The 42394-nt window shown below is 37.2% G+C and carries 43 protein-coding genes, 1 pseudogene and 1 riboswitch (1 of these 45 running past the window's edge); of the genes and pseudogenes, 25 read left to right on the top strand and 19 right to left on the bottom strand.

Annotation, left to right across the window (positions count from 1 at the left end):
- Both J7E63_RS14765 and J7E63_RS14760 read left to right on the top strand, forming a co-directional pair.
- Window positions 1-657, top strand: a 657-nt coding sequence (locus J7E63_RS14765; RefSeq protein ID WP_215013519.1) for a hypothetical protein, incomplete at its 5' end; no start/stop codon positions are given.
- A gap of 223 nt (window positions 658-880) precedes the next feature.
- On the top strand, window positions 881-2239 hold the full coding sequence (locus J7E63_RS14760) for an arsenic transporter (RefSeq protein ID WP_215013517.1): 1359 nt from the start codon (window positions 881-883) through the stop codon (window positions 2237-2239).
- A 21-nt stretch (window positions 2240-2260) separates the two neighbouring features.
- Here the strand turns inward: J7E63_RS14760 and J7E63_RS14755 are convergent, their stop codons facing one another.
- A complete protein-coding gene (locus J7E63_RS14755; protein WP_215013515.1) occupies window positions 2261-2866 on the bottom strand; it encodes a VanZ family protein in 606 nt (201 codons plus the stop codon).
- Window positions 2867-4201, bottom strand: coding sequence for a D-serine ammonia-lyase (locus J7E63_RS14750; protein ID WP_374193736.1), 1335 nt, complete (start codon window positions 4199-4201; stop codon window positions 2867-2869).
- 223 nt (window positions 4202-4424) lie between these two features.
- Here J7E63_RS14750 and J7E63_RS14745 point away from each other — a divergent pair, with 223 nt between their 5' ends.
- From J7E63_RS14745 to J7E63_RS14680, 14 genes and pseudogenes are all read left to right on the top strand, one after another.
- The gene (locus J7E63_RS14745) at window positions 4425-5174 is read left to right on the top strand and encodes a hypothetical protein (RefSeq protein ID WP_215013511.1); all 750 of its coding nucleotides are present in this window, start codon (window positions 4425-4427) and stop codon (window positions 5172-5174) included.
- A gap of 149 nt (window positions 5175-5323) precedes the next feature.
- Window positions 5324-6064: a type I methionyl aminopeptidase gene (gene map, locus J7E63_RS14740; RefSeq protein ID WP_215013509.1), complete on the top strand. Its 741-nt coding sequence runs from the start codon at window positions 5324-5326 to the stop codon at window positions 6062-6064.
- Between the two features lie 94 nt (window positions 6065-6158).
- Window positions 6159-6572 (top strand): MerR family transcriptional regulator, encoded by a 414-nt coding sequence (locus J7E63_RS14735; RefSeq protein WP_215013507.1) that lies wholly within the window; start codon window positions 6159-6161, stop codon window positions 6570-6572.
- Between the two features lie 89 nt (window positions 6573-6661).
- Window positions 6662-7972 carry a hemolysin family protein gene (locus J7E63_RS14730; protein WP_215013505.1) on the top strand — a complete coding sequence of 437 codons (1311 nt, stop codon included), beginning with the start codon at window positions 6662-6664 and terminating at the stop codon, window positions 7970-7972.
- A gap of 297 nt (window positions 7973-8269) precedes the next feature.
- A complete protein-coding gene (locus J7E63_RS14725; protein ID WP_215013503.1) occupies window positions 8270-8929 on the top strand; it encodes a sugar transferase in 660 nt (219 codons plus the stop codon).
- 18 nt (window positions 8930-8947) lie between these two features.
- Window positions 8948-10408: a teichuronic acid biosynthesis protein TuaB gene (gene tuaB, locus J7E63_RS14720; RefSeq protein ID WP_215013501.1), complete on the top strand. Its 1461-nt coding sequence runs from the start codon at window positions 8948-8950 to the stop codon at window positions 10406-10408.
- Complete coding sequence (gene tuaC / locus J7E63_RS14715) at window positions 10408-11601, top strand: teichuronic acid biosynthesis protein TuaC (protein WP_215013499.1); 1194 nt, start codon at window positions 10408-10410, stop codon at window positions 11599-11601. Before tuaB ends, tuaC begins: the two co-directional genes overlap by 1 nt.
- A 31-nt stretch (window positions 11602-11632) precedes the next feature.
- A complete protein-coding gene (tuaD, locus tag J7E63_RS14710; RefSeq protein WP_285289937.1) occupies window positions 11633-12976 on the top strand; it encodes a UDP-glucose 6-dehydrogenase TuaD in 1344 nt (447 codons plus the stop codon).
- Between the two features lie 11 nt (window positions 12977-12987).
- Window positions 12988-13932 carry an NAD-dependent epimerase/dehydratase family protein gene (locus J7E63_RS14705; protein ID WP_215013497.1) on the top strand — a complete coding sequence of 315 codons (945 nt, stop codon included), beginning with the start codon at window positions 12988-12990 and terminating at the stop codon, window positions 13930-13932.
- Window positions 13933-13956: 24 nt separating this feature from the next.
- A complete protein-coding gene (gene tuaE, locus J7E63_RS14700; RefSeq protein ID WP_251033545.1) occupies window positions 13957-15273 on the top strand; it encodes a teichuronic acid biosynthesis protein TuaE in 1317 nt (438 codons plus the stop codon).
- A gap of 14 nt (window positions 15274-15287) precedes the next feature.
- Complete coding sequence (locus J7E63_RS14695; protein WP_215013489.1) at window positions 15288-15977, top strand: GumC domain-containing protein; 690 nt, start codon at window positions 15288-15290, stop codon at window positions 15975-15977.
- Between the two features lie 11 nt (window positions 15978-15988).
- A complete protein-coding gene (gene tuaG / locus J7E63_RS14690) occupies window positions 15989-16747 on the top strand; it encodes a teichuronic acid biosynthesis protein TuaG (RefSeq protein ID WP_215013487.1) in 759 nt (252 codons plus the stop codon).
- A 6-nt stretch (window positions 16748-16753) separates the two neighbouring features.
- On the top strand, window positions 16754-17920 hold the full coding sequence (gene tuaH, locus J7E63_RS14685) for a teichuronic acid biosynthesis protein TuaH (protein WP_374193734.1): 1167 nt from the start codon (window positions 16754-16756) through the stop codon (window positions 17918-17920).
- A gap of 684 nt (window positions 17921-18604) precedes the next feature.
- Window positions 18605-18778 (top strand): annotated as a pseudogene (locus J7E63_RS14680) (zinc ABC transporter substrate-binding protein); the annotation flags it as partial.
- A gap of 59 nt (window positions 18779-18837) precedes the next feature.
- Here the strand turns inward: J7E63_RS14680 and J7E63_RS14675 are convergent.
- The 10 genes from J7E63_RS14675 to J7E63_RS14625 all read right to left on the bottom strand — a co-directional run bounded on the left by J7E63_RS14675 (window position 18838) and on the right by J7E63_RS14625 (window position 29485).
- A complete protein-coding gene (locus tag J7E63_RS14675) occupies window positions 18838-19686 on the bottom strand; it encodes a TIGR03943 family putative permease subunit (RefSeq protein WP_215013484.1) in 849 nt (282 codons plus the stop codon).
- A 12-nt stretch (window positions 19687-19698) separates the two neighbouring features.
- Entirely contained in the window at window positions 19699-20586 is an 888-nt protein-coding gene (locus tag J7E63_RS14670) for a permease (protein WP_215013482.1), read from the bottom strand.
- Between the two features lie 230 nt (window positions 20587-20816).
- Window positions 20817-21443, bottom strand: a complete 627-nt coding sequence (locus tag J7E63_RS14665; protein ID WP_215013480.1) for a metal-dependent hydrolase — start codon at window positions 21441-21443, stop codon at window positions 20817-20819.
- Window positions 21444-21831: 388 nt separating this feature from the next.
- Window positions 21832-22395 carry a YitT family protein gene (locus J7E63_RS14655; protein ID WP_215013476.1) on the bottom strand — a complete coding sequence of 188 codons (564 nt, stop codon included), beginning with the start codon at window positions 22393-22395 and terminating at the stop codon, window positions 21832-21834.
- 133 nt (window positions 22396-22528) lie between these two features.
- Window positions 22529-22855: a hypothetical protein gene (locus J7E63_RS14650; protein ID WP_215013474.1), complete on the bottom strand. Its 327-nt coding sequence runs from the start codon at window positions 22853-22855 to the stop codon at window positions 22529-22531.
- A gap of 71 nt (window positions 22856-22926) precedes the next feature.
- Window positions 22927-24099 carry an MFS transporter gene (locus J7E63_RS14645; protein ID WP_215013472.1) on the bottom strand — a complete coding sequence of 391 codons (1173 nt, stop codon included), beginning with the start codon at window positions 24097-24099 and terminating at the stop codon, window positions 22927-22929.
- Between the two features lie 322 nt (window positions 24100-24421).
- Entirely contained in the window at window positions 24422-26059 is a 1638-nt protein-coding gene (locus J7E63_RS14640) for a PhnE/PtxC family ABC transporter permease (protein ID WP_215013470.1), read from the bottom strand.
- A 1-nt stretch (window position 26060) separates the two neighbouring features.
- Window positions 26061-26813 carry a phosphonate ABC transporter ATP-binding protein gene (locus J7E63_RS14635; protein ID WP_215013468.1) on the bottom strand — a complete coding sequence of 251 codons (753 nt, stop codon included), beginning with the start codon at window positions 26811-26813 and terminating at the stop codon, window positions 26061-26063.
- A 14-nt stretch (window positions 26814-26827) separates the two neighbouring features.
- Window positions 26828-27727, bottom strand: a complete 900-nt coding sequence (locus J7E63_RS14630; protein ID WP_215013460.1) for a putative selenate ABC transporter substrate-binding protein — start codon at window positions 27725-27727, stop codon at window positions 26828-26830.
- A 204-nt stretch (window positions 27728-27931) separates the two neighbouring features.
- Window positions 27932-29485, bottom strand: coding sequence for an ABC-F family ATP-binding cassette domain-containing protein (locus tag J7E63_RS14625; protein ID WP_215013458.1), 1554 nt, complete (start codon window positions 29483-29485; stop codon window positions 27932-27934).
- 162 nt (window positions 29486-29647) lie between these two features.
- Here J7E63_RS14625 and J7E63_RS14620 point away from each other — a divergent pair, with 162 nt between their 5' ends.
- On the top strand, window positions 29648-30133 hold the full coding sequence (locus J7E63_RS14620; protein WP_215013456.1) for a hypothetical protein: 486 nt from the start codon (window positions 29648-29650) through the stop codon (window positions 30131-30133).
- Window positions 30134-30262: 129 nt separating this feature from the next.
- Window positions 30263-30517: a spore germination protein gene (locus J7E63_RS14615; RefSeq protein WP_308161957.1), complete on the top strand. Its 255-nt coding sequence runs from the start codon at window positions 30263-30265 to the stop codon at window positions 30515-30517.
- Window positions 30518-30570: 53 nt separating this feature from the next.
- Here J7E63_RS14615 and J7E63_RS14610 read toward each other — a convergent pair whose 3' ends face one another.
- Both J7E63_RS14610 and J7E63_RS14605 read right to left on the bottom strand, forming a co-directional pair.
- On the bottom strand, window positions 30571-31854 hold the full coding sequence (locus J7E63_RS14610; protein WP_215013454.1) for a nucleobase:cation symporter-2 family protein: 1284 nt from the start codon (window positions 31852-31854) through the stop codon (window positions 30571-30573).
- The gene (locus tag J7E63_RS14605; RefSeq protein WP_215013452.1) at window positions 31851-32447 is read right to left on the bottom strand and encodes a xanthine phosphoribosyltransferase; all 597 of its coding nucleotides are present in this window, start codon (window positions 32445-32447) and stop codon (window positions 31851-31853) included. Before J7E63_RS14605 ends, J7E63_RS14610 begins: the two co-directional genes overlap by 4 nt.
- A gap of 131 nt (window positions 32448-32578) precedes the next feature.
- A riboswitch (purine riboswitch) is annotated at window positions 32579-32680 on the bottom strand.
- 210 nt (window positions 32681-32890) lie between these two features.
- Between J7E63_RS14605 and J7E63_RS14600 the strand changes: the two genes are divergently transcribed.
- Window positions 32891-33889, top strand: coding sequence for an NAD(P)H-dependent flavin oxidoreductase (locus J7E63_RS14600; RefSeq protein ID WP_215013450.1), 999 nt, complete (start codon window positions 32891-32893; stop codon window positions 33887-33889).
- Window positions 33890-34028: 139 nt separating this feature from the next.
- Here J7E63_RS14600 and J7E63_RS14595 read toward each other — a convergent pair whose 3' ends face one another.
- The gene (locus tag J7E63_RS14595) at window positions 34029-34316 is read right to left on the bottom strand and encodes a hypothetical protein (RefSeq protein ID WP_215004249.1); all 288 of its coding nucleotides are present in this window, start codon (window positions 34314-34316) and stop codon (window positions 34029-34031) included.
- A gap of 339 nt (window positions 34317-34655) precedes the next feature.
- On the opposite strand from J7E63_RS14595, the gene J7E63_RS14590 reads away from it, so the two are divergent.
- Window positions 34656-35846, top strand: a complete 1191-nt coding sequence (locus J7E63_RS14590; protein ID WP_215013448.1) for a glycine C-acetyltransferase — start codon at window positions 34656-34658, stop codon at window positions 35844-35846.
- Between the two features lie 82 nt (window positions 35847-35928).
- Window positions 35929-36873, top strand: coding sequence for an L-threonine 3-dehydrogenase (locus J7E63_RS14585; RefSeq protein ID WP_215013446.1), 945 nt, complete (start codon window positions 35929-35931; stop codon window positions 36871-36873).
- A 79-nt stretch (window positions 36874-36952) separates the two neighbouring features.
- On the opposite strand, the gene selD is transcribed toward J7E63_RS14585, so the two are convergent.
- Complete coding sequence (gene selD / locus J7E63_RS14580; protein ID WP_374193733.1) at window positions 36953-38008, bottom strand: selenide, water dikinase SelD; 1056 nt, start codon at window positions 38006-38008, stop codon at window positions 36953-36955.
- Between the two features lie 138 nt (window positions 38009-38146).
- On the opposite strand from selD, the gene J7E63_RS30515 reads away from it, so the two are divergent.
- On the top strand, window positions 38147-38386 hold the full coding sequence (locus tag J7E63_RS30515; protein ID WP_348982605.1) for an Rdx family protein: 240 nt from the start codon (window positions 38147-38149) through the stop codon (window positions 38384-38386).
- A gap of 181 nt (window positions 38387-38567) precedes the next feature.
- Here J7E63_RS30515 and J7E63_RS14570 read toward each other — a convergent pair whose 3' ends face one another.
- Window positions 38568-38966, bottom strand: coding sequence for an Hsp20/alpha crystallin family protein (locus tag J7E63_RS14570; protein ID WP_215013444.1), 399 nt, complete (start codon window positions 38964-38966; stop codon window positions 38568-38570).
- 169 nt (window positions 38967-39135) lie between these two features.
- Here J7E63_RS14570 and selA point away from each other — a divergent pair, with 169 nt between their 5' ends.
- On the top strand, window positions 39136-40542 hold the full coding sequence (selA, locus tag J7E63_RS14565) for an L-seryl-tRNA(Sec) selenium transferase (RefSeq protein WP_215013558.1): 1407 nt from the start codon (window positions 39136-39138) through the stop codon (window positions 40540-40542).
- Between the two features lie 82 nt (window positions 40543-40624).
- On the opposite strand, the gene J7E63_RS14560 is transcribed toward selA, so the two are convergent.
- Window positions 40625-40762 (bottom strand): small acid-soluble spore protein P, encoded by a 138-nt coding sequence (locus J7E63_RS14560; RefSeq protein WP_088087701.1) that lies wholly within the window; start codon window positions 40760-40762, stop codon window positions 40625-40627.
- 113 nt (window positions 40763-40875) lie between these two features.
- On the opposite strand from J7E63_RS14560, the gene J7E63_RS14555 reads away from it, so the two are divergent.
- Window positions 40876-41145 (top strand): hypothetical protein, encoded by a 270-nt coding sequence (locus J7E63_RS14555; RefSeq protein WP_088087700.1) that lies wholly within the window; start codon window positions 40876-40878, stop codon window positions 41143-41145.
- A 38-nt stretch (window positions 41146-41183) separates the two neighbouring features.
- On the opposite strand, the gene sspO is transcribed toward J7E63_RS14555, so the two are convergent.
- Window positions 41184-41336 (bottom strand): small acid-soluble spore protein O, encoded by a 153-nt coding sequence (gene sspO, locus J7E63_RS14550; protein ID WP_026567316.1) that lies wholly within the window; start codon window positions 41334-41336, stop codon window positions 41184-41186.
- Window positions 41337-41666: 330 nt separating this feature from the next.
- Here sspO and acnA point away from each other — a divergent pair, with 330 nt between their 5' ends.
- A protein-coding gene (gene acnA / locus J7E63_RS14545) for an aconitate hydratase AcnA (protein WP_215013442.1) crosses the window boundary here: on the top strand, window positions 41667-42394 show its 5' end (the start). The gene runs 1978 nt beyond the window's last position; the window shows 728 of its 2706 coding nt (coding positions 1-728); the start codon lies at window positions 41667-41669; its stop codon lies off the right edge, out of view.

Here is a 42394-nt window from a genome sequence, read left to right as displayed (position 1 = left end):
CAGGCAGCTCAGGTAGCTCAGGTAGCTCAGGTAGCTCAGGTAGCTCAGGTAGCAAAGGCAGCAAAGGCAGCGGTAGCTCAGGCAGCAAAGGCAGCGGTAGCTCAGGTAGCAAAGGCAGCGGTAGCTCAGGCAGCTCAGGCAGCTCAGGCAGCGGCAGTCACGGAAGCGGCAAAAAACCAAAAGGTCCTAAAGGTAAAAAAGGTCCAAAAGGTAAGAAAGGTAGCAAGGGAAGCAGCGGTAGTGGCAGCTCAGGTAGCTCAGGCAGCTCGGGTAGCTCAGGAAGTCACGGTAGCTCAGGTAGCGGTAGCAGTGGCAGTCACGGTAGCAGTGGCAGCAAAGGCAGTGGAAGCTCAGGCAGCTCAGGCAGCTCAGGCAGCTCAGGCAGCTCAGGCAGCTCAGGCAGCTCAGGCAGCTCAGGCAGCTCAGGCAGCTCAGGCAGCTCAGGCAGCTCAGGTAGCTCAGGTAGCGGAAGCAGTGGCAGCAAGGGAAGCAGCGGTAGTAGCGGCAGCAATGGCAGCAAGGGAAGCAGCGGTAGTAGTGGCAGCCATGGTAAAAAGGGACCAAAAGGTAAAAAAGGTCCAAAAGGTAAAAAACACTAACAGTAGCAACCGATACTTTCAAAAGTATCGGTTTTTTTGTTCATTCCTTGTTACATAAACCTATTAAAATGCATGTGTGTCATTCGTCTATATATAAAAATATAGGTAAAAATCTAGTAGAATTATTGAAAATACTTCTAGTTACATGCTGATTTATGAAAAGACGAGACATTCGTTTAGAACAAGCCTTCCCATTGGGACGTACTATAAAGCAAGGGACAAGAAGGAAATAAACGGAAAATAATGAACAAATTTTTTGTGAAGGGAGTAAATTAATTTATATGTATCATCAATCGACGGTAATCATTACCATCTTTGCTTTTATTCTAACAATGGTCCTGATCTTTATCCGTCCAAAAAATATGAATGAAGCAATCCCAGCGACAATAGGGGCCATTATTGTTTTTGTAAGTGGAAGCGTTTCGACTGGGGATTTATTAGATATAAGTTCAAAAGTTACGGGGGCTGCAATTACCATCATCGCCACAATTGTTATGGCCATCGTACTTGAAAGTTTCGGTTTTTTTAGCTGGACAGCTGCTTTAATGTTGAAAATATCGAAGGGTTCGGGTATTCGATTATATTGGAATACCTTAATACTCTGCTTTTTAATGACACTATTTTTTAATAACGATGGAAGTATCTTAATTACTACACCAATCCTGATCTTAATTTTAAATAATCTAAAGTTAAAAAACAGGCAAAAGATACCGTTTCTCTTAAGTGGTGCGTTAATTGCGACTGCTTCTAGTGCTCCAATAGGTGTTAGTAACATCGTTAATCTAATAGCCTTGAAAATAATAGGGATGGATTTGTATCTCCAAACGGAAATGATGTTTGTTCCTGGGGTTCTGGGATTACTATTTTTATCCTATCTATTATTCCTAGTTTTTAAGAAAGATATTCCGAAAGAAATCCGCTTCCATTCCTACTCCATTCCACTGCATAAAAACCGTCCATATCATCCATTACAACAAGGCTCGGAAACTTTATTCAATCAACAAAAGAAACTCATGATCAATATGCTCATCTTTGTATTCCTTGTACGGATTAGTCTTTTCGTCGCATCCTTTATTGGCATCTCAGTCTCGTTGGTAGCTGTGTGCGGTTCGGTTATCTTACTCATATGGAGATGGATTCACTTAAAGGTAAATCCAAAAGATGTGGTCGGTAAAATTCCGTGGCATATTTTAATATTCGCCTTTAGTATGTATGTCATCATCTATGGTTTACACAATATTGGATTATCGAATCTTCTTATAAGCTATCTAAAACCTATCGTTAATGATAGTCTGATTCATGCTAGTTTAACCATGGGTGTCATAACAGCATTTCTTTCAAATATCTTTAACAACCATCCAGCCTTAATGATTTCAACCTTAGCCTTGACGGAAATGGGACTAGAACCCTTATTTACGAAAACCGTTTACTTATCAAACATCATTGGCAGTGATATTGGGTCGCTGATTCTCCCAATTGGAACTCTTGCAACACTGCTTTGGATGCATATTTTAAAGACTAATAAGATTAAAATAACTTGGATGGAATATATAAAAGTGACCATTGTTGTCATACCTCTAACCCTAATTTTCACGCTAATTAGCTTGTATTTATGGCTATTACTCGTATTTGCCGCTTGATAATAAATGATAAAAAAGGACTCATCTATCGATGGGTCCTTTAGTGTTCGGGATATTCACCACTTGTTTAACCAAAGGAAAAAGAACGCAGCCTAGATAAATTCCAAGTAAATTTAAAATCAAATCGTCTATGTCCAAGCTCCCACGATGGGAAACAAATTGCAAAACCTCAATGCATGCAATCATCAATGAAGCAATAAATAATGCCTTCCATTGAGAAAACTGTTTAAACCTAAGGAATAGGCCGTAGGGAAGGAACAAACCAATATTAGCAGCCAGATTATAAAAGGAAATTAACCAGTTCACTTTTCCTGACAAATAAAATGCAACGGTGGAAAAGGGAACAAGATTCATTGAGTGATAGCTTTGCTCGTTTGGGCGGAAAAATAACAAAATCACAAGTGCAACCGTGTAGAGAGTTAACCCTCCCAAAAAGAGTGGGTAGGGAAGATTGATCGTTTCTTTCCGGATAATTAAAACCAACCATAAGACCAACCAAACAATACAGAACAGGACCACTATTAAAACGATTGGGTGTAAATATGAAACTAGTCGAATAAAAACAGGTGAAAAAAGAATAAATATAACAAAAGAAATCATCATTGAAATAAATAATGTTTTTCTCAATTATTTTGATCCTTTTTGATAATATTCTGCCATCATTTCTGCAGGAACCATGCTTCCGCCAGTTGCCCAAACGATATGTGCAGCATTGCTCATTTTATCCAATAAATTATGGTTCCGTAAGTAATCATTTCCCTCTCTACATAAGAAAACCGGTCCAATCATCCCTGCGAGTGCTGAAGGCTCTAAATGAATTTCTTCAGTATCTACAAGATCCTTGAGCAATTTGTATAATTGTTCGTCGCTTATTGTATAACTTCCACTTAAGAAAGGGTCAATAATTTTGCCGACAAATCCCGAGGGTCTACCGACAGCAAGTCCATCTGCATCGGTGACATTGTCAATTCCGATATCCTGAACAGAAATTTGATCATGTAATCCCGTCATTAATCCGAGTAACATACAAGGAGAATGGGTGGGTTCAGCAAAGAAACAGTGGACGTTATCTTTAAACAATTGCTTCAATCCAAATGCTACGCCTCCTGGACCACCGCCAACCCCACATGGCAGGTAAACGAATAAAGGGTGGTTTTCATCAACTGTGATTTCTAACTGTTCCAACTGCTTTTTCAACCGGGAGGCGGCCACGGCGTATCCTAAAAATAAATCACTTGAATTTTCATCATCCACGAAATAACAACTAGGATCTGCTTTTGCTTGGATTCGTCCTTGCTCCACAGCTTTGCTGTAATCGGCTTCATATTCAATTACCTGCACATTTTTGCTGCGAAGCAAGTCCTTTTTCCATTGTTTTGCGTCCGCGGACATATGAACTGTTACCTTAAACCCTAATTTAGCACTTATGATACCAATACTTAGCCCTAAATTTCCAGTAGAACCGACGGCAATAGAATAAAGGGAAAAGAAGGATCGAAATTTTTCACTTGCTAGAATCGAATAATCATCTTGGATGGTAAGCAATTGATGTGTAAGAGCCAATTCTTCTGCATGTTTAAGTATTTCATAAATACCGCCTCGCGCTTTAATTGACCCTGAGATTGGCAGGTGACTATCACACTTTAGTAATAAATCACCTAAGATAGGCCGTCCGTAATCCTGGGCTAATTTTTGCTGCATAGATGGTATGCCCACTAATGGAGATTCAATGATCCCATTGGCTGCTTTTGTTTCCGGGAAAACCTTAGAGAGATAGGGAGCAAAACGATTCAATCTTTCTTCAGCATCTTTAATCTCCACTACAGTCAGCGGAGAATCGATCCCTTGCTGAGAATTTTCAAGGTTAGGATTCACCCAAAATACTTCCTCTAATGATTTGAGTTTTTCTAATAATGGGAGTTTTTTGCTATCGAGCCATGTTTGTATTTCTTTGTTATTCATGTTCTTCATTGGGATACCTCTGTCTTTTGGGAATATAATCAAGCGTTTTTTTAGAATATATATATTTTATCACAAGAATATTTTTGCAACGTTATTAATTGTAAAGTAGTCGCTTGTCTTTAACACTTGTTTTCTTCTTGCATATGATTTAAATAAAAGGCATGTGAGGGACATGTATTTAGTTGGCTTTTACTCTCCAAAAGCAAAATCAGGTGTAACTGAATTGTCTTTATCCATTTATAATTGGCTTAAATTAAATACAAATTTAGCTGCAGCATTCATTTCTTACGGGACTTTAGAAAAAGAAGAGACTTCAAATGAGCTCATCCACGAATTTTCGAAATTAACTTTAATCGAACAAAAACGAAAAGTGAAGTTAATGAAAAAAAAGTACGATATCATTATTTATGATGCATCAAGTCAACTTTCCGAGGGTGTCTTAAAGCTTTTACCGATTGTTGACCGGTTATTTGTTGTGGGTGAAGAACATACTGATTTTGCCGTTAAACTGCAAAAAATTATTCAATTTGATAAAATTTTTGATAAAAGCGTCAAAAATTTTATTACACATTTACGAGGCAGTAAAACGTTTATAATTCGTGAAAATAAGGAAGATCGTGTGATTGGATTCAACTTCTCAAAAAATGAAACAAATACTATTGGTCAGATGGTGTATACAGACTATGTAACACGGTATATAGAAGAGAAATTCATTGAAAAAAATATTAAAATATTTAAGAAGATCTTAGGTATACCTAAGAAGGACTTGTATAAAGGCTTACATGAATTAGGTATTGATTTTGAAAAAGCACTGCTCTTTCATGAATATGTTTTTCTCCGGGAAGCGTTAGGTCAAGATTACCAAGAAGCACTAGAAACTCTCTTTCCACTTTTAATTAATTCCACCTACAAAGAAATTTTTGAAAAATTTCAAAATGAAATAAATTTTATCAAAAAAGTAAAATTATTATGATGGATAAAAAACAGTGTTACATTGGGTAACTCTGTTTTTTGTTGTTTTAATCTTCATGAAATTATTATGCTTGGATTTTATCTGAGGATAAATGTACAATCAAATAGGTGAACGTTTATTAAGATAAAATAAAATAGGTGGGAAAAAGCATGATTGCAAAGACGGAAGAGGATTTTAATGGATTGAAAGAAATTGGCAGAATCGTTGCCGGGATTCGTGATGAATTAGTGCAACGAGCGGTACCTGGAGTTACTACTAAAGAGCTCGACGATATAGCTGGTCAGTTATTTGAGAAAGAGGGCGCCATTTCTGCTCCAAAGGGGGAGTACGATTTTCCCGGGTTTACGTGTATTAGTGTCAATGAAGAAGTGGCTCATGGAATTCCGAGTGATCGAGTGATTCAAGAAGGAGATCTTGTTAATATAGATGTTTCTGGTTCCAAGAACGGTTATTTTGCAGACACAGGCGTCTCGATTGTCGTCGGAAAAGGTGAGGAAATCTTATCGAAAATTTGCGCCGTTGCAAAAGAGGCATTTGAAGCTGGTCTTAAAAAAGCAAAACCAGGTTCCAAAATAAACGGGATGGGTAAAGTCGTTTTCCAAACGGCTAGAAATCATGGATTAACCGTGATTAAAAATCTTACAGGACACGGTATTGGACGAACAATCCATGAAAAACCTGAATATATTTATAATTATAATGAAACCTCTGATAATGGATTGCTTAGAGAAGGAATGGTTATTGCATTTGAACCATTTATTTCAACCCATGATGAAGAAGTGTTTCAACTAGAAGACGGCTGGACCTTTGTTACAGAAAAAAGCTTTGTCGCTCAGTACGAACATACACTTATCGTAACTAAAAACGGACCAGTCATATTAACACGCTGATAACCATAGATCAAACCGGAACGTTGACTGTACGGTTTGATCTATGGTATATTTAATTTAACATTTAACTGGAAGGGGTGAGTATTTTGGGGAGTTGTATCGAATTGGTGAAATAGCAAAATTAAAGAATATTTCCAAACGGACAATTGATTATTACACCCAAATAGGCTTACTTAACCCTATTCGGACGGATTCTAATTATCGATTGTACAGTGAGGAGTGTCTTCAAATTTTAAATATGGTTGAACATTATAAAAATTTGAATATGCCCCTTGAGGAAATAAAGTCTTCCATTGAATTGATTAAGTCAGACAATACAATTGATAAACAAAAAGTAGAAAAACATGTGGAGCAGATTGCTAGTATTATGCAGCATCTAAAAGAAGAAATAAATGTTATGGAACCTATTCTTCAAAAATTAAACAACCAGCAAAAAGAATCACTTGTTAATAAATTATCATCAGAAGGCGTTACCTTGGCTCAAACATTATTATTATTGTTTAGCTAAGTATTAATTTATTATTTTGATAGAAAATAAATAAACTCGTAAATAAACAGGAGGTGTATTCCTTACTTATCTTTTAAGTAAGGAGACCATTGATAATTAGTAATCTACTAATAATAGCAATTTTAATTGCTTTTACAGCATTTTTTGTAGCTTATGAATTTGCTATTGTTAAAATCCGCGGTACACGTATTGATCAGCTCGTTAGCGAAGGGAACAAGAACGCGATCGCGGCAAAAACGATTGTTACTAATCTTGATGAATATTTATCTGCATGTCAATTAGGAATTACCGTTACAGCTTTAGGACTTGGGTGGTTAGGAGAACCAACGGTGGAACTTATCCTTCATCCGCTGTTAAGTTACTTTAACATACCAGAATCTATATCAGGTATTACTTCATTTATACTAGCGTTTGCATCAGTAACTTTTATTCACGTAGTAGTTGGGGAGCTTGCACCAAAGACTTTTGCCATACAAAAAGCGGAAGAGGTCACTTTGATTTTTGCAAGACCAATGATTCTCTTTTATAAAATAATGTATCCATTTATTAAAGCACTAAATGGTTCTGCTCGTTTCATCGTCGGAATTTTTGGACTGAAACCTGCATCAGAACATGAAGTAGCACACTCAGAGGAAGAACTTCAATTAATCATTTCCGAAAGCTATAAGAGCGGGGAGATTAATCAATCTGAATATAAATATGTGAACAATATTTTCGAATTTGATGATCGAAACGCCAATGAAATTATGGTACCGCGCACTGAAATTATTGCTTTTGATATCTCACAATCTTTAAATGAATGTCTTCAAATCGTAACGGAAGAAAATTATACAAGGTATCCCGTCATCGATGGTGAGAAGGATAACATCGTTGGTATGGTAAATATGAAAGAGGTTTTTACCGAATATATTAGAGGCAAGAATGTTGAAACATCGATTCAAGAGTATGTTCGCCCAGTTATCCAGGTTATTGAATCGATCCCAATCCATGATTTGCTCCTGAAAATGCAAAAAGACCGTGTTCATATGGCGATCTTAATGGATGAATATGGCGGTACAGCAGGATTAGTCACCGTCGAAGATATTTTAGAAGAAATTGTTGGTGAAATCCGTGATGAGTTTGATGCGGATGAAGTACCTGAAATTAATAAAATTAGTGAAAATAAAACCATCGTTGAGGGTAAAGTCCTAATTGATGAAATTAATGATTTATTCGGTTTAGACCTTGACGATTCAGATATGGATACCATCGGTGGATGGATCTTATCAGAAAAAATGGATGTCGTCGAAGGCGATAAAGTTAGATATGATGATTATGAATTTAAAGTGCTGGAAATCGATGGTTACCATATTAAATCATTAGAAATTTTAAAAATTGCCAAGCAAGAATCGATTGCTTAAACTAACTCCCTCTTGTCTAGATATGAGGGAGTTTTTTTTGTAACCCTATAAGAATCTAAGAAACTGACACAAAAAGGAAAAGTTCAAATCCTTATTGTGTCAGTTTTTTTCATTATATCGTTATATCTGCCTAAACTTTGTAAAAATCTTTACAAAGTATTTAGAAACTTAATAAATATTCTAAATTTTTTACAAACTCTTCACCAGTACTCAACAGCAACTTCAAGTTTTGTACCTATACTTTACGTATGGATTAGCAAAACACTTTATTAATAAATCTTATGGGGTGGTACATTTGTGAGTACTGAAAAAAGCTACAATATCTACCAAGATTATTTGACGGTCCCAGCCTCTAAACTCACATTATCAAAGAATGTGGAACATTACCTCTATTTAAAAAGAGGGTATGATATTTTTCTTGCAGCCACTGGGTTTCTTATCGCACTGCCAATCGTTGTTATATTTGCTGCCCTCATCGTCCTTGAAACACCAGGTTCACCATTTTATGTTCAGGAGAGGCTTGGGAAGAATGGAAAACGTTTCAAGATGGTAAAGTTACGATCCATGAGGATTGATGCTGAAAAAGAGGGGGCCAAGTGGGCAGTGGTAAATGATCCTCGTATAACAAAAGTTGGGGCTTTTATACGAAAAACACGCATTGATGAGCTTCCTCAATTGATATCGGTTTTAAAAGGAGATATGTCAATAGTTGGTCCAAGGCCCGAAAGACCTGTTTTTACAGCACAATTTAATAAAGAGATAAAAGGTTTTGAAAATCGTTTGCTTGTTAAACCAGGCCTAACAGGACTTGCCCAGGTTAGTGGGGGTTATGATATTTCTCCAAGAGAAAAACTTCAATATGACTTGGTGTACATACAAAATCTAACATTCTCACTTGAACTAAAGATTATTTTAAAGACATTTAAAGTCATTATCACAGGAGATGGAGCACGATAAAAAAGGCAGGGAATGTATATGTCAGACATCAAAAACCAACTACATAAAGGAGTAAAGTGGACTGGAATATCTACACTTATGATTTCAGCTATTCAAATCATCCAGTTTGCATTACTTGGAAAACTAATGAGTATATCCGAATTTGGGCTAGTAGGAATGATTACAACCATAGTTGTGTTTGCCCAAATATTGCTAGATTTAGGCTTTGGTTCAGCCGTGATTCAAAAAGAAAAGGTTTCATCTCGTGTGTTGTCAACCCTGTTTTGGCTCAATGTGGGGGTTGGTTTGGGCTTGTTTGTTCTCTTATTTCTATGTAGCCCACTGATTGCAATGTATTTTCAACGGAGTGAATTAAGCGAGCTGATTCGTATATTGGCGCTGATGTTTTTAATCGCTCCAATCGGTCAGCAATGCCAATATTTGTTGCAAAAAGAATTACGTTTTAATTTGCTGGGGGCAATTGAAGTGGGGACTACGTTGATCTCCTTTTTATCATTGGTTATTCTCATGTTTACAATTCGTCCGATTTATGCCTTTGTCATTTCACAAGTTGTCCTGAATTCGTTAAAAGGCATTCTTTATTATATTAGTTATCAAAAGAAATGGCGTCCTTCTTTGGTATTTGATTTGTCGGAATGCAAAGAATACATGACGTTTGGGGCATACCAATTAGCCTCACGGTTAGTTAATCGAATTGGCTCCAATCTTGATGTTATATTAATTGGCCGATTTATGGGTGCTGAGGCACTTGGTATTTATAATCTTGCCTATCAAATCGTAACCATTCCGGTATTAAAAATCAATCCGATTATTACAAGAGTAGCTTTTCCGGTTTTTTCGAAAAGTCATCAAAATCAAGTTGAATTAACTGATGGATTCTTACATATGACAAGGCTATTAAGTCTAGTTTCTTTTCCCATCTTGATGGGTTTGACGGCGGTGTCAAATGTTTTAATCCAAACTATTTTTGGACAGAAGTGGCTGGACGCTGTTCCTGTTTTGCAAATTATGGCAGTCGTAGGCATTCTAAGGGTTTTAATGAATCCAAATGGATCTGTAATTTTAGCAAAAGGAAAAGCGAATCTTGCATTTTATTGGGATGCCTGCGTTCTCATTTTCTATGGTGTTTCTTTATGGCTAGCGGTAATGACGAATAAATTGGAAATTGTAGCTTGGACCTATGCAGGGGTAAGCCTGGTGAATTTCTTAGTTGGTAGATGGTTCTTAAACTACTTGATACAGCTGCGTTTTCGGCAATACCTGAAAACCATATCTGTTCCATTCCTATTATCTTTGCTCATAACAGCAATCGCCTTTTGTATGAAAGAAATTTCTGTCTTTTATTTTTCTCAAACCAGCATTTGGCCACTTATTTTTTCGGTGGGCATAAGTGCAGTCGTCTATATGTTGCTTTTGTATAAGATGTATCCCCATTTTTTCTTGAGAATCGTAAAAAAACAAATAAGAGGGCAATCCTAATGAAGATTTTATGGATTACAAGTGTATATCCTAGTGACGAAAACCCTGGTCTTGGTGTATTTCATGAAACTCAGGTTCAAGCATTGATTCGACAAGGAGTGGAGGTTACAGTGATTTGTCCTGTACCGCGCAATCCCGTTTTGATCAGATACGCGCGAAAGAAATATCGAGCGAATCAGGGTATTCCTTTTCAGTATCTCCGAAAAGGAGTAACGGTCTATCGCCCGTCCTATTTAGCTCTTCCAGGCCAACTAAGATGGGCCCAGCCAGATAAACGGATTGCAGCTTCCATATTAAAAACAATGTCGGATTACCAGATAGAGGCCGATTTAATTCACGCACATTTTGCCATGCCGTCTGGAGGGGCAACGAGAATTGTTGCTGAACAAAAAAAGCTGCCATGGGTACTTACGTTACATGGTAGTGATGTAAATATTTATCCCTATTTTAGTACTAGTGCGAAAAAAGTATTCAAACAAACTGTACAGGCGGCAAATCAGGTAATAGCAGTGGGTGAAAGTCTTAAAAAGAGAGCAAAAGAGTTAGCAGGTAGGGATAGTATAGTTCTCCCTATAGGGATTGATCTATCAAAATTTCAACAAACATCCGAAACCAAAACTCAACTAAGAAGACGTCTTAAACTTCCAGAATACAAGAAGATTATTGTTTTTGTAGGAAGGTTAACAAAAGCCAAAGGTGTTTTTGAACTCGCTCATTCACTTGAATGGCTTTCTAATGATGTAGCCCTTGTGTTTGTTGGAGATGGGCCCGCTAAAGAAAAATTACTTCAGCATTCTGATTTTAATAGAAGATTGTTCTTAACAGGGCAGGTTGAAAATGAAAGTGTAAAAGATTATTTGTTTGCTAGTGATATATTGGCCCTCCCGTCTTACACAGAAGGGATGCCAACTGTTGTCATTGAAGCATTAGCCTTGAAAATACCAGTGATATGTACAGCAGTAGGAGGTGTTCCGGACTTATTTGGGGAGCATGGTCCGCTTTTAATAAAAAGTAAGTCGGTATCAAGCTTAGTAAATCGTATAACCGATATCCTAAATCGAAATCTATATACTCCAGAGGTTCAGGATCAACTATATGAAAATATACAAAAAAACTATCATGCCGATCACAATGGAGCATTGCTAAATGATGTCTATACACGGACGATAGAATCTATTTATTTAACTGAATAGTCTTTTCTTCAAGTAAAAATCATCAGGAGGAATGATAATGATGAAAAAAATTGCTGTCATTGGAACTGGATATGTTGGTCTCGTATCAGGCACATGTTTTGCTGATTCAGGAAACCAAGTTACTTGCTGTGATATTGATCAACTGAAAATAAACGACCTCATACGGGGGATCATGCCTATTTATGAGCCTGGTTTAAAAGAGCTGGTCCACAAAAATGTACGGAAGGGAACGCTAAATTTTAGCGCTAATATAAGTCAAGAGATTCGAGATGCTGAGGTAATTTTTATTGCAGTTGGTACCCCAATGACATCATCAGGCAAAGCGGACTTAACCTATGTAAAACAAGTCGCTAAATCCATAGGTGAAAATTTAAATAATTACAAAGTGATTGTCACAAAAAGTACGGTACCCGTTGGAACTGGCAAGTTAATCGAAACTATTATTCATGAATTCAACAAAGAAAAACAACCTTTTGATGTTGTTTCAAATCCTGAATTTTTAAGAGAAGGGACAGCTATTCAGGATACGATGAATATGGAGCGTGCAGTAATTGGGGCCACAAGCGAAAAAGCTTTTCAAATAATTTCGGAAATACATCAACCGTTTACAGCAAATATTGTGAAAGCCTCTTTAGAAACGGCGGAAATAATTAAATATGCTGCCAATGCTTTTTTGGCTACTAAGATTTCATTTATTAATGATATAGCTAATATTTGCGAACGTGTCGGTGCTGACGTAACAAAAGTATCCACTGGAATTGGCTTAGATAGCCGGATTGGTAATAAATTTTTACAGGCAGGCGTTGGATTTGGCGGTTCCTGTTTCCCAAAAGATACCGCTGCGCTTCTGCATATTGCCGAGGATTGTGGGTACGATTTTAAATTAATCAAAGCGGTTATTGAAACAAACGAAGGGCAAAGGGTGCAATTAGTGAATAAATTGTTACTTAAATTAGGTTCTTTGAAAGGGAAAACAATAAGTGTTCTTGGATTAGCGTTTAAGCCAGATACAGATGATATTAGGTCTTCTCCAGCTATGGATATTATTCCTTACTTAACAGAGCAGGGTGCGATCGTTAAGGCATATGATCCCATCGCGATTGTAGAAGCAAAAAAACAGATCGGTTACCAGTGCACCTATTCAGAGGATATATATGAAACTATCAATGATTCAGATGCATGTATGATCTTGACAGACTGGAAGGATGTAAAAAAATTGGATTTACCATTAGTCAAACAATTAATGAAGCAGCCTCTGATTGTTGATGGCCGGAATCTTTTTGATTTAGAGATGATGAAAGGTCTTGGATTTACGTACCTTTCGATTGGGAGACCAGCCATCCAATCGGAATCAGTCATATCAAAGGTAATATAGGAGGGTTTTTGATGAGAAAAGTGATTGTCACAGGAGGCGCAGGGTTTATTGGCTCCCATATAGTAGAGGAATTGCTTCGAAAGGATTTCAAAGTTTCGGTTATTGATAATTTTTCAACTGGTCGACGAGAAAATATCGAGCACTTACCTATTGAAGTCATTAATTACGACATTACCGATCCAAGTGTAATTGAATTAATTGTTTCCCTTTGTCCAGATTATATTATCCATCAAGCCGCCCAAGTAAGTGTGGCAGAGTCTGTCAGGGACATTCTATTTGATGAAAAAGTAAATATTAGGGGATCTCTTCACATTATTAAAGCTGCGATTAAATCAAAGGTGAAAAGAGTAGTCTTTGCTTCATCCGCAGCTGTATATGGAAATCCTATGGAATTACCTTTGACCACCGCTCACCCAACGCAGCCTGAGTCACCATATGGTCTTACAAAGTTATCAGTTGAAAATTATTTGAAAATGTCGAGTAAACTGTATCGACTGCCATATAGTATTTTGCGCTACAGCAATGTATATGGTCCAAGACAAGACTCACAGGGTGAAGGTGGAGTTGTAGCTATTTTTTCAAATCAACTTACTGAGAATAGAGCACCCGTTATATATGGAGATGGAGAGCAAACGAGGGATTTTATTTTTGTTAAAGATGTCGCATCTGCAAATGTAAAGGCGCTTAATGCAAAGGAAAATATAAATGTCCATGTGTCATCAGGATCATGCATTTCCATCAATGAATTGTTTGAAATGATGAAAAAAGCTACTGGTTCGAATTTATCTCCAATCTATAAACAGGAGCGTCCAGGCGATATACGGAATAGTATTCTTGCCAATGAAGAAACAAAAACAATATTGAATTGGGAGCCCTCTATGACACTATTCGAAGGATTACAAGAGACTCTCCAATTCTCAAACAAAGCTTATCAATTGCAGCTAGTAAATGGTTAGTGTGACAAAGGAGAAGGAAGTTTGATGCAAAGTAATCCACTAGTTAAACAAGCAACAGATGTATCAGCTTGCGTTATGTACTTATTTATCATGACAACTTTTCTGAATCAATCGGTTTTAAACATTCATATTGGATTTTTTAGTTTATTTTTGTATCGCTTGTTCCTGATAGCTGCGGTTATTCTCTTTATCTTTCAAGCTATGAAACAAAGGAATCTTCCGCAATATTGGAATGAGGTACATGTAAAAGGTGTTCTCTTTTTTCTATTGTTTTGGATGGCCTATGGAGCGGTTTCACTACTATGGGCAAAGTCCATTATAGAAGGAATTAAGTCATTAATTCTTTTGGGTATGGGAATATTGTTTGTTTTTCTGGCAGTTTTTACTTTTAGGAAAATGATCAATTTGGTTCTGTTTTATGGAATTTGGATGTTTATGACAGCCATTTTATTGGTGATTGGATTAATAAATCATTTTGCACACATCCAGTTGCCTACATCAACTTTATACGGAGGCTCTGAGTATAAGCTGTCATATCCAACATCTGTTTTCTTTAATCAAAATGATTTTGCCACGTTTCTTACCATATCCTTCTTTTTTTATCTATCTTTAACAAAAAATAGTAAGCTAGTATTTTTTAAAACAACAAGTTTTATACTTTCGATTTTATGCGTGTATATGATCTATTTGACGGAATCGCGGGCTAGTTTGCTTGGAGTCATGATCGGCTTAATCGTTTATATGTTTATCCTTCTTCCGAGATTTTTTAAGAGAGTGGCAGCCATTATCGGTTCAACAGTTTTCCTATTTTGTGTACTAGTATTTTTCGGCAAGTTTATCCATATGTTTGAGCGTTTGTTTAGTGCTGCAACCTTTTATCCAAGTAATGAACTGCTTCCATCTAATCTAGCGAGATTAAATTTACTGAGAAATACCCTTCACTTTTCATTAGAAACATTTGGATTTGGGGTTGGTGCTGGCAATATCCCATTCTATTTAAAAAACGAGTCCATCTATGCAACAAATCATGTGGTAGAAGTCCATAATTGGCTGGCTGAAATAATGGGTAATTTTGGAGTAATAATTTTGCTTGGTTATGTAACCATGTATGCTTATCTTTTCGTAAGTCTCTATAAATTTTATAAAGCATGTACCAACCGGAACCATAAAGGGTTACTTGAAGCCTGTATGATGGGCTCTATTGGATTTCTTGTTTCAAGTATCAGTCCAAGTTCTGTTAGTAACCTATATTTTCATTGGGTATTTCTTGGATTAGTTATTTCTATCGTTTCGGTATTGACAGGCAAGAAAAATCAACTCAATGTGGAAAATTCCTACTAAGGAGCAAGGTTCAAATGGGACAAATGATTCAAGCTTTAAAAGACAGAATGAACAAATACATCCTAATAATATTAGCAACAACCGTTTTGCTTGGTGTGATGGGGTGGCTGCTGCCGGTAGGAAAAGAGGAATCAAGTTATACAGTAGAAGCATCCCTTACCCTTGGAAACTACAATAACCCAGAGTTTAATAATCCTAAACGTGTCATTATTTTTTTAACCACCCCCCCATTTTATGAAGAACATTTGGCGGATCTATGGGAAGAAAAGTATGACGAAATAAGTACGAAATTAAATGTAACAGCAGGAACGGATAACATGATAACACTTTCGTATTCCGATCATTCGAAAGAAAGCTCTGCTAAGGTTCTTAACGAAATCATAAGCGCCTTTATGGCCATTGACAAAGCTAAGTTCCAACAAAAACAGAAAATCATTCAGGAATCTATTGAATCATTAAACAATGAAAAAGTAGGTCCAGAGGCATTAGTAGATCAGGAACGATTCTTATATGAACTGAAGACAGCTGATAATGAAATTAAACCGGCTTTATTATTAAAAAAAGCAGATGAAAATGCAATAAATACTGAAAATAGAGCCTTCAACTCAAAAGAGAGAGCGGTTTTAGGGGTGTTATTGGGCGTAACACTAGGCTTTTTATGGATAGTTTTCCCCGTAATTTTCCGGGAAGGGTCATATGAATAGGAGGTTTTTTTATGGGTCCACAGCAGCCACTGATCTCAATTATAACACCTTCATATAATGCCAATTTGTTTATAGAACATACAATTGATTCAGTTCGAAAGCAAACCTTTCAAAACTGGGAAATGGTTATTGTAGATGATTGTTCTACTGACGATACACCAGATAAATTAAAATTCTATGAAAAAATAGATGAAAGAATACATGTTATTTATTTAAATCAGAATGGTGGGGCTGCTGTTGCAAGAAACATTGCTTTGCAGCATGCAAAGGGCAGATTTGTGGCATTTCTTGATAGTGATGATTGCTGGAAACCAGAAAAATTGGAAAAACAGCTTAATTTTATGCAAACAAACGATTATGCTTTTACGTTTACAGGCTACGAATTTGTATCAAATGAAGGAGTACAATTGAACAAACGGATAGGAGCTCCCAAGCAGGTTTCGTACAATGATATGTTAAAGAATACTATAATAGGATGTTTGACAGTAATGATTGATCGAAGCATTGTCGGTCAAATTCAAATGCCTAACATACGAACACGACAGGATTTAGCCACCTGGCTTGCCATTTTAAAAAAGGGCATTATTGCATACGGGTTAAATGAAAATTTGGCCGAGTACCGGATAGGAAATCCTTCCATTTCGAGAAACAAGTGGAAAGCTGCAAAAATGAATTGGTTTGTGTATCGCAAGGTTGAAAAGCTAAACCTTATAAAAGCATTTTGGTGTTTTTCTCATTATGCCTTGCATGCGGTTGTTAAAAGGATCTAGAAAGGGATGGGACAAATGAAAAGCATACATATCATTGTGGCAACAGGTGAGTGGGATCAAGATCAACTTCGGTATCGTAGACATCGGCTTGCAGAATATTTGCAAAATCATCCTGAAACAAAGGAAGTAATCTGGTTATGTCCAACACCAAACCAAAAAGAAAAGCACAATAAAAGATTATCAAATGGAATATATCAGTGGACCATCCAAGATTTGTTTCCACAAAAAGTGTTTCGGTTTGGCCGCTATATCGATGCATTTCATAAAATAAAATTGCAGCCATTACTATTATATTTAAAAAAAGCTAAGGAAAGATATACTGTTAATTTATGGTATACCTTTCCTGGATTCCCAACACTTTCTAACCTTTTTTCTTGGAATAAAGTGGTTTATGATTGCAGTGATTTATGGACCTCTCCTATCAATGGGAAAAACTCTATCCTATCCAATTTTAGAAAAAATATCATATCAAGTGCAGAAGAGCGGATTATTAATAGGGCAGATGTGATTTTTTGTACCTCTGAGTATTTACGTACAAGAATCATAGAAAAATTAGGTGCTGAAGAAAAGGTGTTTACCTTTGAAAATGGGGTGGAATTTGATAGGTTTGCAAACTATCCTACACAAATGGATCATATTCTACCTGATCATTTTGACGGAACGGTTTTAGGCTTTATCGGGGGAATTAAACCTAAGCTGGATTTTGATTTGATCCAGGAAGTAGCACAAAAAAAGCGTGAGTGGCTTTTTCTTTTTGTGGGTCCAGATGGTACCAATGATCATCCTAAATTTAAAAATTTATTAACTGAACGGAATGTTTTATGGACTGGAAGTGTCGCTCCTTCCGAGGTTCCAAAATATATGAACTTAATAGATATTGGAATTATGCCCTACAAGTCATCTCACTATAACCAAGCGGTCTTTCCATTAAAGTTATTTGAATTTCTAGCAGCGGGGAAGTCTGTAATTGGCATGCATTTGCCATCTACTAAAAAATATGCTGAGCAGTCTGTATATGCACTTTTAGATACCAATGATTCTAGCCAATTTATCAGTGCATGTGAACATTTAGAGAGCATCAAAAATCACGAAAACTATATCCTTAGACGTAAGACACTTGCTAAAACAAAAAATTGGAACGAAGTATTTGAGGATATGTTCCAATTAGTTTAGATTAGAACAAACCTAGTTTATTTCCATTGTAGGAGACCCAAAAGGGTTTCCTTATTTTTTCTGTTTATTAGTCCGTTGGAAATGTACAGAGTCTACATAGGCACAGGGTGCGTAATTTTAGGGGAAGGACATGATATGATTAGATAACTTTGTGGATAAGTAGATGGAAAATGATTGGGTGTAGCAATCAATGTTTATTCGATTTTGTTTTAAAGAAAGAGTAATAAAAAATTCTTATAAAGGCAACCGAGATATACATTAAGAACAGAAAATTTAGAAAACTATACATGCAACTTCCTCCTAGTCAGAAAATGTACTTATAAGAAGAGCTATTGAATAGGTATCGCTATAGTTACATTTTATGCTGTTAATACGAAGAGATAATGGATTCCATGTTAATCTTTTGTAAAGAAATGAGAATCTTATTTAACAGTGGGTTTAATGTGTTAAATGAAAATTTTTTCTCCTTTGAACAAAAATAATCGAAAAACCATATGCTATTAATAGGTGGTAAACCAAAAAGAAGACCGTGGCCGATGGACACGGTCTAAAAAACAACTCAAGCAGTGAATGAGTAATCCAACCCCGTCGGCCATAACAGGGTGGATTATTCTTTTTTTAGTATTAATATTTCTTTCAATGGTATTATATGGAATAATTATTCATTTTAAATGGTAATAATTTTATTTTGAGGGACTTACTTCTTCTAAAGTGGCTCAGACCTTAGCTAATGAAATAGGTGCTAAAACTGAAGTTTTAAATCCATTAGAAGGATTAACTAAAGAAGAGCAAGAAAAAGGTTTAGACTTGATTGATGTTATGAAAAACAATCTAGAGGCATTAAAACTATCATTTTAGAAATATAAATAAAAAAATGACCTATTCATCTGTGGAATAGGTCATTTTTCGTTAATAAATTAATATCCCCTAAAAACATACTCTTCTTTAGGAGCAGAAGTAGTCGACCAATCTTCTACCTTTAAATAGGGAATGTTTGTTTTAAAAGGCTGATAATAGATTGTTGATATTTTTCCATTTACAGTTACCCATTCATCGTTTTTAAATTTTTTGCCATCAGGCATTTCAACTAACATTCCAAAGACACCTGAATCTGCAATACAATGGATCACACCAAAGCGGAACACAAATATCTGGTTCTTATTGATTGTTTCTGAATCATTGAAAACAAAACCTTTAAACTCGATTTCTTTTCCAAGAAAATCACCAGGGAAGTTATAAATAGTTTCCATACCTTTTAAATAATTCTTATCATTCAAAAGAATCGTTTCTTTATTTACATACTTTTTCTTTTCCTTTTTCATTAACACATCATAATCATCTTTCCCATAATACACACTTGTATCTGGTCGCAAAAATTGCTGTTGCATAAAGGAATCGCCTTTTCCTTCATCGTAAATGGGAAAATGAAATCCTTTTGCTTTTACAATATTTGAATCAAGTGTAGCAATTGGAAAAAATAATCCTGAAATGATAGGAAAGGCGAAAATTGGATATATGAAAACTTTTTTATACCATTTATCCTCTTTTGCATGATTATGTCCACAATGATCATGTTCACAGTCAGCATCTTTTGACTCGCCTTTACTAAGCATAAAGATTTGGACAATCGTTAATACAAGTAATGCATAACCAGCAGTTGCAGAAAGATAAGAATATTTCATGTTGATATATTTATTAATATCCCCTGTAAGATGCATTTGAAAGATTAAATAAGTAAAACCAATTAATATTAAGCTTCTTATCATAGTTCCCACTCCTTAAAACAACAAAGAGTATACAAATACAACAGCGAAAACGGTAGAAACAATCATAAAAACTAGCCGCTTTTTAAACGTTGCAAGCATCATCATTAAATTTTTTATATCCACCATTGGCCCAAACACAAGAAACGCTAATAATGAACCAGTTGAAAATGTCGTTCTAAAAGATGAAGCGATAAATGCATCTGCTTCGGAGCAAAGAGAAAGAATAAAAGAGAGAGTCATCATCACGATGGAAGATGATGCTTGTCCCTGACCAATCGAAACAAGAGTCGATGTCTTAATATATGTTTGAACGGCTGCGGCAATTAGTGACCCGATAATTAAATATTTACCCATTGAGAAAAATTCTTCAACAGCATGTTCCAAGGTCTGCCAGATCTTTTTGAAAAATGGCGTGGATTTTCCATCAGAATGGTGAATATGGAAATGCTCTTTAAAAGGGCTCCCTTTATATCGAAAAGCGATCAAAATTCCTACTACAATAGCTACAATGATTGCTCCCAACGCACGGTATAACGCCATCTTCCAGTCACTGCCAAATGCAATAAAAGTTGCAAACAAGACAACAGGATTGATAATCGGTGCTGTCAGCATAAAGGCGATTCCCGCAGAGATTGGCACTCCTTTTGAGACTAGCCTACTGACGATTGGAACAATCCCACATTCACAAGAAGGAAATAAAATACCTAAGAAACTTGCAAAGATTACAGCTAATACTTTATTTTTTGGCATGATTTTTGCAATCATTTCTTCGGTAACAAATATTTGAATGATCCCTGAAATAAGTACGCCTAAAGTTACGAATGGCAGGGCTTCAATTAAGATCGAAATAAAAATGGTATTCATCTGAAAAAAAGATTGCGGTAAGGATATACCAAACATCGTAGTCCTCCTATAGTCAAGACTCATGGAAACTACTATACTCTCATCCTATTTATTAGTCCAACGAAAAATCTGGAATAAGTTATATTTATTACCCATGCGTTATTAAAGTACTAAAAAAGGTCAACCATAAATATCTGGCTGACACTATGAAAGGCGTGGGTACGTTTTTTCCAAATATAATCATTACAAATAACCTTATGTATGAAAAAAAATTTATTGCTACTTTATTATATTTCTTTCGATGAAACAGGTAAAAAAAGCTTAATCCCTCGTTTATTGAACGGTAAGATTTTAAAATCTGCAACCAAATGACTTATGTATCCAGCAAGGCAGGTGTAAAAAACGCCGTCAATTCCTAGGGATCTTTCTAATTTGGAAGCAATAATTCCGAAGAAAACAACCCCTAATATGGAATGGGTATAGCTTCGGTGTGAAACTAGAGACGCGATTAAAATATAAATCCCAAGCAGTATTAACCAAATTTCTGTTAAGGAGAATCCGCCTGCAATTACACCGATTCCTGTGATCATTAACATGTGCTTTTGCTTGATCAATGAGGCTGCAATCATCAACCCTATTCCGATCCCTAAACCAATCCACTTCTCTCTAGTAGTTCCTTCATAAAAACTATAAAAGACCATCAGTATTCCAATTAACTGTGCCGCTATCCGAATTACCTTATGAGATAAGGTGATTTTACCCCGAAGCTTCCCGTCTATGTCGAGATCGGGGATTAAGCCTGAAATACCACCTAATCCGACTAGAAAGAGTGTGGTTGAAGGGGAGGTATGGAAAGTGTTCGCAACTATAAAACCTGTTGCTGCTCCTATTGCTGCATGTGCCGTTCCGTTCACTTTTATTTCACCTCTATACTGTTATTTATGGTATTTTACAAAACACCACAACATATTTAATATACTATAAAACATTTGTTCTGTTTAGAGGGAAGTTAAATTTGTTTTAATCAAAATATATTTTGATTAGAGTCTTTTTATAAAACAGATAAAAATCGAATTATGTTGTTGTTTGTTTTGTCATTCCGTATAACATTTACATAGGGTAAAATAAAAATAAAAAAGGGGACTTGTTATGGACCTATTTTCAAGAATTGCAGAAGATAAAATAAAAGAAGTGCGCTGAAATGAAAATGGGCTACCGCATGCTTAAGAATGCTGGGTACATTTCAGATCAAGTTGATTTAAGAAAAGAATTGATCACCTATGAAAAATGAACTTACTCTAATCAAAATGCATCACTTTTATAATTTTTTACCAGTAATGATGTAATGAATCCAAAAGAAAGAACTGTTAGTATTGAATAGAAGAAACTTTGTGATCCGAGCACTTTAAACCCTGATAATAAGACTAAACCATCGACAACCAAGATAATGATTCCGATATTAAAAGAAAAGGATTTTGCTAAGAAATGCGCTAACAATTCTGTACCTGCTGTGCTTGTCTGATAGCGAAGCATTAATCCAACACCCAGTCCGCCTAGTGTTCCACCGAATATTGCACTAATAATAATTGGAAGTGGAAAATATTTTTGTAAAGGAGCTAGTAAATCAATAAAAAACGAGGAAACCATTAGACCATGAAAGCTACTGTAAAAGTAGTCCCGTTCTCGGAACCATGCATATATACACAGAGGCAAACTAAATAATATTACACATAAGCCAGTTTGAAAATCAAAGTAATAATGGAGAATGAGTGATAAGCCGATGATCCCGCCATCTAGTAAATGATGAGGGATTAAAAACGCATTAACCCCAATACCTATTAATAGGCTCCCAATTAAAATAGCCATTAACTTTTGCAGGATACCTCACCTTGCCTTATTCCATTTGTTTGAGTACTTAACTTTTACTAAACCTACATCCAAGGATATGGGAAAAGCGATAAATCTTCTCAACAAGAAAGACCGCTGACATTAGCGGTCTTTATTGTTGAGCATCATCCCAATATTGCAGCGTATCTATTTTTCCAGTAGGCTCACTTTTTAGTACATTTCCATCTTTGTCTTTATAAACCTCATACTCCTGGTACGTTTCCACGATATATCCATCCACTTTTTCGATTTTCTCTAGTTTTTCCTCCAAAACGGGAACATCGCTTGAAGGCTCAACTTCTACAGGCTGTGCCATCACAGGTTGATCGGCTGAATAGGCATAGTCTTTATTAATAAATGAGTAGGGTGAATCAAGATAAGCTGCAAATCCTAAGGTTACCAACAGGAGACAAATACATATAACGTTTTTTAATTTCATAAACTGGGCTCCTTTTTACTTACATCCTCGTAACCCATTTTATGCATGTCCTAACAACATATGCCTATTGATTAGTTTTGAATATTGGTTGTTTTAACTGTAGCCAGCTGTGGGCGGAAAAGTAAAAATAGAATAAATGCTGCAATCGAAATAAGCGCGCCTGAAATATACGGTAGGCCAATTGCCATGGAAAACAGCCATCCTCCAAGTGGTGGACCAATAATCCGGCCAAGAGAGTCAAAGGAAGATAAAAGGCCAGTTGAACTTCCATAACCTGCCGTAGACGTCTTCGTAATTAGTGAAGAAACACTAGGACGAATTACACCATTTCCTAGTCCAAAAATAGTTAAATAAATAGCTGCAGTTGCAAAACTATTTACTAATAAAATCAAACCAAATCCAAGCGCTGAAACAATGATTCCACACTGAATTACAACCTTTTCACCGTATTTCTTGGTCAATCTACCGACCAGACCACCTTGGACGATCGCACTTGCAAACCCCATGATCATAAAAATGTATCCAAGTTGAGTGGCACCCAAATCTGCCTTTTTAGCGGCAAAGTAGGCAAACGTTGCTTCCAAACCAGAAAGTGATAAGGAAATTAATAATTGCACCAAATATAGTACGGTAACAGTACCACTAAATGCCTTCCCGAAAGAGGGTTTTTCTTTGCTAACCGATTCTTTTTTCTGTTTTGATTCTTTTAGCAAAATAAAAACAAGAATAAAGGTGATGAACGAAGATCCACAAGCAAGATAAAAGGGCATATTAAGGCTGAATTTCGAAAAGATCCCACCGATTGCCGGACCAAAAACAAAGCCTAAGCCCGTTGCTGCACCAACAATCCCCATTCCTTTGCCGCGATTTTCTTCCGTGGTGATATCTGCAACATATGCCATGGCTGTTGGCATATTGGCAGAGGAAAGAATGCCGCCAATAATTCTTGCTGCAAATAACATCCAAAGCTCTGTAGACAATGCTTGAATTAGAAAAGAGAGACCAAGTCCTGCAATTCCAATCATCATGACTGGTTTCCTCCCAATTCGGTCGGAAACTTGCCCCCACATCGGAGCGAAAATGAGCTGCATGAGCGAATAAACTGCCATTAATAATCCTAATTCGGTTGGATTCGCCCCAATTTCTTCAGCATAGAAAGGTAAAACTGGAATGATAATTCCAAATCCCACCATCACCAAAAACATAACTACAAATAAAATCGGTAAAGCGGACTTAGATTGCAAAGAATTTTCACTCCTAGATGACTATTTAAGTCGGTGATAGTACTAACTTTCTTCCTATTGATAGGATAATGGAAACGGTGGCAAGAAAACAAGTATCTTCATCAATTATTTCCTTTGATGGGAATAGTATGTAGATATGCTTGGTAATGTCGAGTTGGTAAGAATTTATCTAAACTAATAAGAAACCTAGATAATATTGGTTTATAAGATAGATAGCTAATTGATAGATTGATGCTAGCAATGGTTATCAAAGTCATAGCATAACTTTAATACCCTAGTGTATAAAAAAAGATCACCATTCCATTCAAGGAACGGTGATCTTTTATTTTACGGCCTTCCTCGTACTTTCTGATGCAAAGTCAGCAATGAAGACTAGAATCATATAACAAATAAGTAACAGGGTGATTTCAGTATATTGGAAATAACTCATCGCGAGCTTAAACTCCATACCAAGGCCGCCTGCACCGACAAAACCAACAACAATCGTTGTCCTCATAATGACTTCCCAACGATATAAAATATAGGTAAGAAATCTAGGTAAGACACTTGGCAAGATCCCGTAGAAAAAGATCTGGATTTTGGAGGCACCTGCGGATGCTAAATTACGGATTGGTCGAGGGTCCATATCCTCAATTACCTCAGCCCAAAGCTTACCGAGTATCCCAAAGTTATGGAGTGCAAGTGCGATTGCTCCTGGCAATAACCCTGGTTTAAAAATAAAAATAATCAACATCGCCCAAACCAACTCAGGAACGGCACGTGAAAAGATATAAGTGATCCGTACGAATCCATAAAGAAACCAATTATACCATCTCTTTGATGAAGTTAAACTTCCATTTGCTATATTTCTAGCTGCTGGAATAACAGTTAAAAAGGCAGCAACCGTCGCAAATCCGATGGCCATGATACTCATTTCCAGTGTTTCAAGAGTGAGCTTTAATGCGGCAGACCAGCTTTCACCGTTTAGGAAAGCAGGATGCTTATCATTTAAACCTATTAGGCTACCAAAAAACTTCTTCGCATATTCGATATTTTTATCCGACAGTAATTCAAATAACTTAGCATTCTCACCTATGGTAATAAATACCCAAGAACCGATGATTAATAGTATGGTGAATAGGGTGGACCGCCATCCAGTACTGAATCCGTTCCGACGTTTTCGTTCCGTCAATCCTTTTCTAACATAATTACTCCATATATCCACGAACAACACGAGAGCAATCAGGAAAAAAACATATGCCCATACTTGATCATATTTCAAATCAGCGAGCGATAATTGAATTTGATAGCCTAAGCCGCCGAGTCCGATAAAACTCATAATGGCCGAAGAACGAATTGCACATTCAAAACGATACATGGTATAGCTAATCATATCTGCCCAAATCAATGGGAGGTAGCCATAAATAAGGATTTGCAATCGAGAAGCACCGGTAGATTTTAATGCTGTGATAGGCTCTTCTGGTACATCATTTAACATATCAGCAAAAATACGGCCAAGAATTCCTCCATACGGAATAGCGAGGGCAAATATAGCTGCATAAGGGGAAAGGCCTACTGCCGCAACGAAAAGCCATGCCCATATTAACTCATGAATCGAACGAGTAAATCCTAAAACACCCCTAAAAAGCACTTTTGATGTTAAACGGGCAACCCTGCTTGAGGTTAATGTTCCAGATGCAAGAATCCCTACAATCAGTGCATAAACTACAGCAAGGGACATTCCGGCAACAGCATAAGCAAGAGTAATCCAGGCAGATTCGAGCCCTTTGATCAATACTTCTGCTGATAAATCAGGTTGAATTAGGCCTTCAAATATTTGCAGTATCGTCGGAATTCCGCCTGCATGGAAAAGGTCGTCATTCCATTGAATCGAAAATAAGCTCCATACGAAAACTGCCATCAATAGTAATGTAAGGATTAGGCGATTATACCTACCCAATACTGATTTTCGTCTCAACATCTTAACCTTGCTCCTTTAGTCGATAAAGGTTGGTTAACAGATCATCCGTCACTTTTTCAGTTGGCAAATCAAAAAGAATTTCCCCATTTTTAAGAGCGATGATTCTGGTGAAATATTTACGAGCATATTCGATGGAATGCAAACTGGCAATTAACGTTTGTTTTTCCTCAGAAACGATATTTATCAGCATAGCTAATACATCTTCGGCTCTTGCAGGATCTAGAGAAGCAACTGGTTCGTCAGCCAAAATTACTTCAGGTTTTTGGACCATTAATCTCGCCATCGCGACACGCTGCTGTTCGCCTCCAGATAAAGTGGAGGTAATTTCGTACATCCTATCAGTAAGACCCACTCTATCAAGTGCTTTTAAGGCGATTTCTTTTTCTTGTGGCACAAGTAACGACAAGAGGGATTTGAAAAGGCCCCAATCAGCTAATCGTCCAGCCAGGACATTATGGATAACCGCGATTGAGCCAATCAAATCAAATTGTTGACGAATCACACCAACCTTTTTTGCAAATTTATGCCCATTTTTATAGGATGATATTAGTTTGCTATCAATCAATAGCTCGCCACTTTGGATTGGCACAAGGCCGGCAATTGAATTTAATAACGTTGTTTTACCTGCACCGCTCGGTCCAATTAACGCTACCAATTCCCCTTGCTTAATAGAAAAAGAAAGGGAAGATAGGGCTATCTTCCGCATAAAGTGTTTCGATATATTTTTAGCTTCAATCATTGTTTTTAAAGACATGTCTACGACACCTACTACTTAATAATCTGTAATTCTTTCGCTACTTGTTCAATCTTTTTATAGTTAGCATTATTCGTTTCAACGAAGCTATCTGTTTGGAATAAGTCCGCAATTTCCTTTTGCTCGCTAGTAATCGATAAAAGGGCGTCTTTTACTTTTTGCTTAGTACCTTTACCAAAAACATTTTCCACATTGCTATTGATTGTCCAGTTGTAATCATAGTAAGCAGGAGTTGTATAAAATACTTTTACTTTATTTGTATCTACTTTTCCTTCTTTTACAGCTGCTTCCCAAACCGCTTCATTTAGTGCACCTGCTTTAAAGGCACCAGATTCAATTAATTTGTAGGTTGTATCATGGGAACCGGAGAAATTAGGTTTGCCGTCAAAGTCTGTATTGGCATCAATTCCAGCCTCTGATAAATAGTAACGTGGCATTAAATGACCAGATGTTGAACTTTCACTGCCAAAAGTAAATGACTTTCCTTTTAAATCTTCAAGCTTTGTGATATTTTCTGATGATTGGGTGATAAATACAGAATGGAACTCAGCATCACGTGGACGTTGCACAATTGACTCTGCTTCAGGGACAAGGTTTCTAGCCTGTACACTTGTTAAGCCGCCAAACCAGGCCATATAAATTTCACCGCGTTGAAATGCAGTAACTAGTGCAGCATAATCAACAGACGGTACAAATTCAACTTTCATTCCAGTCTTTTCGCTAAGATATTTAGCAACAGCAGTCATACCTTTATCTAAATCGGCGGCATTTTGGTCAGGAATTGCCCCAATTTTAAACACTTCATTTGTTGTCGTTTCTTTCTTACCTTCATTTGTTTTTTTATCACTTTGGCCACATGCAGCTAACGAAAATACAAGTATAGCAAGCATAATGACAGAAATCCATTTTTTCATTAATAATTACACCTCGATAGTATATTTTAAAAAAAGATAGAATTGCTTAACCTTATTTATTGTAAGTGAATTATATGCAAAAATAAATTCATATTATCTGTTTGATCAATGAAAATCCATCGATTATTTAGATTTAAAAAATTATGTTATGAAAATATAGAAAAACCCCTGCCACTAGAGCAGGGGAATTAAAACAATATTTCTTTACACTGTTTGTTGTGACCATTCTTCCACATTCCATACTTTTGTTACCCAATCTTCATAAAAGTCTGGTTCGTGGCAGACAAGAACGACAGTTCCTTTGTATTCTTTTAAAGCACGTTTTAGTTCTGCCTTTGCATCAATATCAAGGTGATTGGTCGGCTCGTCGAATAGGATCCAGTTACTTTCATTCATCATCAACTTACAAAGCCGGACCTTGGCTTGTTCTCCACCGCTTAGCTGATTCATCGGTCGAGAGATGTGATCATTTTTCAAACCACAGCGGGCAAGAGCTGCACGCACTTGATTTTGATCCATAGATGGGAAGGCATTCCAAACCTCGTCAATCGGCGTTATGCCGCCTGCTTTTACTTCTTGTTCAAAATAAGAAGGGAAGAGGAAGTCGCCACGTTCAACCTTGCCATTGATCGGATCGATTTTACCAAGCATCGTTTTTAGAAGAGTGGATTTACCAACCCCATTACAACCGATGATAGCGACTTTTTCGCCACGTTCTATGGTCATACTCATTTTCGGTAATAGTGGTTCTGAATAGCCGATTTCTAAATCCTTAGCCTCAAAAACATAACGGCTGCTGCTGCGAGATTCTTTAAATCCGAAGGTAGGCTTTAGCGCTGTTTCTGGACGGTCAATCCGTTCAATCCGGTCCAACTGCTTTTGACGGCTTTTTGCCCGGCCAGTTGTCGAATAACGAGCTTTATTTTTAGCGATAAAATCCTCTTGTTTTTTAATGAATTCCATTTGTTTTTCATAAGCATTAATATGTTGATTCTTATTGATTTCTGCTAACTCTAGGAATTTCTCATAGCTTGCTGTGTAGCGAGTCAGCTTAGAAAATTCTAATTGAAAAATGACATTAGATACTGGATTCATGAATTCAGTATCATGTGAGATTAGGATAAACGCATATGGGTATTCTTTAAGGTAAGAAGTTAACCAGCGAATATGTTCAACATCCAGGTAGTTGGTCGGCTCATCGAGTAGAAGAACTTTTGGTTGTTCCAAAAGAAGCTTAGCAAGAAGAACTTTTGTTCGCTGTCCGCCGCTAAGTGCTGCGACGTCACGGTCTAAACCAATGGCATCAAGTCCCAAACCGCGTGCTGCTTCCTCAATTTTTATATCTAATGAATAGAAACCGCCAGCGTCAAGGACATCTTGGATTTCACCCATTTTTTCTAAAAGAACCTCTAGCTCTTCAGGTGAAGCATCTGCCATTTGAGCGATTACTTCATTTAGTTCCTTTTCTTTTTCGAAAAGAGGGAGGAAAGCATCGCGAAGAACGTCACGCATCGTTCTTCCTTTTGTCAGCACCGTATGCTGATCCAAATAACCGTAATGAACACCTGGTGTCCATTCTACACGACCGCTATCGTGAATCAATTGACCCGTAATAATATTCATTAATGTTGATTTACCGACGCCATTGGCGCCGACAAGTCCCACGTGGTCTTCAGCTAATAATCGAAAGGAAACGTCTTTAAATAAAGTACGGTCTCCGAATGTATGACTTAAATTATCTACATTTAGTAAGCTCATTTTTTGTAATCCTCGCTTCGTCAAGAATTAATACATTAGTACATCATACTAGATTTTTAAGGATTCGACTAGATTTTTGATGAGAAAAACACTGTGATATTATTGGAAATAGTATAGGATGCCTAACTTTTTGGGTATTTTAAGTATAAAAAGGAAAAAGATATGATTGGATTATTAATTGCCATTATTACATTTAATTATTTTGCTTTCAAAAAGAATAAAATACTAAGTGCTAACCAAATTGTCCATATTTGGTCATTTACAGTTTCATTTCAGGTCCTCTTCGATGTGTTTATTGAATTCAAATACCACGGTTACTGGTATTTTGACAGGGAAATCGATTGGGCAGGATTAATTCCACATATCTTCCTAGTACCAGCTGTAAATATGATTTTTTTAAATTGGTTTCCACATAAATCAAAGGTCATTAAGCAAATTTTTTTTATTATCATTTTTGTCATTGCCATTTTGATTTACGAAGCCATCACCTTGCTGCCTCCTCCGTGGGGTTTCTTTCATTATGGATGGTGGAAGCTTTGGCATGCAGCCATACTTGATCCGTTTTTGCTTCTTATCTTATTAGGATATTATAAGTGGATTTGCAAGTTAGAAAAGGATGCCTGTAAATCTTCAAAAATAAAGGAATAATAATAATAATAATAATTAAACATCTACCGTGACTCTTTTTAGCGTTAAAATGTATTTTACAATTAATAATGAAAATGCTTAAACATCCTCATGACCTTGTCCATATAATAGTAAAAAAGAGTGGAAGGCGTGGATAGGTTGGCGGCCAATCAAGATGGAATAACTATAGGAACCATTTCTGGCGGGATTGTAAACTTTGGTGGAGCTGTTTGTATTGCTCCCATAACGATAACAACGGAAAACTCAGGTTCTGGAAGTGATAATACAGGCACAGAAGTAACTTCGAGTGCTGAATTTAGTTCTAGAACACAAAGAAACTTAACAAATATCTTCGAATTGATTAAGGCGATGAATAATAATAAAAAAAGACGATACCGAGAATAAGTATCGTCTTTTGATTTTATTGTATCAATAATATTAAGAGGCCATTTGCTTATTTACTGCCTTATTTTTTTAGTTGGCTTTGAAACATTGAAAACAATGTTTAGAAAAATAGCAGTTAAACTTCCTGTTACAATTCCACTGCTGGTAAGGATTTTAACGCCTTCTGGCAGGTGGGAAAACATATCTGGTACGGCAGTGACACCCATCCCCATACCAACAGAACAAGCAATGATCAGAAGATTTTCTTGTGATGCAAAATCTACATTTCCTAGCATTTTTATTCCGTAAGCAATGACCATTCCGAACATTGCCACCATTGCGCCACCAAGGACAGGTGTTGGAATAACGGTAGTGAATGCCCCGATTTTAGGAATAAACCCTAAAAATACTAGCATCCCGCCCATAGTATAAATGACGTTTTTGCTTTTAACACCTGAAAGCTGAACAAGTCCCACGTTTTGAGAGTAGGTTGTGTATGGAAAAGCATTAAATAAAGCACCGATTATACTCGCGAGACCTTCAGCACGATATCCTCTTGATAAATCCTTTTCATTTAATTTTTTTCCTGTGATATCACTTAGAGCGAAATATACACCTGTTGATTCTACCATGCTAACAATTGCTACGAGAGTCATAGTAAGAATCGGGGTCCATTCAAAAGTAGGTGTACCAAAATAAAATGGCTTCACCATATGGAACCATGATGCATCAGCTACCGCTGAGAAATTGACTTTCCCCATAATAGAAGCAACCAGAGTACCACCAATTAATCCAAGTAGAATGGAGATCGAGCGAATAAAACCTTTCGTAAATCGATAAAGCAAGATGATAAAAAGCAACGTTCCGAAAGCTAAACTGATATTTGATAGGCTTCCAAAATCAGGGCTGCCTTGACCACCTGCGATGTTATTCATTGCCACCGGGATAAGTGTAATCCCAATAATGGTTACAACTGAGCCAGTCACAACAGGTGGGAAGAACTTAATTAATTTTCCAAAGAATTGAGAAATAATAATGACGATAAGTCCTGAGATAAGAATTGATCCATAAATAGCGGAAATACCATACTGTCCTCCAATGGCAATCATTGGTCCAACTGCAGTAAACGTACAGCCAAGTACAATCGGTAAACCAATTCCGAAAAAGCGATTCTGCCAAACTTGTAAAATTGTCGCAATTCCACACATTAAGATATCGATCGATACCAAGTAGGTTAATTGTTCTCCGGTAAATTTAAGTGCTCCTCCGACGATAAGTGGGACGATTACCGCTCCGGCGTACATGGCTAATACATGTTGAATTCCTAACGAGGCTATTTTAAAAGGATGTTGTTTCATTTGATTAATTCCTCAACGTTCTCATTTATAAATGACACTTTTCCGTTTGAAAGCGAGGCAATCCGTGCTAAGGATTCAACCCTTAAACCAAGGTCCTTTAATTTTTGTGCGCCATGTTGAAAGGACTTCTCAATGACAATGCCAATTCCAACAACTGTTGCACGGCTTTTTTGAACAATATCTACTAAACCAAGTGCAGCTTCCCCATTTGCAAGGAAGTCATCAATGATTAGGACTCTATCATTTTCATTTACATATTTCTTTGAAATGGAAATTTCGTTTGTTTCATTTTTAGTAAATGAATAGACTGAAGCTGTTAATAAATCATCGACAAGCGTCAAAGATTTTCTTTTTCTTGCGAAGATTACAGGAACATTCATATATAAACCAGCCATAACTGCAGGGGCAATTCCTGAAGATTCAATGGTTACGATCTTTGTAATACCATCACCTGCAAAAATCCTTGCAAACTCTTTTCCTATTTCAAGCATTAATTGCGGGTCTATTTGGTGGTTCAAAAATGAATCAACCTTTAAAACATTTTCCGAAAGAACCTTTCCGTCGGTGTTGATTTTCTCCTCTAGTAATCTCATGTTAGATTCTCCTTATAAAATAATAAAAAGCCCAAAGGTCATAACCTCACATCAAAAAATTGAGTGAGATAATGATCTTTGGGCTACGTGTCCGAAAGAATATGGAATTAGTGTACTCAATTAGAAGAGCGACTTTCCCATTACTCACTCATAGTCGGATTATTAATGGCAATCCGGTAGAAACTTGCGGGCCATATCCCCGCGATTATATGAGTGAAACCATATGAATTTATTCACATTATAAAGCACAGGAGAAAAGTAAATCAATCATTTTTCGCAAAAAACGAACATTTTATCAATTTAATTAATAATCGTTCGTGGATGATAAGCGTTTCAATAGGCAGAAATAAAAGGTTCATGCAAAGATTGAATAACCATTCATTTTCAGGTACTATGAAAGTGTATCGTTTATTCTGAAAATTCTAAAATAAAGGGTGAGCAAAATGAAGAAATCAATTCCTGAATCATGGTGGAACCAATTAAAATTACCAGTCATTTCGGCCCCGATGTTTTTGGTGTCAGGCACCGAACTCGTGAAAAATTGTTGTTTGAATGGCGTGATTGGTTCTTTCCCTGCTCCAAATGCAAGACCAATTGAGGTTCTTGATCAGTGGATGGGGCAATTAAATGAAGAGTTAGATGAGGCTCGTGCGCTCGATCCTAGCCGAAAAATTGCTCCTTGGGCGATGAATATGGTCGTACATAGCTCTTACAGCCGCCTGCAGGAAGAACTTGCATTGATTAAAAAGCATCAGCCGCAATTGGTAATTACCTCATTAGGAAGTCCGAAACAAGTCGTCGATATTGTGCATGAATATGGCGGGCTCGTATTCTCTGATGTGAGTGATTTGAAGTTTGCTCAAAAAGCAGCTGAATCTGGTGTCGATGGACTTATTTTGGTGGCAAGCGGGGCGGGTGGTCACGCGGGTCAAATCAACAGCTTTGCCTTTGTGGATATGGTCCGTAATTTCTGGGATGGTATCATTGTCCTTGCTGGTTCCATTTCAACAGGAAAGGGAATCTTAGCTGCACAGGCAGCAGGCGCTGACATCGCCTATATGGGAACCCGCTTTATTGTTGCGACAGAAAGTATGGCCAATGATGAATATAGGGAAATGCTGGTTGAAGCCACACAAGAGGATATCATTTTAACGGATGCTTTCTCCGGCATCATGTGCAATATGCTGGTACCTAGTATCAAAAAGGCAGGTTTGGACCCAGAAAAACTTGTTAAAAAAGACAAGGTAAACTTTGATAATATGCAAAGGGAGACGAATGCGAAAGCATGGAAGGATATTTGGTCAGCAGGACATGGCGTCGGGGCAATAAATAAAATAGAATCGGCTTCTGAAATAATTAGTAGTTTAGAAAAAGAATACAAAGAGGCATTACAAAATATCAATCGAAATGTAGGAAAATTGAGTTCGGTGTCCGTAAAATAAGAAAAGCATTCGATTGCGAAAAAGGACTCTCACAGTGAAGCAAACAAATGTCCTTGAAGAGGAAAATTAAATAGATGAAAAAAACCGGGCATTGCCCGGTTTTTCTTTTGGAGTAAAAGAACTTATCCCCGAATTTTGCTTACTTTTTGTTTTTCTCCTTTGATACCATATTGACTACTTTATAACCTGGTTTCATCTTAATCTTCTTAATACCACTATTCATTGTGACTTGGTACATGGTAAATTTTCGAGGCTGATGTTCCAGTCTATCTATTTTTTTAATGGTTTCTTTTTGAAAATATTTATGTATTTTCTTCGTTTGCTTTTCTGGTTTTTCACCGTAAAGAAAATCGTAGGCAATAATAAACAGAAAAATAAATACTGCCCCAATAACTAGTGTGTATAAGGTTGAATACAAAAATGACAAGGTTGACATCCTTTCTATGTAGCATAGCGTTGGAGATTGACTCAGTACGATTAAAAAACCATTATAACTTAAAACCATGCCCTTATAAAATAATTCATTGAATAGCAGTTTGGTTATCAAGAAATAACATTATTTTTGATGGGTACACTAAAAGAATATAAAAATATTTTTGTTTATTTGTCCGTTAGATATGCACAACCATAAAAATTTATGATAAAGTATAGTACAGGAATCCTTTAATACCAGTGTTTAACAAAGGTATGGATGTCCGCCTGAAACGGACGATTGTTTTTCCGTAAACAACAAAGCACGTTCAAATGAATAAAGGGGGAATTGAATATGTCCAGTACTATTTTGGAGCAATTTTTAAATGAAAATCTTGATAATTTAAAGGGAAAAGGTTTGTACAATGTCATCGATCCGCTCGAAAGCCCAAATGGACCAGTTATAACTATTAATGGGAGAGAACTAGTCAATCTATCTTCCAACAACTATTTAGGCTTAGCCACGGATGAACGTTTGAAAAATGCCGCTACTGAGGCGATTGAACAATACGGAGTTGGGGCAGGGGCCGTTCGAACCATCAACGGAACGCTTAAACTCCATGTTGAACTGGAAGAAAAATTAGCTGAATTCAAACATACAGAAGCAGCGATTGCTTACCAATCTGGATTTAATTGTAACATGGCGGCTATTTCCGCAGTAATGGATAAAAATGATGCGATTCTTTCGGATGAATTAAACCATGCGTCGATAATCGACGGATGCCGGCTTTCCAAAGCAAAAATTATCCGTGTGAACCACTCCGATATGGAAGATTTACGTGCAAAAGCAAAAGCAGCAAAAGAGTCAGGCCTTTACAATAAAATTATGGTGATTACAGACGGCGTGTTCTCGATGGACGGAGATATTGCTTTACTACCTGAAATTGTCAAGATTGCAGAGGAATTTGATCTGATTACATATGTAGACGATGCTCATGGATCAGGTGTGCTTGGTGATGGGGCAGGGACCGTTAAGCATTTTGGTCTTTCAGATAAAATTGATTTTCAAATCGGTACATTATCTAAAGCAATTGGCGTGGTTGGCGGTTATGTCGCGGGTAAGAAAAATCTCATTGACTGGTTAAAAGTTCGCAGCCGTCCATTCCTATTTTCGACCTCATTAACTCCTGCCGATGTGGCAGCAAGTAAGAAGTCAATTGAAATCTTAATGGAGAGCACGGAACTAAACAAAAAGCTCTGGGAAAATGGAAATTATCTAAAAAAAGGCTTGGAAGGGTTAGGTTTTAATATCGGCAACAGCGAAACTCCGATCACCCCTTGTATTATCGGGGACGAAGCACTTACTCAACAATTCAGTAAACGTTTGAATGATGAAGGGGTTTATGCCAAGGCGATTGTGTTCCCAACCGTTCCACAAGGGACTGGACGAGTGCGTAACATGCCAACAGCTGCACATACAAAAGAAATGCTCGATCAAGCGATTGCTATTTATGAAAAAGTCGGCAAGGAAATGGGCGTTATTTAGGTATCACCCTAACTAATTGAGTAACGTAAAAATAAAGTAAATCACTATTTTTAGTAAGAGTGAAGAGGACGGAGAAACGACGATGAAGCGTATTTTAATCACAGGTGCTTTAGGGCAGATTGGATCAGAATTAACTTTAAAGCTTAGAGACATCTATGGTGCGGATAATGTCATTGCAACAGATATTAAAAAGAATGACAGCGAAGCCGCTCAAAGTGGTCCTTTTGAGACCGTCGATGTAACGAATTTAAACCAAATGGTGGAAGTAGCTAAAAAATACAACGTTGATACTGTTATGCATTTAGCCGCTCTTTTATCAGCTACAGCAGAAGCCAAGCCTGTGTTTGCCTGGAATTTAAATATGGGCGGGCTAATGAATGGATTGGAAACTGCAAGAGAGTTAAAGGCGCAATTTTTCACACCAAGTTCGATTGGTGCTTTTGGTCCATCCACACCTAAGGACAGCACCCCACAAGATACGATAATGCGTCCAACGACGATGTACGGTGTCAATAAAGTGGCAGGGGAATTATTGTCTGATTACTATTTCCAAAAGTTTGGTGTCGATACCCGCGGCTTGCGTTTTCCAGGGTTAATTTCCTATGTTGCACTTCCTGGCGGAGGGACCACCGATTATGCCGTTGAAATCTATTATGAAGCGGTCAAGAATGGCCAATATACATCATACATTGATAAAGGTACCTATATGGACATGATGTATATGCCCGATGCCCTAAATGCAATTGTTGACTTAATGGAGGCAGATTCATCAAAATTAATCCACCGTAATGCTTTCAACGTGACAGCGATGAGCTTTGATCCTGAAGAAATTGCGGCCTCTATCGCTAAGTATGTACCTGGATTTGAAATTTCATATAATGTTGATCCGGATCGTCAAAAAATTGCGGAAAGTTGGCCAAATTCAATTGATGCTAGTGCAGCAAAAGAGGAATGGGGCTTTAAATACGCGTTTGATTTGGATAAAATGACCAAGGATATGGTGGAGAAGCTACGTCAGAAAATATAATTATAAGAATCCTGGACCAAAATGGTTCAGGACTTTTTTTTTGCATAAAAGAAACAGCGAAGCAACTAAGGCTTCGCTGTTATCTTGTTACATAGATATATTTGTCTTTTTTCTCGGTAACTCTACCAATAATCGCAGCATATGCTAGTCCATTAGAATGTAGCTTGTCGACATATTGAGCCGCTTCCTGTTCACTAAGTGAAACAAACAGACCCCCAGATGTAATCGCATCACATAGGACCAGCTGCTCCTCCGGAAGAATATCCTCATAAACAACATCATCAGCTATCCATTTATGATTCGACTTAGAACCACCAGGCACCACACCATTTTTCGCTAATTCAAGAGCACCTTCTAAAACAGGGACTTGTGAGAGTGAGAATTCAAAACTGACATTACTACCACGTGCCATTTCACTGCCATGTCCAAGTAATCCGAATCCAGTTACATCAGTTACAGCGTGAGGATGAAATTCTGTTAAAACTTCAGCTGCCACCTTATTTAGCGTAGCCATTGTCTCTGTCACAATCTGTTCCTGCAGAGGAGTTACGACACTTCTCTTTATACCGGTTGTGATAATACCCACACCAATCGGCTTAGTTAACACGAGAACATCACCAGGCTTGGCGCCGACATTTTTCCAAACTTTATCGGGATGGACTATACCTGTAACGGAAAGTCCAAATTTAGGTTCCTGATCATCAATTGAATGGCCGCCAACGGTAATCGCACCGGCTTCTTTTACTTTATCTGCCGCACCTCGAAGAATATCAGCTAGCATTTCGGCACCCAACTTTTTAATCGGAAAGCCGACAATATTCATAACTGTTTTAGGTTCACCCCCCATGGCATAAACATCGCTTAATGCATTTGCAGCCGTGATCTGGCCAAACATATATGGATCGTCGACGATTGGGGTAAAGTAGTCAACTGTCTGTATCAAAGCGATGGAGTCGGTTATTTGGTAAACTCCAGCATCATCAGAAGTATCAAGTCCCACTAATAATTCAGGAACAGGTTCTTGTTTCGGTAATTGACGCAACACTTGCGCCAGGTCCTCAGGACCAATTTTACAGCCTCAACCCGCTTTTGTTGATAAAGAAGTTAGGCGAATTTTATCTTGTTCACTCAACATGTCCACCTCCATTTATATAGTATAACTCTTTCAAAAAAAAACCGCACGAATAGACAAAAAAATTGCTGAAGGAAAAGGAATAGGTTAAAATATTAACACTATCCTGATGTAGGAAACACTTTTTTGGAGGGTATTTTTATGAAGAACTATCATGTTATTGTTGAATTTTGCATGCAATGAAATTACGCACCAAAAGCCGCGAGTTTCGCGGAAGAGCTATTTAATCATTTTTTTAGAGATATTCAAAAGTTAGAACTGATTCCAAGCTCAGGCGGCGCTTTCGAAGTGACCGTGAATGGAGAGAAGATCTATTCGAAGCTCGAAACAGGTGTTTTCCCTGATACCGATGAAATGATAGAGATCATTTCTAAAAAATAGGCTATGTTTAAAGGTCATGGTTGATTTTTATAGCCTACGTTGATTGGAGCGGAAATCAACAGACCAGTTTAACAGAGCCAAAAAAAACACCCCTCAAATCCGATTGGAAATGAGGGGTGTTTTTCTACAGATAAAATTATTATGTTAACTGAAGCATAAAAAAATAATGCCACAAGTTTTCTTAAGGCAGGGTAATGAATCTATTTTTTCCTACTCCACTATCTATTTTTGAAATAAATACCTCTAGAATTCCATTTGTAAATGTAGCAAATACGTTTTGATTAATGACTAGAAACGGAAAATTAATGGAACGGACTCTTTTTTGTTTATTCATGTAAGGGGGGTATTTGGATGCAGAAATCATTAATTTATTTCCTTCTATATAAACCTTTATTTCCGAAGCCTCGAATTCACTTAAAATAGCCTCAACAATCCATTCCTTTTCTGTTTCATAAAGATCGATTGGAAATTGTGTTTCATCATAATAAGAAGTAAGTGGATCTAGAAAATAGTTTTCCAGCCATTTCTCCACTAAGTCAAAATCAAAGGTTTGATTTTTAAGTTGTTTCTTTTTTGACATATCTAATCCCCCTTGCTCGTTTCATTTTATTCAATGTGACTTAAAACGTGAAACTGATGTGATATAATTGGGAAAGTTAAAGCGCCCGTTTGTGAATTCCACTCATGTATACAGGCCTCGACTAGTCAAATGTCAGAGAAAAAGAACATGTGATAAAGGAGTTTTTATGTTGAAAGAATGGCTACGCTCAATACCACCGGTCCATGAACTTCAAAATCATGAGAGGTTTTTAACTCTCCTTCTAGAAAGTCAGCTTGATCATACGCATCTGACCAAACAGCTTAAAGAGGTCATTGACAACATTAGGGATGCAATCCTAAATGATAATTGGCCAGGTGGCAGACCAGGGACCAACCATTTTATTGAAGACCTATTTTTTATTCTCGAAACAAAAATACAGAAACAGTATTCTTATACCTTAGAAAAGGTCATAAATGCGACAGGAACCATTTTACATACAAACCTAGGAAGGGCTAGATTAAGCGAAAATGCAATCAACCATGTGATTGACACGGCAAGGAACTATTCAAATCTTGAATATAAGCTAACGGAAGGTGAAAGAGGTTCAAGACATAGTCATGTTGAAGCATTAATTAAAGATATCACCGGTGCCGAGGCGGCTATGGTGGTTAATAATAATGCTTCTGCTGTCTATCTGGTTTTAAGAGCTCTAGCTGCTAACAAAGAAGTCATTGTTTCAAGGGGACAGCTTGTTGAAATCGGTGGCTCTTTTCGAATCTCATCTATAATGGAAGAAAGTGGGGCAAAGCTTGTAGAAGTTGGCACCACTAATAAAACACATCTTTATGATTACGAAAAAGCTGTCAATTCAGAAACTGCGATCGTCATGAAGGTACATACGAGCAACTTTAAGGTCATCGGATTTACCAAATCTGTTGAGTCCGAAGATCTTGTTGGGCTTACGAAACGATTAGATGGTGTCATTTTTTATGAAGATCTTGGAAGTGGTGCTCTGTATGATTTTAGAAAGCACGGAATTGGTGAAGAACCGGTAGTAAAAGAGGTCATTGAATTAGGGGCAGATGTTGTAACCTTTAGTGGTGACAAGCTTCTTGGCGGTCCACAGGCCGGTATAATTGCTGGAAAAAAAGAAATCATTGGTCGCTTAAAAAAACACCAGTTGGCACGCGTTGTCCGGGTTGATAAGATGACGTTGGCTGCGCTTGAGGGGACGTTAATCGATTATGCCCGCGGAGAAAATGGCGTAGTAAATATTCCAACCGTTCGTGATTTATTAGTTTCCTCTGAAGAATTAGACGTACGATCGCAGTCGTTTGTTACAAATCTATTACAAAATACTGGAAAATATGTTACAAAAATTACAGAAGGAAGAAGTCAAGTGGGGGGGGGTACGATGCCGGATGTTGAGCTTCCAACCATGGTCGTGTCCTTAAAACATCGTGAATTGACGGCAGAACAGCTAGGAAGAAAGCTTCGATCCGAAGTGAAACCAGCAATTGTTGGAAGGATTCAAAAAGATGAATTTATCATTGATTTACGAACAGTGACTCCAGAAGAGGAAAAGGACCTGCTTCGGGCATTAATCAAAGTATAGAAAAGCTTAGTAATCGACTGATGCCCCAGCACTTAAACAAAGTGCTGGGCATTTTTTTGACTTTCGCCTATCTTATAAGTTTCTACATATCGTGATGTGTATTATGTTTGGCTCTAGTATGGTTGCGATTCTTGACTTTGTGGGAACCGCTTAATGGTTCAGGCTGCCCCGATTGTTTTGGTGCATTTTTTCGCATGTCTTTGCCATCGTTTTTGTTCATATTGCATCCCTCCTATATGTTAGGATGCAGTGATAAAGTCCTTTTATACCGTATATTTTTTGTTGTTCTGTGCAATTTAACGGTAAACAAAATGAAGGAGTGAATGATGAAAGATGGATAAATTCCCATACAATAAAGATAAACAACAAGCGTTTCAAGCAGCACAGCAGGGCTATGAGAATGCACAAGGACTATTCGAGACAATTGTAAGTGATAGTGCAAGTTATGGTCATCAACTAAAGCATCTAAAAGACGAAGTCAATGAAGCCTACCAACAAATTGAAAATGCACTAGAAGTGGCATCGGAACATCAACGATCACAGCTAGAGCGTTTCCAGCAGGATCTGCAAAGCATGGTGACAGAAGTAAACCAGACAGAATAGGAAAAGCAGGCGGGGGAGTGCCCGCCTGCTTTTTGTTATTATTGATTTTTCTTTCGTTTTTTGTTATTCATTCTTTCTTTTGCAGTTAATTCTGGTTCGCTCGCCATTTCCTCATTAAAACCTGCACCTTTACCTTGCCCCTTGGCTGCATTCATCCCTGGAATTACATGATTAGACTTTCGTTTCACCATTCTAATCACCTCCTACACTTTTACTATTTCCTCCATAGCAAAAAACATGACATTGAAAAAGTTTTTTGAGATAATAAATAATGAAAAAGGCGGTTTTCCCATGTCTTTAATCACATGAGCACAACTAGTGTTTTTTGAATTTTCAGAACAAAATACATAAAAAACATAAGTGAAACTTATCAATCGCAATAACTTTCTTGTTATTTACTTATGTAATCGCTTGTATTAAGATTAGAATTGTGAGAAAAGTTAAGCAGGATGGGAAAATTCAAACTTTTCAACTTTTCGTTAATTTTCGATTTATTAATGACGAATTAGGGGGTTTTTTATATGGTAAAAAATGATGTATTTAACGCACGCACTTCCTTTGAAGTGAATGGTAAACGTTACAACTATTACCGTTTAAGTGCACTAGAAGAGGCAGGAATTGGAAAAGTTTCTAAATTGCCTTACTCTGTAAAAGTACTACTTGAATCTGTATTACGCCAATTAGATGGCCGTGCAATTTCAAAAGAGCATGTTGAAAACTTAGCAAAATGGGGCACAAATGAGCTAAAAGAAGTGGACGTACCATTTAAGCCTGCTCGTGTTATCCTTCAAGACTTTACAGGTGTTCCAGCGGTCGTTGACCTTGCTTCTTTAAGAAAAGCAATGGCAGACCTAGGCGGAGATCCTGACAAAATCAACCCTGAAAAAACGGTAGATCTTGTAATCGACCACTCCGTACAGGTTGATGCATATGGAGCAGCTGATTCCTTAAAAATTAACATGGATTATGAATTCGAACGTAATGCTGAGCGCTACCAATTCTTAAGTTGGGCGCAAAAATCATTTAATAACTATCGCGCTGTTCCACCTGCAACAGGTATCGTACACCAAGTAAACCTTGAATACTTGGCTGATGTTGTCCACGTTGCAGAAACAGACGGTGAATTAGAAGCTTATCCAGATACTTTGGTTGGTACGGACTCCCATACAACGATGATCAATGGTCTTGGTGTTCTTGGATGGGGCGTTGGCGGTATTGAAGCTGAAGCAGGAATGCTAGGTCAGCCTTC

The organism is Bacillus sp. ISL-75 (genome assembly GCF_018613095.1).
The sequence above is the reverse complement of the archived record's forward strand: the minus strand, read 5'-3'. Positions and strand labels throughout refer to the sequence as shown.

What these genes read in the sequence shown, in the direction of transcription:
- J7E63_RS14760 (WP_215013517.1), top strand. Translation starts at nt 881, where the DNA reads ATGTATCATCAATCGACGGTAATCATTACCATCTTTGCTTTTATTCTA.
- J7E63_RS14750 (WP_374193736.1), bottom strand. Translation starts at nt 4,201, where the DNA reads ATGAATAACAAAGAAATACAAACATGGCTCGATAGCAAAAAACTCCCA.
- map (WP_215013509.1), top strand. Translation starts at nt 5,324, where the DNA reads ATGATTGCAAAGACGGAAGAGGATTTTAATGGATTGAAAGAAATTGGC.
- tuaB (WP_215013501.1), top strand. Translation starts at nt 8,948, where the DNA reads ATGTCAGACATCAAAAACCAACTACATAAAGGAGTAAAGTGGACTGGA.
- tuaC (WP_215013499.1), top strand. Translation starts at nt 10,408, where the DNA reads ATGAAGATTTTATGGATTACAAGTGTATATCCTAGTGACGAAAACCCT.
- tuaD (WP_285289937.1), top strand. Translation starts at nt 11,633, where the DNA reads ATGATAATGATGAAAAAAATTGCTGTCATTGGAACTGGATATGTTGGT.
- J7E63_RS14705 (WP_215013497.1), top strand. Translation starts at nt 12,988, where the DNA reads ATGAGAAAAGTGATTGTCACAGGAGGCGCAGGGTTTATTGGCTCCCAT.
- tuaE (WP_251033545.1), top strand. Translation starts at nt 13,957, where the DNA reads ATGCAAAGTAATCCACTAGTTAAACAAGCAACAGATGTATCAGCTTGC.
- J7E63_RS14695 (WP_215013489.1), top strand. Translation starts at nt 15,288, where the DNA reads ATGGGACAAATGATTCAAGCTTTAAAAGACAGAATGAACAAATACATC.
- tuaG (WP_215013487.1), top strand. Translation starts at nt 15,989, where the DNA reads ATGGGTCCACAGCAGCCACTGATCTCAATTATAACACCTTCATATAAT.
- tuaH (WP_374193734.1), top strand. Translation starts at nt 16,754, where the DNA reads ATGGGACAAATGAAAAGCATACATATCATTGTGGCAACAGGTGAGTGG.
- J7E63_RS14675 (WP_215013484.1), bottom strand. Translation starts at nt 19,686, where the DNA reads ATGATAAGAAGCTTAATATTAATTGGTTTTACTTATTTAATCTTTCAA.
- J7E63_RS14670 (WP_215013482.1), bottom strand. Translation starts at nt 20,586, where the DNA reads ATGTTTGGTATATCCTTACCGCAATCTTTTTTTCAGATGAATACCATT.
- J7E63_RS14655 (WP_215013476.1), bottom strand. Translation starts at nt 22,395, where the DNA reads ATGGCTATTTTAATTGGGAGCCTATTAATAGGTATTGGGGTTAATGCG.
- J7E63_RS14650 (WP_215013474.1), bottom strand. Translation starts at nt 22,855, where the DNA reads ATGAAATTAAAAAACGTTATATGTATTTGTCTCCTGTTGGTAACCTTA.
- J7E63_RS14640 (WP_215013470.1), bottom strand. Translation starts at nt 26,059, where the DNA reads ATGTTGAGACGAAAATCAGTATTGGGTAGGTATAATCGCCTAATCCTT.
- J7E63_RS14635 (WP_215013468.1), bottom strand. Translation starts at nt 26,813, where the DNA reads ATGTCTTTAAAAACAATGATTGAAGCTAAAAATATATCGAAACACTTT.
- J7E63_RS14630 (WP_215013460.1), bottom strand. Translation starts at nt 27,727, where the DNA reads ATGAAAAAATGGATTTCTGTCATTATGCTTGCTATACTTGTATTTTCG.
- J7E63_RS14625 (WP_215013458.1), bottom strand. Translation starts at nt 29,485, where the DNA reads ATGAGCTTACTAAATGTAGATAATTTAAGTCATACATTCGGAGACCGT.
- J7E63_RS14620 (WP_215013456.1), top strand. Translation starts at nt 29,648, where the DNA reads ATGATTGGATTATTAATTGCCATTATTACATTTAATTATTTTGCTTTC.
- J7E63_RS14610 (WP_215013454.1), bottom strand. Translation starts at nt 31,854, where the DNA reads ATGAAACAACATCCTTTTAAAATAGCCTCGTTAGGAATTCAACATGTA.
- J7E63_RS14605 (WP_215013452.1), bottom strand. Translation starts at nt 32,447, where the DNA reads ATGAGATTACTAGAGGAGAAAATCAACACCGACGGAAAGGTTCTTTCG.
- J7E63_RS14600 (WP_215013450.1), top strand. Translation starts at nt 32,891, where the DNA reads ATGAAGAAATCAATTCCTGAATCATGGTGGAACCAATTAAAATTACCA.
- J7E63_RS14590 (WP_215013448.1), top strand. Translation starts at nt 34,656, where the DNA reads ATGTCCAGTACTATTTTGGAGCAATTTTTAAATGAAAATCTTGATAAT.
- J7E63_RS14585 (WP_215013446.1), top strand. Translation starts at nt 35,929, where the DNA reads ATGAAGCGTATTTTAATCACAGGTGCTTTAGGGCAGATTGGATCAGAA.
- J7E63_RS14570 (WP_215013444.1), bottom strand. Translation starts at nt 38,966, where the DNA reads ATGTCAAAAAAGAAACAACTTAAAAATCAAACCTTTGATTTTGACTTA.
- J7E63_RS14560 (WP_088087701.1), bottom strand. Translation starts at nt 40,762, where the DNA reads ATGAACAAAAACGATGGCAAAGACATGCGAAAAAATGCACCAAAACAA.
- J7E63_RS14555 (WP_088087700.1), top strand. Translation starts at nt 40,876, where the DNA reads ATGGATAAATTCCCATACAATAAAGATAAACAACAAGCGTTTCAAGCA.
- sspO (WP_026567316.1), bottom strand. Translation starts at nt 41,336, where the DNA reads ATGGTGAAACGAAAGTCTAATCATGTAATTCCAGGGATGAATGCAGCC.